The following is a 57,671-nucleotide window of genomic DNA, read 5'->3' as shown; positions in this document are numbered from 1 at the left end:
AATGAGTCGCTGATGGGTACGCTTCCCTTGATTTACGGCGCGGAGAACATTGATCAGCGCCGCCTGGGCGAGCTGGTTGACCTTTTCAGCTCGACCTATTTCGGTTCTACCAAGGAGAAGAGGGCCCGCGATCTTCTCGGCGAGGTGTATGAGTATTTCCTGGATAAGTTCGCTAAGGCTGAGGGCAAGAGGGGCGGAGAGTTCTATACTCCGCAGTCCGTGGTGCGGACTTTGGTGGAAATTTTGGAGCCCACAGAGGGGCGCGTATATGACCCTTGCTGTGGATCGGGCGGCATGTTTGTGCAAGCGGAGAAGTTCCTGGAGGCTACCAAGCGCGACCGCAGCAACATTGCGGTCTACGGCCAGGAATTGAACGAGCGCACCTGGCGTATGGCGAAGATGAACCTTGCGATTCATGCGATTAGCGCCGCAGGGTTGGGTGAACGCTGGGCCGATACATTCGCGCGCGATATTCATGCGGGTACGAAGATGGACTATGTGTTGGCGAACCCGCCGTTCAACATCAAGGATTGGGTCCGCAATGAGGAGGACGCGCGTTGGAAGTACGGTGTTCCTCCGGTGCGGAATGCGAACTTTGCGTGGATGCAGCACATTATTTCCAAATTGCAGCCACATGGTGAGGCCGGCGTGGTGATGGCCAACGGCACGATGACTTCGCAGTCCTCCGGGGAGGGCGAGATCCGCAAGAACATGATCGAGGATGATGTTGTCTCGTGTGTGATTGCGCTTCCGGCGCAGCTGTTCCGTGGCACGGGCATCCCGGTGTGCGTGTGGTTCTTCACCAAGGATAAGGCTGCTGGTAAGAAGGGCCGTGTTGATCGCCGCGGTGAGGTGTTGCTTATCGACGCCCGCCAGCTCGGCCACATGATTGACCGCACGGAGCGGGTGTTTAGCGATGAGGATATTGAGCTGATCGCTAATACGTTCCGCACGTGGCGTGGCCGCGAGTCCGCCAAGGGTGAGTATGAGGATGTGGCTGGTTTCTGTAAGTCCGCCACGATTGAGGAGATTCGCGAGGCGGGCTACGCGCTGACCCCTGGCCGCTATGTGGGTATGCCGGAGGCTGAGGAAGATGATGAGCCTATCGACGAAAAGATTGCCCGCCTGACCAAGGAATTGACGGCGGCATTGGATGAATCTGCACGCCTGGATGCGGTTGTGCGCGAGCAGCTGGGGAGGCTCAAGTGAACTGGGAAGACACAGATTTCGGAAATCTGATTTCGGATATTGCCCTAGGGCCTTTCGGATCTAGTATCACGGCAGATAACTATGTCCCTTCAGGAGTTCCCATTTTAAGAGGACAAAATCTTGAAGGTACTCAAGCTAAACTCGACGATCTTGCTTTCTTAACAAGTGAAAAAGCGGATACGCTTGGAAGGAGCATTACTCATCCTGGCGAGTTAGTCATGGTACACGTGGGAACTGTTGGGCGAGCATCGATGGTTCCCTACAATAACAAGTATTCAAAAATGATTGTTTCGCAGAATTTATTGCGAATTAAGCTAAATGATACTATGGCTGCCCCCTTGTTCTATGCATATTGGTTAAATAGCCCCCAGGGTCAATGGGTAATTGAATCGTGTGCATCACAAACTGGTGTTCCAAGTCTTCCTCGCGCGAGGGAAACAGTAAAGACTTTTAGAGTTCCTTTTCCTCGTTTATCAATACAGAAGGCAATTACTGGGGTTCTCGGGGCGTTGGACGACAAGATCGCAGCAAATCAGAAGCTTCTACAATTAAGTAGCAAATTACTTCGACTTCAGTATCTCCAACTGATGGATGGGCCTCTAATTCCTTTTGACAACATCGCGTACGAGATGCGTGAGAAAGTTGATCCACGATCAGTCGATACTTCTACTCCACAAGTGTCGTTGGAACATTTCGATAAGAAATCAGTCTGGTTGCAGGAGTGGGGTAATGCTGGCGAAGTTGAATCTACGAAATCGCGCTTTAAAGAAGGGAATCTTTTGTTTGGTAAGTTGCGACCCTACTTTCATAAGGTCTCGATAGCTCCTGTTGAAGGAATTTGCTCTACTGACGTCTTAGTTATTCGTTCCTTAGAGTCAAAACATCGGATACTTGTTGGAATAGCGGCTAATTCTGACCAAGTAGTCAATAACGCAGTAATGAATTCGAATGGGACGCGTATGCCTCGTGCAAAATGGGCCGATTTGGCACAGTGTGAGGTTCCGGACCCAAATTCTCCTGATGTTATTGATTTCTGTCAATTTGGTGAGTCCATTTATCAAGCGTCGAAGGCGGCAATAAAAGAAAACCAAGTCCTCGCCCGCACCAGGGACGAGCTGCTGCCGCTGTTGATGAGCGGCAAGATCACCGTCGCCGAGGCCGAAGAAGCTGTCGCCGGTGGGGTGGGCGTCGGCAAGCGCGAGGAAGCGTAAGCAGAAGGAGACAGCGATGTATAGCGAAGACATGCTGGAGCAAATGGCTCTGGAAAAGCTGGGTGAGAACGACTGGCAGCTGCTCCACGGCACCGACGTTGCACCCGGTTCCGGCGAGCGCGAAACCTGGAAAAGCATCATCCTGCGGGGCACCCTCAACGAGGCCGTCCGAAACCTCAACCCGGGCGTGCCGGAGGAATTCCTGCAGCAGGCCATCGGCGAGCTGCTCACCCCGAAGTCGCAGGACCCCACTGCTGAAAACATGCGCATCCACGAGATTTTCGTGCGCGGATACACCGGCATTGAGTACTACGACCTCGACGGCCAGCGGCGAAACCCCACCATCTACTTCATGTCCGCCGACTGGGAAAAGAACGACTTCAAGGCAGTCAACCAAGTCACCGTACGCAGCCTCGAACACGAGCGGCGTTTCGACGTCGTTTGCTACATCAACGGCCTGCCGGTCGCGTTCTTTGAACTGAAAAAGCCCGCCGGAAGGTCCACGGCGGAGGAGGCATTTAACCAGCTCCAAACCTATGTTTCGGAGTTCCCGATGGCTTTCCGCTTCGCTAACGTCGTTGTCGCCAGCGACGGCCTCGACGCCAAGTACGGAACCCCCTTCACCCCGTACAACCACATGGCGCCGTGGAACGTCGACGACGACGGGTGCCCGATCAAGATGGACGAGCCGGACGAAAATAATGACATCCGCCTGGCCCTCGAAAACCTCATCTGGGGCGTATTCAACCCGGTGCGCTTTATCCAACTCCAACGCGACCTTACCGCGTTCGATGACACCGCGCACGGGCTGAACATGCGCATCGCCAAGCCTCACCAGTACTTCGCGGTGACCAAAGCAGTCGGCAAAACCATCAGCGCGGTGCGCGGAGACGGCCGCGCCGGTGTTGTATGGCACACACAAGGCTCCGGAAAGTCCATGGAAATGGAAATGTACACCGCTGCCGTCATGCGCCGGCCGGAGCTGGAGAGCCCCACCATCGTGGTCATCAACGACCGCACCGAACTCGATGGGCAGCTCTACAGCACCTTCCTGTCCAGCACGCTTCTGCCTGAGAAGCCGAAGCAGGTGGGGGGCCGCGACGAACTGCGCACTGCACTGGCGACGCGCACCTCCGGCGGAATTTACTTCACCACCCTGCAGAAATTCGGGCTCACCAAGGACGAGCGTGAGGGTGACGCGTCGCACCCTCTGCTGTCGGAGCGCCGCAACATCATCGTCATCGCTGACGAGGCGCACCGCTCCCACTATGGCTTCGGCGATACCAACGCTGACGGTTACGCAGCGCACCTGCGCACCGCACTGCCAAACGCCACCATGATTGCGTTCACCGGTACACCGATTGCCGAGTGGGACCGTGATACCCGCAAGGTCTTCGGCGACGAAATCGATGTCTACGACCTGCAGCGAGCTGTCGACGATGGTGCCACTGTGCCCGTTTACTTTGAGCCTCGCCTGATTCCGCTGGCCCGAGTTGAGAATGTTACCGACGAGTACATCGACGCCACTGCCGAAGAGGCGATGGAAGGCCTCAGCGAATCCGAGCGCGTCCGCATCCAGCGAACCACCGCGGCACTGGAGGCCATGTACGGCACGGAGGATCGACTAAACACCCTCGTCGAGGACTTGCTAATGCGCTGGCAAGATCGTCGTGAAGTCATGCAAGACTTCATTGGTGGTCCCGGCAAGGCGATGGTGGTGACCTCCACGCGCAGTATCGCCGCACGCATCTACGAGAAGATTATCGAGCGCCACTCCGACTGGCACAGTGACGAGGACGCCAAGGGCAAGATCAAGGTTGTCTACTCCGCGAATCCGTCCGACCCGGCTGAGATTAAGAAGCACATGCGTCGGCCCAGTGGCATCAAAGCAGTCAAAGAGCGGATGAAGGACCCTGACGATGAACTAGAAATCATCATCGTCAAGGACATGATGCTCACCGGCTTCGATGCGCCTCCACTGCACACGCTGTTCATCGACCGCCCGCTGCGTGGCGCGCTGCTCATGCAGACCCTGGCACGTGTGAACCGCACCTTCCGTGGCAAACAAGACGGTCTGCTCATTGCATACGCGCCGCTGACAGATAACCTTCGCGCAGCCCTCGAAGAGTTCACCGTTGATGGCAGCAAAGAGGGAACAAAGGTCATCGGCCAGCACGCCGAAGATACCCTACAGATTGCGACCGGGTTCCTGGCGCAAATCGAAGGAATGGTTCCGGTGAATTGGCGCGCGCTGCTTGCCGGTGAAAATCTTCATAATGCTATTTCTCAGGTAGTTGGATTCCTGCGGTCTCCGCGTTCGCCGGGAAATGTAGATCAGGAAGACCCGATGGCCCGTCCACTGGCCAAGAAGTTCCGGCAGCTAGCAGGTGCGTTGGCGCGTTCGTGGGCCATCGCCGTTACCGCGGATGGTGCCGATGAAATTCGCGACGATGTGCGCTTCTATCTGGAAGTACGCCAGTGGCTGATCAAGATGGAGGCTGCCGATCGCGCTAGTCGCGGCGAGCCCATCTCCGATACTGCGCGGCGAATCCTCGGCCAGCTGGTTATCGATGCTGCCGAGAGCAAGAAGGTTGTCGACATCTACGGGGAAATCGGAAAGAATATTCCGAACCTCCAGGAACTTGCAGCACAGGGCTTCGACGAAAAGGATGTGAAGTCCAATATCGAATTGGCTATCGATGCGTTGCGAACCAAACTGCAGCAGGGAATCCGTGACGCCACAGGCAACAATGAGGTCCGCAGCAAACTGTTCTCGGAGCGCATCCGCGATGTCATGACGCGCTACACCAACCAGCAGCTCACCGCCGCAGAGGTGATTGCCGAGCTCGTTGAACTGTCGAAGGAAGTAGTCGAGGAGTCCAAGCGCGGCGAGAAGTTCACGCCAGCGCTGACTAACGACGAGCTGACGTTCTTCGACGTGGTATCCCAAAACGAGTCCGCCGTTGATGTCCTGGGCGACGATGTCCTGGCAGAAATCGCGCGCCAACTCGTGGCCACCATGCGGCGTGATACCCGCACGGACTGGACCGTCCGTGATGATGTCAAGGCCAAGCTGCGCCGGACCATCAAACTGTTGTTGCGCAAGTATAAGTACCCGCCGGACCGACAGAAGGAAGCCACCATGCGGGTATATGAGCAGATGGAAAAGTTCGCGCCGCGGTATGCAGAAGGGGCTTAAAATGGCAGGAAAGAAATCTAAAACAGCGAGTTATACGCTGTATAAGCTGACTGGAAATTCAAATCTCAAGGAACTCTGTCAAAAGAAATATCTAGACCGTACTGAAGAGTTTTGTGTCGAGGATTTCGAACTTGATGAAAGAAATTGTTTGCTTGTACATGGTGAAATTAGGAACAATCAACCATCGTGGGTTGAAAAAGCCAGTGTGATTTCAGGGAAACCAGTTCGACAAAGCAATGTTACTTCAAGCGGACTGATCCTGATTCCAGACTCTAATGAATCTACCTGGGCACTAGCATTCGGCATGGGCTACTTGCTCATCTCGCCCGAATATATTGACCATGGATTCGGCCAGCGTATCGCGGCACGCACAATTAATCCTGACAAACTCAAGTCAGTGACAAAGACGATCTTAGATAACCGCTCTAAAACTGACCGATCCTCGATTCCTTCTGGAGATACCATTAATCGTTTTGAAGTAGGTGACTTCGGCGAAATTGTGTCTCGTATCAAAGGGGCAGCCGTCATTCCAGAACTCACCGCTGGCGAGAAAGAAATCCAAGTCCGAGGTTCAGATTCTCTCTCGATTCCACTGGGGAAATCACGGGAGTCTTTGTTGAAAGATCTCAACCAAATAGGCGAAATTCTGCATCGAGCCCCCAAGCAGGAACTTGAAATTCTAGACCAACTTACCAAGATTCGCAATAAATCAATTATTTCGTACCTTGACGCATTTCTCTTCGATGAATTTGATAACAACGAAGGTAGGATGGGCCTTTCTTGGCCCGACGAACGAATAGATGATACGGATTCTCCGGGCTCCTGGAAACTATATGGGTTTGGGCGGCGCAAGGTAAAAACAGGCACACCCGATCTGGATGATCTCATAGAAATCATTTCTGAAATTCCCCAAAATGAGCGTGTAAGCAAAGTGCCAAAAATCTCGATTCAGTTATTTCGAGATGATGAAGCGAAGGAGGCAATCAGTAGAAAAATACCAATTAAGAACTGGATTACCTTCGAAGCCGACTTCAAAGGAAAGCGGCACTGCTTTTACAACGGAAGCTGGTTTGAGGTTTCCAGTGCCTATCTGGAAAACCTCGATAAAAAGATAGAGAAAATCTTTAATAAGTCTTTTAATGTACAGTTTCCTGTCTGGAAGCCAGGTTTAAATGAAGCCGCTTACAATAGGCAACTAGCTGATTCTATTGGTGGAATCTGCTTAGATGCAGATTTAATTAGAACCGAGGCTCATCCAAAGGGGGTCGAAGTCGCAGATGTATTTCTTGATAAAAATGTTCTGATTCATGTAAAGCAATTTGACCGCTCCTCCCCTGCGAGTCATCTTATCGCTCAGGCGCAAGTTTCAGCTGAAACTCTCTATTATGATGACGAAGCATGGAATAAATTCAAAGAAAAATGTTTAAAAGCGGGCATGGAATTTGAGGATCGAGTAAGTAGGCCTAAGAAGATCGTCCTCGCCATGGCTGGGAAAGGTAAGGTCCTGAACGCTAAGAATCTATTCTCATTTACAAAAGTTACGCTCAATAGATGCGTAACATTGCTTGAGCGCCAGGGGTTTGAAGTGTTTGTTGTGTCAATCCACCGAGAATAGGACGCATTTACTCTGGTTTGTTATGAAGTCAGCCGACTACCGGTTATCTGTATCATGGCTGACTCCTTTTGGCGTTCATTCACACTTTGTGTGGTTCGGGGTTGGTAAAAGCCCAGGTCGTAAGCGTCGTAAAGCGGAAAACCACCACACAAATTGAGAGTGAGGCCCAAGATGGGCCGAAGAACGGGGTCATTACTGCATCGGGGTGCCTAGGGGCGCCCGGAGCACCGAAACCCCCAAACCCCCGCGTCCACCTACCACCAGTAGGTGGGATACCGAAGGCCGCGCAGTCGATTTGCGAGGATGCCAAGCACCACGATCATGATTGACGAAGCGAAAATGAAGCCTATGAAGCGGAAGTCGTTGGTAAGCCCATGGCCGTGTGGCATCAGCACGGTGACCATAGCGGTAGCGGTGGCAGGGGAGTGAGCCGCGCGAGCAAGAAGCATGAGCGCGAAGGCAACGCCGGCGGCAACCGCTGCAGCAATGATGGTCGAACCCAACATGTGCAGAATTGCGATGCCAGTCGTGCAGCCGATGAGGTGTCCGACCACGACATTTCGTGGTTGAGCCAGGGGCAAGGTCGGTGCGCCGACGATAAGCGCCATGGCAGCGCCAATAGGAGGTAAAAATAGCAGGTCAGAGACAGACGTTGAGATGAGTGCCAGGGTCATCAGCGGCAGGCTCACGGCTACCGAGGCGGCGATAATATGGCGCAGCGGAGGGCGAGGTGGCGCTTCGCTGGCGATAAGGGACCGTTTCGTAGGCCGCGAATAGGACATGGAAAGCATGTTAGGATGCGCTGCCTTGCTCCGCAGCGGTTCAGAGTTTTTATTGAAATAGAGGTTTCATGAGACGCTCTGAACCTCTCCGAACCAGCCAAACTCCGACCATTTTCACCGGATATGACACACTTAAAGGCATGGAGCCTATCGATGTCGCAATCCGGGATGAGTCCATCCGTCTCGGGCAATTCCTGAAGTTGGCAAACCTGGTGGAAACGGGCGGTCTGGCCAAGGAACTCATTGCTGAGGGCCAGGTCAGCGTGAACGGTGAGGTCGACACTCGTCGTGGCAAGGTGCTGCGTCCAGGGGACGTCGTCTCTGTTGCCGGTATGTCGGCACGCGTGGCCACCGCCGATGAAGTCGATGATGACTACTTTGATGAGGCCACCGCCGATGATGACTTTGATCCTGAAAAGTGGAGGAACCTGTAACTCATGCCCGCATTTCCCGCCGAATTTGGCATGCCCCTGCGCGTAGATCTGCTCTCCGCTGCACCGCGTAAGACCGAGCGCTTCTACCGTGGTGTTCTCGGATGGGCTTACCGCAACACTGCGCCAATCCATGAGGATGCCCGCGAGGCATCCGCTGGTCGCCGCGTTGCCATGCTGTCCGGAATGCCGGTGTCGGTGCTGCTTGAGGCCGATAAGGACGCTGAGGATGCCTTCGTCAACCAGTGGCGCGTGAACTTCCATGTCGACTCCGCCGCTGGTGCCGTCGAGAAGGCGCGCGAGCTCGGCGCTGAGGTCTTCCAGGAACCGACTCCGCTTGTCGACGGATCCACGATGGCCGTCGTTTCCGACCCCGCCGGCGGCCTGATTGGGCTGCTGGAACAGCCGGGTGAGCAGGCCTTCATCGCAGCGGGCGAGCCCGGCACCCCGGTGTGGTTCGAGCTAGTCGCAGGCCCGGAGGAGACCTTTGAGCAGGTCGCGGACTTCTATCACAACTTCTTTGGCTGGGAAATCGCAGTGCGCAACAAGAACGAGCACGGCACCTTCGCAGTCGCGATGGAAGACGGGGCACCATTTGCAGGTTTGGTAGCCAGCTCGGTTGCCGCGCAGACCGATGCTGCCGACAAGAGCTTCGTCGGCTGGCTGGCCTACCTCGGCGTGGAGAACATCGACACCGCTGTCGCCAAGGCTGAGGAACTGGGCGGTTCCGTGCTCGTTGCCCCGCAGGCCACCGAGTTTGGTCCGCTGGCAACCGTGCAGGACCCGTGCGGTGCGGCAGTTGTGCTCTGCGAGGTGCCGCTGCCTCCGGAGGAGGACATCCGCGAGTCCGACCCGCTGGAAGGCATTGACCTCAGCCAGTTCCAGTAGGAGCTGAGGGGCCTATAACCCCAGCTCCGCCCGCACCGCAGCCACAAAGTCGCTGGTAGTTGCGGTGCCGCCGAGATCCAGCGTCGGCGCGGTGCGAGTCGCGGCGTAGACGGCCTGGCGCAGCTTGGCGGCCGGTGCGAGCTCTGAGGTCGGATGCCCAAGATGTTCCGCGCACATTGCCGCTGAGAGCAAAAACGCAGCCGGGTTAGCAACGCCGCGACCCGCAATGTCAGGTGCCGAACCGTGCACCGGCTCGAAAACCGCGAAGTTATCGCCCACATTCGCCGACGCCGCCAGCCCCAGCCCGCCAATCAGCCCAGCGCCGATGTCACTGAGAATGTCGCCGATAAGGTTCTCCGCGATGATGACATCAAAGCGCGCCGGGTCGGTCACCAGCTGCATTGCCACGGCATCCGCATTGGCAAAATCGAATGCGACCTGCGGATACTCCTCCGCAACCTGCTCAACCGCCCCGCGAATCACACGCGCAGAGTCCCGCAGGATATTCGGCTTGTCCGCCACCGTCACCGTCGGCGTGGCCTCCGAATCGGGGTTTGCCGCCTGCCGCGCGAGAGCCAACTTAGCCGCCTGTCGCGCAAGGCGGTGCCACGCAAAGGACGTCGTCACGCGCAAAGAAACCGCAACTTCGCCATGCTTATCGACGGCGCGAGCCACCGTCGAGTCCTCCACCACCTCTGCCCACAGGTGGTGGTGCGAGGAGTCGGCCGGGGCGTCGTGAGGCGGAAGGAGATAGTCGTGACTGTAGAGGCCCTCGGTGTTTTCGCGGACGATGGTGAAGTCGGCAGCCGCGCCGGGCAGGGTGACCGGGCGGATGTTGGCGAAGAGATCGAGGCGCTGGCGCAGCTGGAGAACAGGGGAGCGGTAAGTCAGGCCGGTACCGCTCAGATGCGGTGCTAGTTCTTCCTCGGCCTCGCGAGCGGGCTTGGAGGTAATCGCCGCGAGGAGAGCGGCATCGCTGCGCTCTAGTGTTTCCCAGGTCTCCTGTGGGATGGGATTGCCGTGCGCGCACCATTGTGACCAGCCAATATGTGCCTCTTTCAGTTCCCAGTGGGGGAAGACGCCGGTGATGAGTCCTCGGCAGGCATCGGTGATTTCGGGGCCGATGCCGTCGCCGGGCAGGAGTGTGATGCGGCGCGGTGCCGCCTCTTTGGCAGTCGCAGGCTGGTCGGTTTCCATGGCTCTTAGCCTAGGTCTGCGACACCTGCGCGTGTGTGGTTTGGCTACTTTGCGAAAGTAACCGGGATTTCGGTGATGTCCTCGAAACCCTCGCTGTGGTCGCCGAAGAGCTTCAGCACGCACTCCTGCTGAGTACAGTCCACGGCCTCACCGGTGGGGACGACGCTGAGCTCGAAGTGCGCAGTGTTGTCGTCGGCGATGGTGGTGGTGCCACCGGACTTCTTGGTAATCCACTGCTGCGACTGGGTGCCGGCACTGCGGTCACCGGTGCAGTCCGGGACGGGGTTGCCTGGAGCCTTCTCTGCGGCGCAGAGTGCGGCGTAGTAGCCGTAGTCGGGGTCGAGGCCAGCGAGGTCGACGGTGATGACATCGCCCTCGGACAGGTCGTTGACCGGCTCGGCCTCCATGGTTACTTCACGGGCGGGGGCGTCGGTTTCTTGAGCCTCAGCCGAACTGGTGGTTTCCGAGGCGTTGGCAGCATCCTGCGCGGCACCGTCTGGGTCATCTGAGCCACAGGCGGCGAGAAGTGGAAGTGCGGCGACGGCCGGAATAGCCAGGAAAGCCGCGCGACGCTGGAATGTGCGAGTAGTCATAGGAGGTAACGTCCTTCCGAAAAACTGTAGAAATTACTATGTTTATTTAAGGGTAGGCTAACCTAGAACTAAAAGATAGCCTAAGATTCTTTGGGTGAGTAGAGCAAAGTCCTTTCTAAGCTCTTTGTTACTAGTGTTAGTCGTTATTTAGTCATTCTTTTGTCGTCTATCTCCGTGCAGCGTCAGCTCACAGAGGGGGAATATGTTCACCGTGCCTGCCTGTCGCGTTCGCAGCCTTGCCGGGACACTGCTGAGTGTTGTCCTGGTCGCAGGACTAGTCGCCTGTGGTTCCGATGATGCCGCGAGGGAAGAGGGATCGTCGTCAAGCGCTGGCGTGACGACGGTACCGCGCGCCGACAACATTTCCGCTCACGGTGCCGCGCATGCGAACCTGCCTTCGGAAAACCCCGAAGTGCTGCTAAAGGATCCGAAGCCGGCAGAAGGTAAGGACTACCAGCGTATTCTCACCCTTGACCGGGCGGGAGCGCTCAGCCGTGCGGTCTACACGCTTGGCCTCGGGGACCGTCTGGTGGGGCGCGACTCCACCTCCGATTTCCCGGCGGTAAAGGATCTGCCAAACCTCACTATCGGCGGGCATGCGGTCAATGCTGAGTCGGTGATGAAGCTAAAGCCGGAGCTCATCATTACCGATGGCTCGATTGGCCCCAGCCGCGTGTTCGACACGTTTGAAAAGGCGGGAATCACTGTCGTCCATGTGTCGGACGAGCGCACTCCCGAGACCATCAACACGCTTATCGACGAAGTTGCGAGCGCAGTCGGCCTGGCTGACCAAGTTGGCCCAGTGAAGGAGCACCTGGATAAGGAGCTGGCGGCTGCGACCGAGTACGCGCACGCCAAGGCCGATGGCCGCAAGATGATGATCCTCTACGTGCGCGGAACCGGTGTGGCCATGATTGCAGGGCCGGACTCGGGTGGGCGTTCTCTGATTACTCGTCTGGGCGGTGTTGATGCCGGCGAGGGCGTTGGTATTCAGGGCGCGTTCACGCCGATTACTCCGGAGTCCCTGATCGCTGCGGCTCCCGACACCATCTTGGTGATGACCGGTGGCCTGGAGTCCGTCGGCGGGATTGAAGGTCTGAAGGAGATCCCGGGCATCGCGCAGACCCCGGCGGGCCAGAATGAGTCCGTTGTGGATGTGCCGGATTCGCAGCTGCTGTCCTTTGACTCGCAGTCGCCGCGTGCCATCCGCGCCATTGCGGATGCTCTCTACGGTGGCGGTGCTGGTTCTGGTTCTGGTGCAGGCTCTGATGCGAGTGCTGATGCGAGTGCAGACAAGACTGCGGGGAAGTGACTGGCTGAGCAATGCAGACAACCGCGAACAAAACTATTCCGTTCAGACAGGCGACCGTTTTCATCGGGCTCGCCCTAGCGCTGGTGCTGGCAATAGGCTGGTCGGCCTCCGTGGGGCAGTTCGGCGCCACCATCGGCGAATCACTGAGCTCAATGGTGAGGCTAGTGTTCAATGGCGGTCTCGGTGACGCGCCAGAGCCCATCGACACCGTGCTGTGGCAAGTGCGACTACCGCGCATCGCGCTGGCCTGCCTCGTAGGCGCGGGGCTAGCCCTCGCGGGTGTGGCGCTGCAAGCGGTGTTCGGCAACCCGCTCGCTGAACCCGGCCTCATCGGTGTTTCCTCCGGCGCTGCCGTCGGCGCTGCTACCGCCACAGTTTTGGGCACCGCCGCCGGGCTTTCCGGGGTGCTTGGCGGAGTGTTGAGTGTCTTCGCCAGCAGCTGGGCTATTGCGGTCTCAGCTTTTATTGGTGGTGCGGTGGCCACGGCTATTGTGGCCGCCAATGCGCACGGTGGCCGCGACATCGCCCGAATCATTCTGGTCGGTGTGGCTGTGAACTCCATCTGCGGTGGTCTGGTGTCGCTCCTGACATTCGTAGCCTCCACGGCTGCCCGCGACCGCATTGTGTTCTGGCAGATGGGCTCGTTTGCCAGCGCCACCTGGACGCAGGTTGTCATCATTACGCTGGTGACAGTTCCAGCCGTAATTGCCATGTGGGTCAGCTACCGCAAGCTGGACATTCTGAGTCTTGGTGAAGCGCAAGCCCGTCACCTGGGTATTAACGTCGTCACGCTGCGTCGCGCCATCATTTTTGGCACGTCCCTGGTCGTGGCGGCTGGAGTGGCATTTTCCGGCATCATCGTCTTCATCGGTCTGGTCGTGCCGCATGCTGCACGACTGCTGTTGGGACCAGCGCATCGCACGTTGATTCCCGCATGCATCCTCGGCGGCGCGCTGGCCACAACGCTGGCCGACCTCGCGGCTCGCACCATGATCACCGGTGCGGACTTGCCGCTGGGAATGCTCACCTCGATTGTCGGTGGCCCGCTGTTCTTCTGGCTGCTCCTGCGTTCGAAGAGGGCGGTGCACTAATGGAAATCCACTCTGGTCTGGGCATTTCTGCCGAAAATGTCAGCATCACCCTGGATGGTCACCGCATCCTCAACGATATTTCCGTGGTCGCCGAGCCCGGAAAAGTCACCGCGCTGGTCGGCCCGAATGGTGCCGGAAAGTCGACACTGCTCGCAGCGCTTTCCGGCGACCATGAGCTCAGCGGCGGCGACGTCCGGATCGGCGAGCACTCCATTGCCGAGCTCTCCATCGCTGACCTGGCCCGCTACCGCGCTGTCCTGGTGCAGAGCCAAGAGCTGTCCGTGCCATTCACCAGCCGCGAAGTCATCGACTTCGGACGCAACCCCTGGGGCTGCCCGAACGAGGAGCTGCTCGCGGAAGTCATCACTGAATGCGACGTCGCGCACCTCCTTGACCGGGAAGTCCCGACCCTCTCCGGCGGCGAGCGCGCCCGCGTCCACAGCGCGCGCGTCTTCTACCAGGACACTCCCGTCGTGCTTCTCGACGAACCGACCGCGGCCCTGGACCTCCACCATGCCGAAAAAATCATGGGAATGATGCGCGCCCGCGCGGCGGCGGGCAAAGCCGTGGTCGTGGTCCTGCACGATTTGTCCGCCGCAGCGGCGTATGCCGATCACGTTGTGGTGGTGGCGCAGGGGCGCGTCGTAAAGCAAGGCCCGCCTGCGGAAACCCTGGATGCACAGACCATCAGCGAAGTCTACGGCATCGGTGTGGAAGTGCTTCAGGACTCCGCGGGCAACCCCGTACTGGTGCCTCAGCGCGGACAATACCTCTCACCCTAGTCTCCGAAAAGCCCACAGAGAAAGAAGAAAACGATGGTTGAAAACACGATTAAAGAAGGTGACAAGCTGGCTGCTCAGCCCTTGGCAGAGCGGCTCAAAGTGGAGACTTCCGGTGTCCACAGTGAAGCGGAAAACTCCGACTTCATGTCGAGACTGCTCGCGGGTGAACTGGATGCGCAGGCGGCCATCGATTTAACCGGTCAGCTCTACTTTGTGTACGAAGCGTTGGAGCAGGCAGTGCGGTCCACTGCGGAGTCAGAGCAGGTCAGCGCGGTCTACGATGCGCAGCTGGAGCGCCTGGAAGCACTGGCAGCCGACCTTGAGCACTTGGTGGGGCCTGATTGGCGGGAAAAGATCTCGCCTGTGGAGGCGACAAAGAACTACGTGGCCGAGCTTCGTGAAATCGAAAGCAACGGCAACGCCAACGCCGCATTGGCGCACCATTATGTTCGCTACTTGGGTGATCTTTCTGGTGGTCAGGTGATTGCGTCCATGCTGGCCAAGCACTACGGCATCGGTGCGGAGGGAACCCGATTCTATGACTTCTCCGCGATCGGAAAAATTAAGCCCTACCGCGACGGCTACCGACGGAGTCTGTCTGAGCTGGGCATTTCGGATGCCGATAAAGATGCCGTGGTCGACGAGGCGAAGAAGGCATTTCGTCTCAACCGAGCGATCTTCCACGACCTAGCTGGTGGTCTGGACGACGTGGTGGCGTAGGTCGTGGACTGGAATGTTGTGACCTTGGCTGTGGGGGGCTTAGCCGATGTACACCACTGCGTTACGGCCACCCGTGCACTTGATGTTGCCGCCAGCAGGACGGCACCACATGTTGTAGGTCAGGCCAGTCGTTGGGCTGTAGGCCGAGATGGTGCCGGATTCCGCACCGGTGGAATTGCGATAGCGGACGTAGGCGCTGTGGACATTTCGAACGAACGGATCGCTCGTTGAGGACGTGCCCTTCCATGCGCTGGAGAGGTTGCCGCCAGCCAGACCACGTGACGAGTTCGAGGACCCAGCAGAGCCACCGGAGCTCGCGGAGTTCGGAACGACCACGGTCTCAGTCTGCGTGACCGGTGGGTTGGGCTGGCTGGTTCGGGTACACGGGGCCGAAAGAACCGGTGGAAGGATTCGAATTGTAGTTGGGGTCTGAGCTGGGGAACTCGTTATACGACATGCTGGACGTACCAATCGCGAGGAGGAAGTGTTCCCCCTGTGATGGGCCTAACCCGCGTAGCGAATGGTGTTCCATCCCCCTGGGGACACGGTTAACGTCTTTTATTGTATTACTGGGAAAACTGTAAAGCATATTAGGAGACGCATGTCGTCCGCAAAATGCGGCAAGGACGGGTTTAGCTAGACCCGAAATGTGGTGGTGAGCTTCAAATGAGGTTGTGACCATCGAGAAACTGCTTAAGTTTATGGCAGTTTCGGCACTAATTTCTGCTTGTTTTTGTCATAAACCTAGTCAGTAACTCATGAGCCGGCCCAAGACTCCGGGCTGCACATGCGAAACTGGGGTGCGCATGAGACTTCACGGCCTTTTTGACCGTTTCGTTCATGCGCACCCCAGTTTGTTGCGAGGTGTAGCTAGTAGCTGCTCAGTGGCTACATCCCCAGGATTTCCTTGAGCTCGGCCTTGATCTGGTCGAGGCGTTCGGCAGCGGCGGCGTGTGGAATCGCAGCCGGCGCGGCCGGCAGCACGACCTCCAAGTAGCACTTCAGCTTCGGCTCCGTGCCGGAAGGCCGGGCAATGACGCGGTCGTTGGCCTCGGTGAGAATGAGAATGCCGTCGGTAGGCGGGATGTGATAGCTCTCGCCCTTGGCGTCGACCATGTCTAGGCCGTCATTCATGTCCGTGACCTGCGTGACCTCCGATCCGGCCAGCTGTGCAGGCGGGTTGGCGCGTAGAGTGTCCATGCCCTTGGTAATCAGCGAGTGGTCCTCGACTCGGAAGGTCAACGGGGCGGTCTTGTAGAGGCCGTGGGCGCAGGTGACCTCATCCAGCAGGTCCTGAATGCCCAGCCCCTGGCCCTTCAACCGCGCCACCGCGTCGGCGACACGCACCGCCGCAGATACGCCGTCCTTGTCTCGCACGACTGCCGGATCGGTGCAGTAGCCAATGGCCTCCTCGTAGCCGAAGATGAGCCCATCCACACCAGCAATCCACTTAAAGCCGGTCAGAGTAGCGCGATAATTCAGTCCGTGACCTGCGGCAATCTTACCCAGCAGGCGCGAAGACACAATCGAGTTAGCCATCGTGGCCGGAAACTCCGCGCCCTCATCATTGGTCACGGTCGCAGTCCCACGGGCCTCGGCGTCCGCACCGATGACTTCACCCAGAAACGCACCGATGTCATCGCCGGAGAGCTGTCGCCAGCCACCGTCGACGCTGCTATCCGGAATAGCCACCGAGCAACGGTCCGCATCCGGGTCAGCCGCGATGATGACATCCGCGTCTTCGGCACGAGCCAGCTCAAACGCAAGATCCAAAGCACCGGCTTCCTCCGGGTTCGGGAACGATACCGTCGGGAACTCCGGATCCGGCGCGAACTGCTTCTCGACCACGCTGACATTCGAGAAACCTGCCGCGTTCAGTGTGCGCACGATGGTCTCGCCGCCGACGCCATGCATCGGGGTGAGGACAATCTTCGCTGCCTGCTTCTCTTCGTTTGACGACGTCGTTGCGAGCGCAGCCGCCCGTTTCACATAGGCGTCCAGCAGTTCAGGACCAACCTGCTCGACGGCATCGAAGTCACGCGGGACTTCATCAGCTGGTGGAGCAGCGGCGATGGCTTCCGCAATTTGCTTGTCATGGGGCGCGATAATCTGGACGCCTCGGCGGGAATCCGACTCCACCACGCGGCCACCGAGATAAACCTTGTAGCCATTGTCCTTCGGCGGATTGTGGCTGGCCGTGACCATAATACCGGCATCGGCATTGAGGTGGCGCACGGCAAAGGCGGTCACCGGTGTGGGCAGCTGCTGTGGCAGGGCCAGGGCCTTGCCACCGGCCGCGGCGACAACCGCGGCGGCATCGCGGTGAAAATCAGCGGAGCCGTGGCGGGCATCGCAACCAATGACCACGGTAAAGTCATCGCCCACAATGTTCTTCAGGTGTGCGACCAAGCCGGCGGTGGCACGGATGACCGTGGCGCGGTTCATACGGGACTGACCAGCTGCAACGACACCGCGAAGACCTGCAGTGCCGAATTCGAGTGGCCCGGCGAAACGGCTTTCCAGCTCGGCAATCGCATCGGGGTCGGCGGCCTTGGCGTCGTCGTAAAGAGAGGAGAGCTCGGTAGCGGTGGCCTCGTCCGGATCGTGGGCGATCCAATCGGTGATGGTGGCTTGTAGCTGTTCGGAGAGCATCGGTGTTCGCCTACTTCAGACCATCGAGGACAGCGGCGGAGGAGGAAAGGCCCAGGCGGGAGGCGCCCGCAGCAATCATTTCCTCGGCGGCAGCGGCATCGCGGATACCGCCAGAAGCCTTGACACCCAGGCGGTCGCCGACGGTTTCGCGCATGAGCTTCACAGCGTGAGCGGAAGCGCCGCCGGCCGGGTGGAAGCCTGTGGAGGTCTTGACGAAGTCTGCGCCTGCGGACTCGGAGGCCTTGCAGGCTGCGATGATTTCCTCATCGGTCAGGGCGGCCGACTCGATGATGACCTTCAAGATCTTGCCCGGAATGGCATCGCGAACAGTCTTGATTTCGGCCTCGAGGTCGTCGAAGCGGTGCTCCTTGGCGAAGGCGATGTTGATGACCATGTCGACTTCTTCAGCACCATCGGCCACAGCGCGAGCAGCTTCAGCAGCCTTGACCTCGGCCTTTACCGCGCCGGAGGGGAAACCGACGACAGTGGCGATATGCAGGCCCTCTGGCACCTCGACTGGGAGCTGCGAAGGGGAGATGCAGATGGAGTAGGTGCCGAGCTTGGCGGCCTCGTCGATAAGAGCCTTGACCTGGTCAGAGGTGGCTTCTGGCTTGAGGAGGGTGTGGTCAATCATCTTGGCAACATCAGCGCGGGAAGTCATGGGAGAAATCAAGTCCTTTCGGAAATTTGGGAGAGAGCTTAAAAGTAGGTGCTTAAAAGTAGGGAGGTGGCGGGCTCGGGGCGGGGAAGTGGCGCCGGCGCGAGCCCGTCAGAGATTTTCTAGGACACGCGATCGAGGATAATCTCGCGCTCGGCTGTCGGCGCGGTGTCGCCGATTTCAATGCCCGGCTCGATGGACTCGAGGGCGCGCTCGAACTTATCCGGAGTTTCAGTGTGCAGCGTGAGCAGCTTCTGGCCCTTGACCACCTTGTCTCCCGGCTTGGCAAAAATCTCAATACCGGCAGTGGCCTGCACCGGATCATCCTTACGAGCACGTCCCGCGCCCAAGCGCCAGGAACCAACGCCGAGAGCCAGTGCATCCAGCTTGGTCAGGTAACCGTCAGCCTGCGCAACCACATCGTGCGTGTGAGGTGCCACCGGCAAAGCGGCATCCGGATCGCCACCCTGAGCGCGGATCATCTTCTTCCACGAGTCCATAGCGCGGCCGTCCTTCAGTGCCTTCTCCACGTCGGCATCGTGTACGCCGGCCAGCTCCAGCATGTTTCGGGCCAGCTCACAGGTCAGCTCCACGACATCTGCGGGGCCACCACCTGCGAGAACTTCCACCGATTCGCGGACCTCGAGGGCATTGCCGATGGTCAGACCCAGCGGAGTGGACATGTCCGTCAGCAGTGCGCGGGTGTTCACACCCGCGTCGTTGCCCAGGTCAACCATGGTGCGAGCCAGCTCACGAGCCTGATCCAGGTCCTTCATGAAGGCGCCCGAACCGACCTTGACATCCAGCACCAAGTTGGAAGTGCCCTCCGCAACCTTCTTGGACATGATTGACGAGGCAATCAGCGGAATGCAGTCCACCGTCGAGGTGATGTCACGCAGCGCGTAAATCTTCTTGTCCGCAGGTGCCAGGCCCGCACCGGCTGCTGCGACGACCGCACCGGAATTCTCCAGAATCTGCATCAAGCGATCATTCGGAACATCCGCCTGCCAGCCTGGAATGGATTCCAGCTTGTCCAAGGTGCCGCCGGTGTGTCCGAGGCCGCGACCGGACAGCTGTGGGACGGCCACGCCGTAGGAGGACACCAGTGGGCCCAGCGGCAGCGTGATCTTGTCACCGACACCACCTGTGGAGTGCTTGTCCGTGGTGGGCTTGCTCAGCGATGCGAAGCTCATGGTCTCGCCCGAGTCAATCATCGCCTGAGTCCAATCCACAATCTCGCGGCGGTTCATGCCGCGGATGAAGATGGCCATGTTCAGCGCCGCCATCTGCTCATCGCCCACGACGCCGCGGGTGTAGGCGTCAATGACCCAGGAAATCTCCTCCGGATTGAGCTCACCGCCATCACGCTTTACCTTGATGACGTCAACTACATCGAACTTTTCAGCCATTGTTCGCTCCTTTTATAGGCGATTGTGCTTAGCGATATTGGTCTTGTGAACTCTGCTGATTCCGATTATCATCAGCACTAGAACAAATGTCAATAGGTAACTTTCCATTTGTACCCACATAAGTATGTTTGCATAAATACCTCGAACAGGTTCGGAGAGGGAGAGCACAATGTCCCACATCTCAGACGAAGAACTGCTGGCTAAGGCCTACGCAGCCACGGAAAACTCGTACGTCCCCTATTCAGGTTTTCCGGTCGGTGCCGCACTTCTGCTTGACGACGGCACGGTGGTCACAGGCTGCAACGTAGAAAATGCATCCTATGGGTTGACCAACTGCGCAGAGCGCACAGCCGTATTTCGCATGGTCGCGGAGCACGGCGGCAACCATAAGATTGCGGCCTGCGCCATCGTCGGGTGAAAGGCGGCACCGTGCCACCCCTGTGGCGCCTGTCGGCAAGTCCTGCACGAATTTGGGTGCAAGCGCGTCATAGTGGAGTCCGAGCGCCCGGAAAATGGTGGTTTGGGCGCTCCGTCCAGCATTGACTTCGAAAAAATTCTCCCTTACTCCTTTGGTCCCGAGGACCTGTAGGCATCATCACCACAGCCTCTTTTATCAAGAAAGAAGACCTTAGTCATGGATAGACTGCAAGGCTTACTGGGCATCATCCTCGTCATCGGATTTGCCATTGCTATCTCAAAGAACAGGAAAGCCATTAACTGGCGCACACTCGGCGTTGGCCTGCTGCTGCAAGCGGTATTCGCGCTGGTAGTGCTGAAGTGGGAACCTGGCTTCCAGGCGCTGAAGAGTGTGGCCGGTGCCATTGAGAAGATGATCGATTTTACAAATGAGGGCACCTCTTTTGTGTTCGGTAATCTTTTCGACGACACGGGTAAGAACTTCGTCTTCGTGCTTAACGTGTTGCCAGTGATCATCTTCCTGGGCGCAGTCCTCGGTGCCCTCTACTACCTGCGGGTAGTGCAGTACTTCGTCGAATATGTGGGCTCCGCACTGAAGTTCATTATGGGTACCTCGAAGGTGGAGTCCGTCTTCGCTTCCACGGTGATTTTCCTCGGGCAGTCGGAGGCTCCACTCGTCGTTAAGCCGTATATTCCGAAACTGACCAAGTCGGAGCTGTTCGCATGTATGTCGGGCGGTTTTGCGTCGGTGGCCGGATCGACCTTGATCGGGTACTCCCTGCTCGGTGCGCCGTTGGAATACCTGCTGGCGGCATCGGTAATGAACGCGCCGGGCTCGCTGCTGATTGCGAAAACTTTCTGGCCGGAGACAGAGGAATCTGATCTGGATGCGTCGGTGAAGGATGTCCGCGATACCGAGTCGAAGAACGTCATTGATGCGCTTGGATCGGGTGCGCTGGCCGGCGGTCGTATTGCTGTGGTTGTGGCATGTCTGTTGATTGCGTTCATCGCTGTGATTGCGATGCTGTCGGCGATGATCGGCGGCATTGGCGGCTGGTTCGGTCAGGATAACTGGTCTCTGGAAGGACTGTTCGGGCTAATCTTTGCGCCAATTGCATGGCTGATTGGTGTGCCGTGGGAGAACGCAGGGCTGGTCGGTAGCTTCATTGGTGAGAAGACGATTCTGAACGAGTTCGTCGGCTACACCTCGTTCTCTGAGCACGTCGACTCGCTGGATCCGAAGTCCATCATGCTGGCGACCTTCGCCCTGGCCGGCTTCGCTAACCTGTCGTCCATTGCGATTCAGATTGGTTCCTTCGGCGCGCTGTCGCCGGAGCGCCGCGGTGAGATTGCCAAGAACGGTCCACTGGCGCTAATCGCGGGTCTGTGCACCAACCTGCTCAACGCAGCAATCGTGGGTGTGATTGCGCTATAGCTCTTCCTCAGTTCGGAATTCGGCCGCCTGCTTTTCTAGATTCTGATGGATTTTCTGCTCGCCCTCGGCGGCAGCGGTAGCCCGAGGCGGAAGCTGGATGTATCGCTCTGAGGGCAGGCCAGCGCGCAGTTGGCGCATCCTCTCAACCTCGGCATCCAGCTTAAAGCCGAAGACCACGACCACATTAATGCTCCAGAGTGCGGTCATCAGCGCGATAACCGCACCCATGGCGCCATAGGGATTCGAAGCCGCAAAGTTGAATAAGTACAGCTGGAGCGCCTTGCCGATGATCAGCGAGCTAATAATTGCCAGTGCCGAACCTGTGCTGAGCCAGCGGAATTTGCGCATGCGCACGTTCGGCGTGAAGTAGTACAGCGAGCCAATCAGAATCATCGACATGACGATAATCACCGGCCAGCGCAGCCAACTCCAGACGGAGATGCAGAAGTCAATGACCTGTCGCGTGGTCGATTCAATACCCAATGGGCGGGCAACCGGTTCGACAATGGTGATAACTAGCTGGTCATTGACAATAATCGCAATAAGTAGCACCACAGTGCCGATTAACAGCTGCAGCGTAATGGCGACCATGAGCAGGTGGTAGCGAATCAGCGTGCGACCTTCGGAAACGCCGTAGATGGAGTTTGCCGTACGCGAAAAAGCGCGCGTGTAGGCCGAGGACGAAATCAGTGCAAAGACAATACCGATAGTCAGTGCGACAAGACCGCCCGTGGCGGAGCCGATAATCGTTGAAATGACATTGCGGATCGGTTCGGCATACTCAGCCGGAATGTAGCTGCGGATGAAATCCTCGGTCAGACGGTTGAGGTCTTCTGTATAGCCGGCCAGCATCAGCGTGGCAATTGAATAAATCGCAAGCAGTGCAGGCGCGAAGGTCAACACCGTGTAATAGGTCAACTTCGCGGCAGCGTCGAAACCGAGCTCCAAGAAAAACTCAATACCCGCACGCTTGAGAGCGTAGAGCGCTCCTTTCCACCCCACGGGTGGCAACTTCTTTGCGGACTGAGCAAAAGATGCGTCTGCCGACTCGTAGGCCTGGAGTGTGTGCCTGATTTGCTGTGCTGGTGACACCTAAACAATCGTCCTCTCCGACCGGACAGCGGCTGCAACATATATGCGGACATGTGCGCTCGCTTAAGTCTATCGGTCGAAGAGGACAAAGACGCTTCTCGGGCCCGGGTGTCAGTTCTTTGTACTGATGCGTCTCGGGACGGTTATTCCGTGGCAGGGGAAGGGGTGGAGCTATCAGGGGAGTCTGGCGAGCCCGGTGAAGCCGGTGCAGCCGGTGCAGCCGGTGAGTCCAGCGCAAGCAGGCGTTCAGCGGTGGCATCGTCGATGACCAGGTGAGTAGCCAAATTTGTTCGAAGGGCCACGTCGATGGCCGCGGCCTTGTGTGCGCCACCGGCCACAAGTACCCGAGTGGGGATCCGGCGCAGGTCAGAAAGACTGATGCCTACCGTGCGGGCATCGACCTCTGGCAGCGCAATGCCACCGTCAGCGCGGTAGAAGCGTGAGCAGGCATCGCCCACTGCGCGCTCCACGAGCAAGTCCTTTTCGGTTGCCGACAGCTGTCCCAAGTTCAAGGCCAGCGAATCATGGTCGACGGCGCCGACGGTGAAAACTGCAATGTCCACCGTCCGGCCAAGAGCCAAAACGCTGGCAATGAACCGATCCTGTTCCACGATGCGCTTGGTCTCGACCGAATCGAAAATCACCGGCAGCGGCAGTGTGCGGGCATAGGCGTGGAAAGCGTGGCAGAAAGCGCCAATAGTGCGGATGTCGTTCGTGGACTTATCGGAGTGGCTCATTCCTCCCTTGAGCTGCACAATTTCCACGCCCGAGACATCCTTGGACTTCAGTTGCGTGGATACGGAGTACATGGTCTTACCCCACGAAACCCCGAGAAGGGTACCGTCGACCACCAGCTCGTCGAGAAGCTCGGCGCCCACGCGCCCCAACTCGCGGAGCAAGACTGCGTTGCCAGCGCGAGCCGGTTGCGCCAGCCGCACATCGTTCAACTTGTAGCGATCCCGCATCTGCGTAGCGGTCTCTGAGGCTTCCTCGCGCGGATCATGGATCTCAATGCGCACGTAACCGCGCTCACGGCCAAGGTTGAGCAGTTTAGAAACCGTTGGGCGGGAAACCCCGAGTTCGGTTGCAACCTGAGACTGTGTGAGCCCCTCGCCGTAATAGAGTTTGACGGCGGTGAGTGCCTGGATGTCGCGACTGTCCACAGCGGCCTCCTCCAACAAGAGCACTTAGCAAGCGCACTTGTAACAGGAACCTCGCTTGATTGTGGCCCTGCCCGACTTGATCATCGGGAAAGCGTGCGCCTCACCTGTGATTTTAGTTCCACGTTTGCAAAAACAAAAAGTCAGCTTTTGCATTTGTAGTAAACGGTGAGGCGTTGGCTTTCCCCGGAGGGTGTCGGAGGGCATCGGAGGGCCCTCCCGAAGGCGTTGGAGGGGAACGCAGCGCAGGTTGGGTTCCCGCAGCGCTACCAGATATTCACGCGCTCGCTCGGCTCACGCCACATGCCGTCGCCAGCTGAAGTGCCGAAGGCCTCATGGAATTCATCGATGTTGCTGGCAATGACGTTGCAGCGGAACTCCGCTGGTGAGTGCGGGTCAATCGCAAGCAGCTGGCGTGCAAACTCCGGGCGAATCTTAGAACGCCAGACCAGTGCCCACTGCTTGAACAGGTCACGGTAGGTCTCTGGGGTGTCCTCCAGTCCAAGTTCTTCACCGCGGGCAGCGAGGAAACGGCGGAAAGCGACGACGGCAATGCCGAGCCCGCCCAAGTCGCCGATGTTCTCGCCCAGGGTGAAGCGACCGTTGACACCGGGCAGGTCAGCGCCCTCCTCGGCCTGCTCGCGCAGTGCCTGCGGCACCAGTCCCTCGTACTGATCCACCAGTGCGGCGGTCAGGTTCTCAAAAGCTGCGCGATCCTCATCGGTCCACCACTGGTGGAGGTTGCCGTGCCCGTCATACTGTGAGCCCTGGTCATCAAAACCATGCCCAATCTCGTGACCAATAACGGCACCGATACCACCGAAGTTCTCCGCTGGCGATGCGTCCGGAGAGAAGAACGGCGACTGCAAAATCGCAGCCGGGAACGTGATGTCATTGACCACCGGATTGTAGAAGGCGTTGACCGTCTGCGGAGTGCCATGCCACTCATCGCGATCGGCCGGAGTACCTAGCTTTGTTACCTCATAATCATGCGCAAAAGCACTGGCGGCGCGGACATTGGCCATCAGTGAATCCCCGAGCTCCATCGCCGAGTAATCACGCCAACGCTCCGGGTAACCAATCTTGGCCTTAAACAGCGACAGCTTCTCCAATGCTCGCTCTTGCGTCGCCTTCGTCATCCACGGCAGCTCCGAAATGCGCTCCCGGTACGCCGCCAGCAGGTAGTCCACCAGTTCCAGGACCTGCTCCTTGTACTCCGGCGGGAAGTGCTTTTCCACATACAGCTTGCCGACGTCATGTCCAACCGCCCCGTCGGCAAAGGCAACACCACGCTTCCAGCGTGCACGCTGCTCGGTCGAACCCTGCAAGGTGCGGCCGTAGAAGTTAAAGCTCTCCGCAGAGAAGTCATTCGACAGGTAGGCAGCACGCTGGTGGAGAACGCGCCACAGCGCCCACAGGCGCAGATCTGCCAGGTCAGTGTCCTGCCACAGCTTGCTCAAGTGCTCGAAGTACGACGGCATCATCACCACGATGGTGTCGATGGCAGTCTGGTTCGTCTCATTGACACCGGTGGCCGCGAGCCACTCCGCGACCGGGAAGCCGGTGGGGAGGTCAGCAATAGCGGTCTTGTTATAGGTCTTCAGTGCGTCGCGGGTATCGACCACATTCCAGTGACCAGCTGCAATGCGCTTTTCAAAAGCCACGATGCGCGCCGCCGCAGCGGCCGGATCCACCAACTCGAATGCAGCAAGTGCAGTGGAGAGGTCCCCCGCGCCGTCGTCATGCGAAGAGAGGAGCTTCAACATAGCGGCAACATGCTGCTCATAGGCGGCGAGAGTGTCGGCGTGGCCAGGCTCGCGGTAGTAAGCCTCATCCGGGAGGCCGAGGCCCGACTGCAGCAGGTAGAGAGCATCCAGGTCCGAGCCGGAATCCTTCTCTACCCAGTACCCGAGCGCACCACCGACACCGAGGCGGTCGAGGCGGCCGAGTGCCAATGCCAGCTCATGCGCGTTCTCGGCGGAGGCAATCATTTCTAAATCCTGCGCGAGCGGAGCAGCGCCGGCGTTATTAATAGCGGCTTCGTCCATGAAAGAGTTGTACAAGCGAGCGACGCGGGAATTCGGATCCGCATCGGCGGCAGTGGTGATGAGCTCGCGGACGTTTTCCTCCGCCTCATCCCTCAGCTTGTAAAAGGCGCCATCGATGGGGCGGTCAGCCGGGATGACGTGATTGCTAACCCACTCACCGTTGGTGGCCAAGTAGAGGTCATCCTGTGGGCGAGGAGCCGTTGAGAATTGGGACGTTGCGGACTGGGTCTCAGTATTAGTGCTATTTGTCATGCCGCCAGTCTAGGGGCAAGGGCGGATTGAAGCTGTGACTGGAGGGGTGGGATAAGTTTAGGCTTACGAATGGGGCGGAAGTGGTTTAGGGGGTAAGGTGCAAACCATGAAATTTCTTCCACTTTCCGCGACCGCGGTGCTGAAGCGACGCCCGGGCCGCGCCACTTTGGCGGGTATCGTGGCCGTTGCGCCGCTGACCTTGGGCGTTATTGCACCGGCTGACGCGCAACCCCAGGATGCATTTGCACACTCCAACCCGTCCGCTGCTGATTCCAAGGGGTCGCTCGACTTTTTGACTGAATCACCGAGCATCACCGATGCGCCGCTTGCGTCGGATGTTCAGGAGTCGCAGGGCTCTGATGCCAACGGTTCGTCAACCGGTTCAGCCACCAGCGCATCGTCGAACTCGGCGCGCACCGGCTTCTACATGGGGCCGACTGGTGTGGACGTCTCCAAGTGGCAGCGCCCAGGTGGTGTCGCGCTGAAGTGGGACGAGGTCGCAGCCAGCGGCCAGAAGTTCGCTTTCATCAAGGCCACTGATGGTGTCGAAGGCGACCAGAAGTACTTCCTCGAGGACTCCATCGCCGCAGCTAAGGCCGGTCTGTACGTGGGCAGCTACCACAAGGCGCATCCGGATCGCTCCGCAACCGAGCAGGCCGATCAATATGTGGAAGCACTGCAGCAGCGCGATGAGCAAATCTCCACGGACAAGACATTGCCACCTGTGCTGGACATCGAGCTGGACAACGGCCTCAACCCGACCCAGCTGCAAAAGTGGACCAAGGACTTCCTCGAGCGCGTCGAGGAAAAGACCGGCGAAACCCCGATGATTTACACCTACCGTTGGTTCTGGCAGAACCCAATGGGTAACTCGACCGACTTCACCGACTACCCGTTGTGGCTCGCCGCCTACCAAGACAGCGCTCCGACCTCGCTGCCGGGCGGTTGGGAGAGCATGACCTTCTGGCAGCGTTCCTCCACCGGCCGCATCGATGGCATCCCGACCATCGTCGATGAGGATGTCTTCAACGGCACCGAAGCCGAGCTGCAGCAGCTGGCTGCTGCTCACTAGTGGTGTGTTGTGGGGGGGGCTGGGAACAGGCTAAAACTTCGTCCGCCCCGCACGCCACGCAATCAACGCCGGCAGGAGCTTGTCGACGTCGTCGACGACGATAAGCGCATCGAGAAGCTCCGGCCGCACAAAGCCCGCATCCACAACATTGCGCAGTAGCACCAGCAGGGGCTCCCAGAAGCCCGAAGGTCCCAGCAACGCCACCGGCTTGGCATGAATCCCCAGGTGCTGCTGGGTCCACACCTCGAAGAACTCTTCCAGCGTGCCCGCACCGCCGGGGAGCGCAACAAAAGCATCGCCGAGTTCATACATGCGCGACTTTCGATCGGCCATAGTCGCAACAGTTTCCAGGTGAGTCAGCCGCGGATGGGCGATTTCCTTCTTGACCAGGACCTCGGGGATGACACCGGTGACACTGCCGCCGTCGTCAAGCGACGCGTTAGCAACCGTGCCCATAAGACCAATCGCCGCGCCACCGTAGACGAGCTCCACCCGATTTTCCGCGAGTGCCTGGCCGAGGCGTTCGGCGGTGACGCGCCAGGCGGGGTCGTTGCCGAAGCCAGAGCCGCAGAAAACAGTCAGCGACGATAGTGCGCGCTGTGGCTGCTCACGGCCAGCGGCAAGCTGGGGCAGCTCTTCGCGGAGCTTCGGCAGCGTGGTTTCGACCAGCATGGGCGCGATTCTCCCGGTCGGTAGCCAGGGATCGAGCCAGCGTACCTCTTCGATTTCGGCGTGAGGCTGAACGTTCACCAGCTCATCGGTGAACTCACCGACATAGCGCACATGGTGGCCGACGACCTCGAAGCCCGCCTCGTTGGCAGCGGCTGCACGGGCAATATTCCACGGACGCAACTGCGATAGCTCGATGTCCACGCCGAGCTCCTCGGAGACCTCGCGAGCGGCGGTGACCTCCGGGTGATCGACGGATTCACCCGGCTCGAACTTGCCGCCGGGCAGCATGAACGTATCCGTGCCCCGCTTACGAACGCACAAAACCCGCCCCACCGGGTCAGTCACAACCATTGCGGCGACAACGATGGAACGGGTTTGTGCAGTCACTCGGGCTCCTTAGGTGAAGGACGCACCGAGGCTCCTTCGCCTAGGGATCCTTCACAATCATCTTCCCGGGCGAGTATAGACCCGAGCGAGTGATATCTTCATACTCAATTTCGGCGACATCCGGCTTGACCTTGTCCTTATTCGGACGCGGCGAGAGCTTCTCGACGGAACCCCAGTCGCGGCGCCAGTCGTTCTTGAGGTAAGTCGGTACGGACGTAGCCTCATTCACAGCGTCGGAGAATCCGAGCGGGCCACCGCCATCGACCGACTGCCAAACATCTGCGCCGACGACCTTCAGACCACGGTCCGGAGTGATGCGGTACTCCGGAAGCTCTGCGACACCGGCGTAGTGGTCGAACGGACGCTGGCACGGGAACTGGAAGGCAACCGGCCAGTCCGGGATAGTCGCAGTTTCCGGCGAAATGACATCGGTCATTGGCTGCAGCTCGGCCAGGCGAGGAGGGGTCAGTGCCAGCCACTGATCCTCGGAGACATCGTTGTCCTCCGCGACCAGGCGCACAGCGGTGGCTCCCTCTGGGATCTCCTCGGTCAGGAAGCGCAGGTTACGCCAGGTCGGAGCAGGGCCGATATCAATCGGCTCCGCCTCGGAGAGAACCTCGAAGCCATCCTCGTCGCCGCCCTCGCGACCGTACTGTGCCACCAGCTTGCGACCCTGCTGAGCCACACCGTTGATGTCGTGGTGGAAGATACGGCCGGCCGCCGATACGGCGAGTAGCGGGTGGTCCTCATCAATCTCAGGCAGCTGGAACCAGGAAGTTTCCAGGTTTGCGGGACGCTGAATGTCCTCGGAGTAAGAGCCGAGCACCGGCACCTTATCCGGATCCAAGCCAAATGGCAGCTCGACCTGCGAGCCGTTGACACCCTTGTCGGCGCGCTTGCCGCCGTCGGTGCCTGACGCGGAACCGCCCTCAACTGTGGCTTCCGGATCAGTAGACTGATCATCAGTGTCGGCAGTACTTGCCTGGCTCTGGCTGGTGTCCACAGCTTCGGCCTTCATGTTTGACGGAACGCCGTTCGGGTCGAAGCCACGGTTCTTACCGCCACCGCGCAGCGATTCCGCCAGCGGCTTGCCATCGACGGTATTCAGGAAGCCATCGTTCGGATCGGTTTCCATCAGCACATCGCTCGCCAGATTACATGTCTGACCAGCCAAGGAGCGGATATTGCCCGCGGCGACCGAGTATGCCGGGTACTGCGACACTGCGCCCTTGCCCAGTGAAGCCACCATGAACATCGTCACCAGCAGCGTCGTCACCGCAATCGGGGACGATGCAACTGCATTGATGCGGCGTGCGCGTGCCGACTTTTCCTGCGACTTCGGCTTGGTGCGGAACTCCTGGACGAAGTTCATTACGGCACCAGCCAGCAGCAGTAGCAAGGCCAGAGCCAATACTGCTGAACCCAGCTGGTGGCCGCGCAACTGAATGGTCTTGTCGAACCACGGCACACCGTAGGACGACACATACCACCAGCCGTTAATACCCATCAGCGAGAAAGCGAGGATGAAGGTGATACCACCGGCAAAGAACAGCTGATTGCGTGGGTTACCTGCTACCCAATGGCTAATGGCCATGGCGGCAAGTGCTGCCAGGGAAGCCGCGATGCCCGCGTACACGCCGAAGTGGTGCGTCCACTTTGTCGGCGTGAAGGTCAGGAAGAACATGGTGCCGATGAACATGAACACCAGACGTGCCGACGGGCCGGCCAGAGCCCCCGGAACGGTGCGGTGACGAAGCAGCGCGGCAATCGTGATGGTCAAGCATGCCAGTGCAATCAGAACCGGGAAACGACGCGGGAAGGCGCCGTCGACGGACTGCAGCACCAGCCAGTAGTAGCGGACGTACTCGTTGTACCAAGGCTCCGACGGGCCGATGATGCTGCGGACGCGAATGGACTCGCGGACCGTGGCCAAAGTCTGGTCGCCGAAGACACCGACCAAGATCGCGGTGCCCGCAGCCAGGAACGGTGCAATCTGCATTAGTGGGGCCTGCCAACCACCACCGAGAGCCTTATGGCGCTCAACGACAATGCGCACCAGCATCGGGATGCCTGCGAGCAGGGCGGCAACTGCCATTAGACCCGTTGGGCCCGAGCCCAGTGCCAGCGTGGCGATAACCACTGCGACTGCAGCTGGCAGCAGGCGTCGAGTTAGAATTGCGCGCTCGATGAATACCCAGGTCAGCAGGGATCCCAGAGCAATGACCGGCTCCGGGCGCAGCCCGTTGTTGTACGGCAGCCAGAAGGCCAACAGCACACCAGCAGCAGACCAGTAGGCCACCCGGCGCTGGGCAATCTTCTCGCCGAGGCGCGGGATAACCATTCGGGAAATAATGAACCACACCAGCAGTGCGGACAGCAGCGCAGGAAGTCGCATCCACAGAGACGAGGTGGACACCTTCACCATCAGCGACAGCAGGTCGTAGTAAGGGCTGCCGAACGGGGACTCAGGCGCGCCGAACCAACGGTAGTAGTTCGCCATGTAGCCCGACTCGTCGGAGACGCGCGCCATGGTGAAGATGTAACCGTCATCGGAGGTGTTGCCACCGATGAAGTGCCAAACAACCAAAATCGTGCCAACCAGGATGTCCAGCGGAGTTGGCTTCAACGCACCGTGCTTGAACAGCGGAGTGAAGGGGGAACCGTCGATACGGTCAATGCGAGCCAACGCGACCAGGGAAGCCAGCGTCAGAAGCAGGCCCAAGTACATGACGATGTACTTCACCACTGTCGGGTGTGAGGTGTAGCGGGAGTCGATGTTCATGTGGACATCGAGCCCATCGGCTACGGCCTTGGCCACGTCGCCGTCAGCGGGCAGGTCAGTGTAGATACCGGTGACCTGCGGACGGTAATCGCCGTGTGTCGTGGCGGTGAGCTTCTCACCATCTGAGTTCTTGGCGCCGTCGATATTGACGGTGGTCTCATGCTCGTTTGAGCGGATCTCCAGGATCTTGCCCTTGTTGCTGGCAAGCTCCTTCTTATCCAGGCTCATCACCACGCTATCGCGCAGAATGACGTCGAGGCCGTCCTTGCCCGAACGCACCATCAAGCCCCGTTTGGTCGGCTTATCCGCGGTCGGCGGGATAGTCGACAACAGGGTTGTCCGCTTGTCGGAAAGTTCATCCGTCAGCGACAGAGGAAGATCGACACTCAGATCCAACGGTGCCTGCGCCATAAGCGGTGCATCCACTGAGTTCAGTGTGTCGCGCTGAGGCCAAGACACGGAGGACTGAGTATTCACGACCGGGAGGAACGGTGTGATGACAAAGCAAATGAAACCGACGATTCCAGCGATAATCGCTGTCCAACGAGTCAGTGTCGTAGGAGAGGGGCCGTCCATAGGCGGTCTCTCCACGCGGTCGATGGTCACTTCGGGTGAACCGTCGACACTTTCTTTGATTTCTTTAGTTTCGGCAGTCACAAGGAAAGATACTACGGTAATTGGCCTTTTTCTTTGAGTTTGCAACGCGAAAGTTACATCACAGTTTCCACATTAGTAACAGGAATCACGTTTGCGACAGGGAATAGCCGCCTAATACCTACTTGCCAATACCTACTTGCGAACCGCCACTACAAACGGGCCGACCTGGTTTAGCTCCCAGTGCTTCTCAAACGCAGAGCGGGCAAAATTCAGGCTCCGGAAGACCACATTCGGATTGTTCGGATAGATATCATCCGCGATATCCAACGTCAGCGGAGCGGCATCCTCGCCATCAGGCGTCTCAACCTCGCCTCGCAGCACAATGGCATCTGGTCCGCGCCACGGCGTTTCGTCCATTGCCTGCACGAGCTCATCGGGGTCGCGAATCTCCGACCATTCCTCCAATGCCTGATTACGGCGGTCAAACTCACCCAGAGGGTTAGCGTAGTGACTGGTCAGTGCCTGGAATCCGTACCAGGGATAGAGTGCCTGGAAATTCTTCTCATCCGTCAGCACCACTGTCTGGGCCGGATCGAGCCCAGCCTCCTTCAGCGTTTGGTCCACCGCTGAGTACCACGCCCCGGCATTCGGTGGGAAGCGGTCCGCGCGCTCGCCGTTACCGTCGGTGTCGGTATGCGCCAAGTCGATGGCGCCATGCAACTTATTCGGAATCGACTGCGCGTAGCCAATGCCCGCCAGCAGCAAGACTGCCGCCATTACCGCGGAAACACGCTTGGCAATGTGAGCTGGTGCCGCCTGCGGCCAGTACTTCTCGATGCCGTTGAGACGGGCGTCGGCAAGCGCAACCACACCAGCCGCAATCAACATGAACGTAATCGGTGCGGTGAGGCGAAACCCCAGCAGCGTGCGTCCGAGCAGTGTCGCCACCATCGAGGCCACTACCCAGCCGTAGAGCACCAGCGTGCCCAGGCCGAGCGCGCGCGCATCCGGCTCTGTAGCGCTGACCAGCATGCGCACGACACCGATGAAACACAGCACACCGATCACGCTGGCGGCGAGCATCGGCAAAGGCAGCTGCGCGCCCTCCGGCGGCAGGTAATGCGTCGCTGTCGCGCCCGAGCGCGGTGCCCCCGTTGCAACCGCCAGCATGTACGGACCCCACGCCGTCGCCGCAATCAGCATCGATCCCACGCCCATAATGATCAGGCGCACTACAGGCATCCACGAGCTTGACGACGTCCACGCGACCACGGCCAACACGACCACAATAAGCGCGCCTACGGCAGTGTAAAGAGTGTAGAAAGTCGCAGAAATACCCAGGAAGACGAGCACGCCAAACATAGCGGACCAAGCGCCGGTGAGACCGCGCCAGGCCATCACGGTCATCGCCGGAAGACCCATAGCAACGACTGCGGCGTAGGGCTCATCGGCGACAGTGGCCAGGGCGACGGCCGTGGTTGTCAGCGCAATGCCAGTGGCTACTGGCAGGGAGCCACTCAGGCGTTGCCACACCGGAATCAAAACACAGCCAGCAGCGGCGAGTGTCATCAACGCCCAGAGCTGGAAGACCTCCCAGCCGGCAATGCCCAGGATATTGGCCAGGCGTCCGCCCAGGAAGAACCAACCAGCGGGGTAGAAAGACGGGATGTCGATGTACGACATGTCATGCAGGCCAGGCTCCGCGGCCATCCTGGTGAGGTATTCAGTGCGGAACTCCTGGTCGACAGAAAGGCCGTCCAGCCACAGCTTGGTCGAGCTCAGCGGCAGGCCGACGGCAGAGACCACCAGAATGGCCGGTGACATGTAAGCCATCAGGTACGTCAACCACGTTAGCCACCTGGGGCGATTGTCTTTGCCCTTGGTGGCGAAGAAATACAGCAGGACGGTGGTGAGCGTCAGCGTGATGACAATCAGCGCTGTTGCGACCGCTCTGGTCAGCTGCGAGCCGCCAAAGGCCGGCAGTGACAGGCGGTGGAACACAAACCAGGACGCTAGAGCGATAACCGAACCGCCCACAAGCGCTGCGACCAGGTAGAGGAGGGCAGCCTTGAGGGAGAGCTGGTCATCATTGAAGATCTCGTAGCGATCTTCGTCAACCAGCTCACTATAGGATCGTTCGCCCGTTGTGTTGGCGCTAGTGTTGTCGGCACCCGTGGTGTCAGCGCTCGAGGTTTCGGCCTGCTTGTCTACCATGCCCTCAAGTTTTGCACAGGAACCGGACTCCGACGAACGGCGGAGCTAAAGGTGGGTACGTCAGCCCGTCAAGCCCCGCCGAGTTCTATCAAGTCCCTCGAACCCCACTTTTAAATCGGCAGCTTCTTGAAGATCGGGCGCGGAATGTGCTTCAGCACCATCATCACCAGCTGGAATGCTGGCGGAGCCCAGACCAGGGTCTTGCCGGCCTCGACGGACTTCACCGCGAGCTTGGCGACATCTTCCTTATTCACAGTCAGTGGCGCCTCGTCCACATCAGCGGACATACGGGTACGGACCTGACCCGGGCGGATAACCAGGGTCTTGACGCCGTACTCCTCCAGGGCCTCACCCAGGTTCAGGTAGAAACCATCCAGGCCGGCCTTGGTGGAACCGTAGACAAAGTTGGAGCGACGCACGCGCTCACCAGCGACGGAGGACATGGCAATGAACTGGCCGTGGCCCTGCGCCTTGAACTTCTGACCAACCAGAACACCCATCGACACCGCGCCGGTGTAGTTGATGTTCGCAGCCAGGACGGCCTTGCGCTGGTTCTGCCAGAGCTCCTCGGCGTCGCCAAGCATGCCGAACGCGACGATGCAGATATCCACGTCGCCGTCGGCAAATGCCTTCTCGACGACCTCCGGGTGGGAGTCGAAGTCCGTTGCGTCGAAGTCGAGGGTGACCACCTCGGAAGCGCCGGCGGCCTTCATCTTCTCAGCGGAGGCCTCACGCAGCGGATCGTTGGGCAGGGAAGCCAGGATGACCTTGGCCGGGCCCTTCTTCAGGAACTCGGCGGTGATCGCCAGACCGATTTCACTGGTGCCGCCGAGCAGCAGGATGGACTGGGCAGCGCCTACAGCATTAATCATTGGGGCTCAAATCCTCTCGGTTGTCTTAGTGCAGTTCCAGGCGACGAGACATGTCAGAGGCGAAGACACCGTGCGGGTCGATCTCATTGCGGGTGTCCAGCCAGCTCTGCATCTCGGGGTACATCTGGTGGAAGTTAGCGGCGGAAGTGCGCGACTCCTTGGCCAGGTAGAGGCGGCCACCGAACTCCATGACGCGACGGTCGAGGTCGTCCAGGAACTGGCCGAGACCCGGCTTGATTGGGAAGTCCACGCAGACGTTCCAACCCGGCATCGGGTAAGACAGCGGAGCGCGGTTACCCTCGCCGAACAGCTTGAACACATTCAGTGCCGAGTAGTGGCCGGAGCGCTGGATATCGCGGACAATCTCCTTGAACGGCTCGACGGCCTCGCGCGGAACAACGAACTGGTACTGCAGGAAGCCCTTGGAGCCATAGCCGCGGTTCCACTCACCGATGAGATCCAGTGGCTGGTAGAACTGCGTGAGGTTCTGCACCTGGTTCCGGTAGGTACCGGACTTCAGCCACCACAGCTCACCAATGCTGATCATGGTCAGCTTGTTCATGGTGAAGGACGGGAAGATATCCGGCACGGTCACCAGCTGCGGAGCGTTGAACTTCAGCGGGTCCTTGGCCAGCTTCGGGGCGTATTCCTCCAGCTGAGCCAGGGTTGCCAGCGAACCGCGGGAGATTGCGGCGCGTCCCAGCTTCGGCTCCGGCGAGATGGCATCGAACCACGCGGAGGAGTAAGTGAAGTTCTCCTCGGAGCCATCGGAGTGGAACTCGATGGTCTCGTCCAGAGTGTGGGTCATGTCGCCATCGGCGATGAAGTAGGCCGTCTCGGTCTTGGTCATCTTGATCCGAGCGCGGACAATAATGCCGGTCAGGCCCATGCCGCCGACAGTTGCCCAGAACAGCTTGCCGTCCGGATCATCTGCGGAGCCCTCCGGCTCGAGGTGCAGGATGCGGCCGTCAGCGACCAGCAGCTCCATCGACAGCACATGGTTGCCGAAAGAACCTGCGGAGTGGTGGTTCTTACCGTGAATATCCGGACCAATGGCACCACCGATGGTCACCTGGCGAGTACCCGGCAGTACCGGTACCCACAGGCCGTAGGGCAGTGCAGCCTTCATCAGCTGATCCAGCGTGACACCGCCGTCGACATCAACAATCGCCGACTCCTGATCAATGGAGTGAATCTTGTTGAGCTTCTGCATGTCGATGACAAGACCGCCCGAGTTCTGGGCGGGGTCGCCGTAGGAGCGGCCCATACCGCGGGCAATCACACCGCGGCGCAGGTGGGCAGGCTTGTCGGAGTTCTGGTCTGCGACAGCCTTGACGGCGTTAACGATTTCATCCAAGTCCGGCGTCGACAGCACCTGGGACTTAGCGGGGGCAGTACGACCCCAACCGGTTAGGGTCCTGGCTTCTGTGTGTACGGCTCCGTAGGCACCGTTCGAAGCATCGGTGCTGGACTTGCCGTTAGTGTTAGTGGACATCAAGGCTAGGCTACCCCCTTGCACCGGCTCCGTCGCCCGTGACGCTCCGAGGTGTTGGTCACGCTTGAGGCCGCGCACGGGCCGTCGGAAAGCGAGCGAAATGTACGGAGGGGCTATAGATCCATAATTTTTCGGATCTCTTCCGGCAGCATTTCCTGCGAGGTGATCTGCGGGCCGTCGTAGGCCTCGAGTGCGCGGTAGACCTGTGCGCGCTCTGTGCTGTCGAGGATGGGCAGTTCCTCGGCGAACAGCATGACCATCTGGTTCGACAGCGGGGTATTGGTGTACTCGGCGGCCATGTTGATGGTTTCGCGCGGCTTCTTCTTAAAAAAGTCGAACATGCGATACAGGCTACCCCGCTTCGAATCCGTCACTCGCGATACCATCAACCTCATGACGTCCACGCCCGCTGCTACTCCGCAGACCCTTGCCGTATGTAGTTCCACATCGCCCGTTGTCATTTGGCATGTGGAGCTCTCGCCGTCCTTTGCAGGCGAGAGGTTGTCGGGTGCATGGCTGGTGGATCCGCTTGACGACGGAGCCCTGGAGACCGCCACCAATCTGCTCACCGGTTGCTTTGTTGCAACTGTGACCGCGGGCGATGGTGACGGTGACGCTTCAGCTGAGAGTGCTGAGGGGGCTGAGGGGGCGGACCTGCTATCGCAGGCGATTGAGCAGGCGGGGGCCACGGTGGTGGACCTGCCAGCATCGGTGGCCGGTATTCGTGACCACATCGGACAGCTGCGCGCCGCCGCGAAGGAAGAGAAGGCCAAGCCCGGCAAGGGAAATCTGACGGAGCCGCGGTTTCCCAAGGTCAACGACGTGGAGGTCATTGATTTTCCGCATGTTGGCGAAAAAGTCGCAGGACCGGTGCTGGGGCTTGCCCGCGGGGTAGAAGAGCTGGTGGCGCAGTGGATGGCTGTGGAGTCGCAGCGCCTGCGTCGCAAGTACTTGGCAGAGCCGTGGGGCGCGGAGCCGCGCCAGATTCCGCTGGTAAAAACGCGCGCATTGTAGCGAGTTTTTGCTATCCAGGCCACCTTGTTTTTCCTGCGTACGCTGTGAAGTATGGCAGCACAGACCGATAACGTAGTCGCCTTCCCAGGCGTTCGCGTGGCCACGGAACCGGCCACGCTCATTATCGGTGCCTCTTTAGAGGAAGAACCGTGCAGTGCCCACCGCGTCTTCGGGGTCAATGACCAGATGGATCTGCGAAGCCTGTCCCGCGTGTTAGCGGTCATCTTTGGGTGGGGCGACGAAAGCGTGCCGACGAAGTTCCATTTGCCCGGCTCTGCGGTGGAGTCTGTGGCGCAGCTGGTGACTGGCGGCAGACCCGCAGCGGGCGAAGTCGTCGATGTTCCCTTATCCACCACAGTTGCCGAGGTGCTGCAAAGTCCCGGCGATACCCTTATCTGGCAGTGGGGCCTGTGGGAACATACCTTGCAGGTCAGAGAAGCTTTTGCCCGCGATGAGGCCACACCGGATGCCCTGTGCATCGGTGGCTCGGGTGCTATCCGCGCACTGGGGGATGTGGACGCGGAGGAGCCGGTAGATATTGCCGCAATCAATAGGGAATTGACCGGACGGGACTCTATTCAAAATACGTTGGCCACCGCTCGTGCCGATGTCGTGGACATCATCGAGAGGTCGGGGGTGTTTGAATTCGTGCCCCTGTTACAGGCTCTGGACCTGCAGAGGTCGGAATCAACCGCGCTGGAATTGACCGGGGAGGCGGGGGAGAGCGTCGTCAAGCGATTGCGTGCATTGCCTATAGAGGACGCCGAGAAAGACCCAGCCGGGCACGATGCGGCGTTGGTGGAGCTGCTGTGTTTGGCGGCGCTGACCTCGGATGAGCTGCGGCATGATGTGGCGGCGCATGTCATGGAGCGCCTCGGTTGGGAGAGCGACGAGGGCATCCCGCTATCCGGCGAGGATGTGGAGGAATTGGCGGCGGCTAGCTGGGCGGAGATGAGTGCGTTGGGCCTAGCTGGGGAGGATGCGCTCTCGCCAGTGGAGCGGCTGGATCTGCTGCGTGAGGCGCTGCGGCGTTAGTTCGTTTCTCCTCTTTATTGCCTCTTCATGTTCGCGCTGGCTGTTTGTTAGCTGGCCGGTGGCCTAGAATTTCTAGGCGTGTCAGCGAATGAAACAGCAAATGAAAACACGAACCGTGAAAACGGCAAGCTCGGAAACGGCTCCCACGAAAATGGCTTTGTCGTAGAGGACTCGGCCGCAGTGCCGATGGCGACGGAGACCAAGGACGAGCACGGACTGAAAGTGCAGATGATGCGCTTTATCATCTCCGGCGTCATCGCGGCGGTGGTGGACTTCGGCCTGACGTTCATCATGCTCAACGTCTTCGGGGCGACCAACTTCTGGGGCAAGACGGTCGGCTGGGTTTTCGGCACGATTACGGCGTACATCATTAACAGCCGCTGGACCTTCAAGGCGAAGTCCTCGGCGAAGAAGGTGCTGGCAGTTGCGGTGCTGTACCTGATCACTTACGCCACGCAGGTCGGTATTTTCAACGTGTTGCAGCCCTGGCTCGTCGAATCCTGGGGCTGGAACGCGCAGTGGGCACAGTTCGGCGCATTCGTTGTCGCGCAGGGCGTTGCGACGGTAATTAACTTCATCATTCAGCGTGTATTCATCTTCCGTGTGAAATAGCGCGATACGCTGGGGGACGTGACTTCGACTGCTTCTAATAAGGAATCCACTCAGCTGACCGCCGAAACCGATGTTGACATGCTGACTATTCAGCGCGTGCTGTTTGCTCCGCCCGCAGACTGGGTGGAGCCGGATTTGTACTACCGAGTCGAAGGCGTTGGCGCCTACGACAGCTCGGTGCAGGCCACCCGTAACTCGATCACGCTCGGTCGCCACACCGTAGTGCGCACTGACACCTACTTCGGTCGCTTCAGAGCCTCTTACTGGCAGCGCTGGACCTCAATTAAGCAGGTCGAAATCCGCGCGCGCGTGGTCGGTTCCGCGCGTGTGCTGGCCTACACCGAGGATATTGGGGGCCACCTCCGCTTGGAGGACTCCTGGGCAGCGGGCGGCTCGGATGCCGACGGCAACTGGACCGGTGAACACTCGCCGATGTCGGGTTCTGCCAATGAAGAGGTGCGCCTGACCGTCCCGCTGGACCGCTTCGCCGATGGCGGTGCCATTCACCTGCGCTTCGACACCGAGGACGCAGGCGCAAAGATTTCCGATGTCCGCTATGTTGTGCCCAAGTCGGCTATCAAGCGTGATATTCCGACTGACCTGGTCATTTGTTCTTACAACCGACCGGTTGACTGTGCTCGAACCGTCGCCACGCTGGCTGAGGACCTGCCAGCCCTTGAGCGCGTTCGCACCATCCGTGTCGTTGACCAGGGCGAACAGCACCCAGCCGACGAAGCTGACTTCATCTGGGCCAAGGAGATCCTCGGCGAGCGCCTGAACGTCGTCCACCAGCCGAACCTCGGCGGCGCCGGCGGTTTCTCCCGCGGCATGCGCGATGCCACCGCTGCGGGCGACTGCATGGTGCTGCTTACCGACGACGACATCCGGCCCGAACCCGAAACCACCCTGCGCCTATCCGCTCTGGCCGTGTGCGCGGAAAAGCCGATGCTGCTCGGCGCGCAGATGCTCTTCCTGTTCAACCCGACCAGTCTCTTCCGCACCGGCGAGACCTACAACTGGAAGGCGCTGACCGTCGAGGAGAACGACCCCAAGTTCGGTTACGCCGACGTGGACGTGCGCAAGTACCACCAGCTGCGTCGCCTGGGTGTTGACTACAACGCCTGGTGGACCTGCCTGGTGCCGTCCGAGGTCATTAAAAAGATTGGCCTGGCGCTGCCGCTGTTCTTCCAGTACGACGACATCGACTACGGTTTCCGTGCTGCCAAGGCCGGTTACCCGACCGACACCATTCCGGGCGCAGCCGTCTGGCACGCCGATTTCTACTGGAAGGACATCGAAAACGCCGCCCAGTACTTCGGCCTGCGCAACTCCCTCATCGCCGCCACCATGCACGGCGACGTCACCGCGAAGGACATGGTCAACGTCGCTTCACGACGAATCCTCTCGAACCTGGTCTCTATGCGCTACGGCCTGGCCTGGACGCAGATGGAAGCTGTTCGTGACCTGCTGCGTGGCCCGGAGGTGCTGAAGAACGCATCGCAGGGCGACTTCGCACGCATTTCTGCTGGTCGAAAGAACTTCCCGGAGACCGAGCTGCTGCCGATGCACGAGATGCCGGGTGGTCTGACTCCGGTTCGCCCACCGGCACACGAAATCTCCAGCGAAAACAAGACGATGGCAAAGCGGCTTGCGTACACCCAGATGGGCAAGAAGCGCCCGGGTCCGGTGGCTGTGGCCTTCGAGGACGCCTTCTGGTGGCACATTTCCACCTTCGACGATGTCTGGGTCACCGATGCTTCCCAGAACGGTGTGCGTCACCTGGTCCGCGACCTGGATAAGGAAAAGTCCATGCGTGCCGAGACCATCAGCCTCATGCGCGAACTGTCCTCCAAGTGGGACGACCTGGCGAAGCAGTGGCGTGCTGCCGTGCCATCTTTGACCAGCGAAGACAACTGGGAAAAGTTCTTCCAAGGCGAGTAGCTTTACGGTCATGACTATGCCTTCGCCCACGTCTAACCCAGGTGACAAGACGCGCAAACAGCTCATCGCCATATTGGTGTTGTTGGTCCTAATTGTCCTGGGGTTGGCGCTGTTCCTTTCCCTCCAGGTCTCCAGGGATCGAAATAGTGGTGCGGGGGTTGCCGAGGGCAGTGTGTCGTCGTCAAGCGAAAGCAATGCCGTGGCTGCTGATGACAACGGTGCTGGCGGCAGTGTTGGGGACGATGGTGGCCCGAATCCGACGTCGGGGCAGCAGGCCTCGGGGTCTGGGTCTGATTCGGGGTCTCATTCGCGAGCGTCCGGGACTTCGGACTCGGATTCTTCGGCGACAACGTCTGGAGCCAATTCGCTCACGGGAACCGTGAAAGTGTTTCAGACCAGAGCGGAGGTTCTTGCCTATGAGCAGCGACAGGACCCAAATCCTGGTGCGCAGGATAAAGGCCCCTATGCCATCTTGGTTTTGGATCAACCGACCGAGGTAACGGCGAAGCTATCTGGGCAAGGCGGGCCGGATACGCGCGAGATTAAGACAGCCGTGATTAATCCCGCTCTGCACAACGATGGTGAGCGCACAACAATTACCTTCGCCGATGACGAATACTACTGGCCATCTGACCCGGGAGTTCCTTCTGGAATCGTCCTCGAGAATGCGCCGCGGAATTAGCCTGAATTAGCTTCTACGCAGTTATCCACAGTCGCCAAATTGTCCACAGATAAGGGCAATTCGGCGGCTTTTCTGCTGCCAATTTTCACGGAGTCGGCCATAAATGAAGGCACTAATTCCAATGTGTGAATGCCTGTAGCCGACCTCGGGGAGTGTGTCCAAACCAATGCCTACCTGGACTTACGATTCCGATGGCCTTATTCAGGCCGCTGCGCAGAAGCAAATCAAGCATCCTTGTGAATATGTCAGTGCCAAGTCAGAGCTGGATAATCTGCACGGGCACGTCGAAAGCACAAATATTCGAGATAAATCCCTGCTCAGGCTGGCGTATGGCACCTACATTGATTGCTCTCGCTGGAATGCTTTGTCAGCATTCGAACGTTTTCAACTGCAGATAAAGGCACTGGTCAAACCGGGCTCCGGGACAGTTATCACAGGCGAAGCAGCCGCTGCGCTGCATGGCATCCCGTTGCTTGTTCGAAATGCCACAATCGCGCTTGCCAATTCCGGCCTGCGCCGACCCGGCGGCGGATTGCGCCATGTCGGTGGCAAGATTCTCGAACAAGACATCGTTCGCATTGGTGGGCGCTACGTTACCGATGTGCCGAAAACCGTCATCGATATCTGCCGCTCCGCCGAGTCCGAAAACGGGCCAATCATCGTTGACACCGCACTACGGCAGTGGTGTGAGCTCGAAGAATTGCATACGGTCCTCACAAATTACCCACGCTCGCCGGGAACCCGTCGTGCCCGTGAGCTACTCGGAACTGCCAGTGAACACAGCGAAACCATCGGTGAGTCAATCACAAAGAAATGCATAATCGACTCAGGAATTGCCACGCTTTACGACGAAAAATGCGTGCTCATGCAGCAAGTCGAGTTCTATGACAGTGAAGGATTCATTGGGCGCGTCGATTTCTATGTGCCTCATCTGAATTTGATCATTGAGTTCGATGGGCTGACTAAGTATTCCGGTGGTGGGGTAGCGGCTACGGAGACTGTACTTCTGGAGGAGCAAGCTCGTGAGAAGCGTCTGAGGAACCTCCACTTAGATGTACTCCGCTTCCAATGCTCACAGGTCATTAATGGGGACTGCGTGGAGGTCTTGCGACAGTTCGCTATTCGGCAGAGGCAGCGCATTCAGGCAGGTGGGTTGGTATTTTCGTCCGAAGTTGGGCGTTTTCGTCAAGCCACTGTCCCGTATAAAGATCGGCAGCTCCGTGAGTCCAGAATCCAGCAGCGTAAGCAGCGTTTGCAGCTTCTGGAAAATGCACCGACCTCTCGCGACTCCAGCTAGGTTCAGTTGCTGACCTGTCGCAATTGTGCTGACCGGACTTGGAACGATTTCGAGCGGGCTGGCTCGGATTTCCAGCGACTTATAGCCAGTTTCACTTCACTCATCGACGGTTTTCAAGACTCATCGACGCTTTTTGGCCGTCGTGCTCACTTATGGCCAACTTCCCGCCACTTGTCGATGACATTTCAGGACTTATGGCCACGCTGTTGTCCTGGCCCGCGCACTTATCGTAGGACTATTCACTTATGCGCAGGCTGTAGCGCATCGATGAGTGAATACCTCATCGATATGTCAGTGGAGTAGAAGGGAACCAGGGGTTAGGTAACGCTTTTGCGAGCTGAGCACTCGAAATGCGGACTAGATGACCCGGGCGAGGTCAAATATGCAGGCCAGCGCAACCTCGGCCCCACCAGCCCCAGCGCCGCAACGCCAGCCAGCCCCCCAGCAAGCAGCCCCAGCGCCCTCCCCAGCGCCCCAGCCCGAACTACTTCGACTTCGGATCGAAGCGCTCGAAGTTCTCTGCGCGCCCCTGCTTCAAAAGCTTGAACCAGCGGTAGAAGCCGCGGACATCGCGACGCTGGACCAGGAAGAACCAGCCGAAGCGCAGGAACTCCTGTGGCATGAGCTTGCGCATGCCGGGCTGGCTCATCAGGTAGCCGCGGTTGCGGTAGGTGAAGTAGCGCTTGAAGTCATTGGTCGGGTACTGCGTGTGCATCTTGCCGCCGAGAATGGGCACAAATTCACCCGAGCCGGAGGGGTGCAGGTAGGCCGTCGTCAAGCATGTGCCGAACCGGAGGCCGGAGCGGACCAGGCGGCGGTGGAATTCGACCTCGTCGCCGCGGATGAATAGGCGGTAGTCGGGAACGCCGAGCTGTTCCAGCGAGCGGGCGCTAAACAGCGCGCCGTTGAACAGGGATGCGATGCCGGGCAGGAGGTCGTGGTTGCCGTCGATGGTCTCGAGGTCGCTAGGCAGTTCGAGCCCGGTCGCAGCCTTCTGATCTGCGAAGTTGGTGAACCACTTCGTGCCCTCGGAGTCGCGTACTTCCGGGAGTTTGGGGTTGATGCCGCTTTCGAAAAGCTCTTCGCGATGACGGCGCCACACCAGCCCGCGGCGCAGGGGGAATGCCAGCTTGTTCGGGGCCTTAATGTCGCAGACCACCGGCGAGACAGCGTCGAGCTGGTGACGTCGCGCGCAGCTGTGCAGCGCCTTCAGCACGTAGGAGTCCTCCGGGCGCCCGTCATCATCGGCGCACCAAATCCACTCCGCGCCCAGCGACAGCGCAGTCAGCATGCCCAGTGCGAAACCACCAGCGCCGCCCAGGTTCGTCTTGGAGCCGAGGTAGTGAATTTCCGGCGCCGATCCGCTTTCCGACGACTGCTGCGCCGCCACCTGCTCAGCGAGCTCCTTGACCTTCGGGTCGTTGCCGTTGTCGACGATGATGAGCCATTTCGGCATGTGGGTCTGGCTGGCAACGATGGGAAGCGATTGACGCAGGTCCTCGATGCGGTTGTGAGTCACCACGATTGCGGCCGTTGCTGCCTCATCGTGCTTTGGGTGGTCAGCCGAGTTTTCGCTCACTTCGTTCTCCATCGGGGACGTACCGTTTATTACTGTTTTTATTGCTGTCTATCTTGCCATGTTGCTCCGGGTGAGCAATTCGCCAACCACCCGCTCCGCCCGCAATCTGCTCGCGAGCCGCCCGCTTGGCCACTATGGACCCGCGCCCAGCTCCCCGCGAAGCTGCTACCTGCGCTGCGCGAGCACGTTGCGCACCTGGTCGGCGGCCTCTTTACCTTCGTAGGCTTCGACCACTTCGTCGACAAGCCCTGCCTGTCGAACCGTACCGTGATCAATCCACAGTGCCGTGTCACACAGCTGCGCCAGGAATTCATTCGAGTGCGACGCAAACACCAGCAGACCGGAGCGGTCGACCAATTCGGTCAACTTCGTTCGGGCCTTCGCCATGAATGCGGCGTCGACGGCTCCGATGCCTTCGTCGAGAAGCAGAATCTCCGGCTCAATGGACGTGACCACACCGAGCGCCAGACGCACGCGCATACCGGTGGAGTAAGTGCGCAAGGGCATGTGCAGGTAATCGCCGAGTTCGGTGAATTCTGCGATTTCGTCGAGCTTGGATTTCATCTGCTTGCGCGTCTGCCCCAGGAACAGGCCACGGATGATGATGTTTTCCAGGCCGGAGATCTCCGGGTCCATGCCGACACCGAGGTCGAACACCGGAGCCACACGCCCGCGCACATCGGCGGCACCGCGCGTGGGCTCATAGATTCCCGACAGTAGTCGCAGCAGCGTGGACTTACCCGCTCCGTTGTGGCCTACCAAGCCGACGCGGTCGCCCTCACGCAGATGGATGTTGATGTCCTTCAGCGCCTCAATGACCACGACATTGGAGTCATTGCGGCCAATCGCACCACCCGCGGCGCCGAGGAACGCCTTCTTCATCGACCGCGATTTGGCGTCGAAAATGGGGAAGTCAACGCACGCGTTGTAAGTATCAATGCTGACCATGCTTATCCCTTGCTAGTTCTATTCGCTTTACGACGGCCTTTGCGGCCTAAACCCAGTAGCTCACGCGGGAGCGCCACAGGCGCATGGCCCCGAGTGCCAGCAGCAGGCCAACTGCGGTGCAGGCAAGGACGACCCACCAGTGGTAGGTATCCACCGGCTGGCCGGTCAGTGGGGCGCGGATGATTTCCAGGTAGTGGAACAGGGGATTGATCTCTGCGATGCGTGCGCGTTCGGCGACGGCACCGCCCTGTTCCTCCAGTGTCTTGGTGGTCCACACAATCGGAGTCATGTAAAACACCAGCTGAATTAGGGAATCCAGCAGTGGTGCCACGTCGCGGTAGCGCGTAGCGATGATGCCGAAGAACATCGTCACCCACACACCGTTGACCACCAGCAGCGCCATCGCGGGGATGACCAGGAAGAAGTTCCAGCCCAAATCCGGACGGAAGACCAGCACGAGAATCAGCCAGATCACCATGTTGTGGGCCAGGAAAAGCAACTGACGCCACACCAGCCTGTAGACGTGAACACTCAGCGCACTGGGCAACTGTTTGATGAGGCCTTCATTTTCAATGAAGACGGTTGCGCCCTCGCGCACGCAGCCGGAGATGAAGCCCCAGATAATCAGACCAACGGTCACGTGCGGCAGGAAGAACGCCAGGTCCTGCTGGAACAGCAGCGAGTACAGCAGGCCGAGAGCCAGGGCCATTGCGCCGGTGGCAATGGTGATCCACAGCGGGCCAAGCGTGGAGCGACGGTACCGCTGCTTGATGTCCTGCCAGCCCAGTTGCAGCCACAGTTCGCGCTGGCCAAAGCCGGTAGCCAGATCCCGCCAGGCAGCGCCCATGGTACGGGAACGCGACTTGAAAGCCGGTGCCTCACCCGTTGCGTCAACCATTCGCGCAATGTCGCGGCGGAGGGTTTCCTCCGTGCGGAGAGCGGAGCCATTGCGCACAGTATCGGCAGACTGGTCGGCTGCGTCTGCGGATTGGCAATCATTTTCTGCGTTAGTCACGTCTCCAAACTACTAGCAAGGGCGGATTAGATTGAATACCGACAGCGCCGGGCGAGCCATTATTCCACGTCATGACGGCGAACGACGGTCGCGTGGGATGGTTGTCATTGGTGGTTACGTGGTGCTTCTGAGGCTGGTTTCACAACTGGTTATGTGATTGGTTATGTGACTCTGGAAAACTTACATACAATCGCCGCTGTAACTGCTTTATGGTCTGCGGCTGGTGCATATGATTCACGCATCGGGAGTGCTTGCGCATGGCTACAGGCAGGAAAAGTTCAGCCAATTTTAAGCAACTACTAAAAAGGGATAAAGATTATCCTATAGGGGGTTGCTTCGATAGAATTGGCTCCAACTAAGATGTGCAAGCGATACACGGTTCGAGGCATGGACACTCGATTCGTGGGTGATTGCACGGTTAATTCTGAAATAGATATCGCAGCTTGAATTCAAAACCGGGAAAGGGTTTTCATGGCCTTCGATGTGCCTACAACCAGGGGTGCTTACTCGTCGCTTTCCGACGGGTGGACATACCTCAATGCGGGTCAACGCACCCAGGTGCCCGAACGTGTTCAGGCTGCGATGATTTCTGCATTTCGCAATGCGCAGAAGTCCCTTCCAGGTGAGACTGGGGCGGGGGCTCATGGCCAGTCGCGCAGCTCGGGGGTGCCCGCTGCAGCGGAACTAACCGCCAGTGCGCGCCGGGCTTTTGCAGACCTCACTGGCGGTCCGGTCGCCGGTGTGGTGTTGGGTTCTTCGCGTGAGGTGCTCATGGAGCAGTTCACCTCCGCAATGAGTCGACGCTTGACGCTCGGCTCTAACCTGGTGATTTCTCGCATCGGTTCGCAGGTCGTACACGCACCACTACGCCGGGCAGCCAATCTCTACGGGGCTCAAGTCCGCATTGCTGAGGCTGACTTGTCCTCGGGTACGTTGCCCTCCTGGCAGTTCGACGAACTTGTAGACGAGGGCACTCGCCTTGTTGTCGTCCCGGCCGCGGATCCATTCGTTGGCACCATTGCGCCGGTAGCTGACATTTCTCGGCGGGTGCCTGAGCACTCCAACGCCTGGGTGTTGGTCGATGTCTCGGATATTGTTGCCTACCGCGACGTGTCGATGAGCAAGCTGGGCGCCGACATCATGCTGGTTGACGCCTCCGTGCTGGGCGGGCCTGAGGTCGCAGCTTTGGTGTTCAAGGATCCCGAGATGTTCGAGCGCATGACGTCGTTAAGCTATGTGCCGAATGCGCGCGGCGTCGAGCGGATTGAGGTTTCCCCGGTGTCGCCGGCACTGCTCGGTGGGGTGTCGGAATCGGTGCTGCACCTGGCATCGCTGGATAGCACGGCGAGGGGGTCGCGTAGGCACCGCATTGAAACGGCGATGCCGCAGGTTTCTCGCTACTTGACGACGTTGTCGGAGCGCCTGATTGCGGCGCTGATGACCCTGCCGCGGGTGTACATCATCGGCATGGATACCGAAGATGATTCTTTCGCGAGTGTGTCGCGAGCACAGCACATTCCGCGCGTTAGCTTCCTCGTCGATGGGGTGTCGGCGAAGGTGGTCGTGGATAGGCTGCTGGATAATGGCCTGGTGACCAGCATTGTTGATGCATACGAATCGCCACTGCTGGAGGCCATGGGCATCGCTGAGGCTGGAGGTGCCGTGAGAGTCGGCCTCCAGCCGTTCAATACACCGCACGACATTGACCAGCTTGTGCGCGCAGTTGCCTCGCTCGGTTAACTAGGCGGTCAGCTAACTAGACGGTCAGCACAATCTTGCCGCTGACCGCGCCACTGTCGAGCAGTTCGTGGGCCTTGGCCGCGTCGCGCATATCCATGACCTCATGAATTTGAGGGGTGACGGTGCCGTCGGCAAGCATTGGCCAGATGGTGTCCTCTGTGGCGTTGACGATGCGAGCCTTGTCAGCTAGATCGCGGTAGCGCAGGCCGGTGGCGGTAATGGAGCCGCGCTTGCTCAGCAGGCGGCCGATGTTGAGCTCGCCCTTTACGCCGCCCTGCATGCCGATGATGACCAGGTGGCCGTCCTTCGCCAGGGCCTTGACGTTTCGGTCGAGGTACTTTGCGCCCATGATGTCCAGAATGACATTGGCACCGCCCTCAGCTGTGACGATTTCCTCGAAGTCCTCTTCTTTGTAATTGATGAGGATGTCGGCGCCGAGCTCTTTGCACTTAGCCAGCTTCTCCGCCGACCCGGCGGTGACTGCGACGCGAGCGCCCAGCTGCTTGGCCATCTGAATAGCGAAAGTGCCGATGCCACCCGCGCCACCGTGAACCAGTAGTAGATCGCCTTCCTTTAGGCCGGCAATCATCACGACATTCGAGAACACCGTGCAGGCAACCTCGACGATAGATGCGGCCTCGGTGAAGGAGTAGCCATGTGGCAGTGGGAGAATCTGGCCGGCCGGGACTGCGACCTTTTCGGCGTAAGCGCCACCGGAGAGAAGGCAGCAGACCTCGTCGCCGACTTTCCAGCCCTGAGAGTCGCCCTTGACCTCTTCAATGACACCCGCGCACTCCAGGCCGAGGGTGTCGGTCACGCCTTTCGGTGGCGGGTAGTGGCCAGCGGCCTGCAGCAGGTCAGCGCGGTTTACTCCAGCGGCCTTGACCTTGACCAGCACCTGCCCATCCTCGAGAGTCGGTTCCGGAGCATCGGCCCATTCCAGGGCGCGGGGGTTGGAAAGATCAGTCTGAATGATTGCCTTCATAGTCTTCAAAGGTAATGCAAAAACTGGTTATGCACGCGGTATTTCAAGCTCTTTTGCAATTAGCAAAAATAGTTATGTCTGTAGAGGTGGATGCTTGGGGTGTGGTTTGGGATGAGAAGACTAGCGAAAGGTGCTGGCAAGGGGTGTTATGAGGGCGTTTGCTGCCTCACGGCGGTATGCGGTTATGATGTTGTCGTTGGAAGTATGGCAGAGCGGCCGAATGCACTGGTCTTGAAAACCAGCGAGGGTCACACCTCCGGGGGTTCAAATCCCCCTGCTTCCGCAGATGGAAACCCTCGGTAGTTGTTCTACTGGGGGGTTTCTTCATTTGTCTTCAAAATTGGCGTATGTGGTGGGGTCAGCGACGGATAGTCGTACCGTACGTAACCGCGGTATTGCGCGCATTGCTGCATTCTCTCCGGCCGCAGGTATGACATGCGCGGACATGTGCGGGATTCGGCAGTATCGCACATGCTCAGGAACTGGTGGTCAATGACACCATCGCCAAGGGGGCGCCGACGCGATTGCCGACGGTTCGTTGAATACAGGAACTGAAATCCACTTCAACCCGGGGCACTCGGTGGAAAAGCTGCATGACATGGACCCGAAACCGTTGTGGCCTGAAACAATACGGGCAATTTGCCAAAACCGGTAAGCTCGGTCTTGCTGTAATACAAACCCAGCGTCAAACTGGCGGACGGTATTGAGGGAAAAGGTCGAACAATGGCAACGAATCGGAGCAACCACTCGGACGACTCGTTCGGTGAGTGGAGCATAAATCCGGACGCGTCAGATGATCAGCCCTCTGCAGATACGCCGGCAAATGCGTGGAGCGCTGTGGATGGGGCACAGTGGGAGCAGGCTGAGGGGCAAACGCAGTATCTGCAGCAGTATCAACAGTCCCAGCAGCCTGAACCGTACCGCCCCGCCCCCTATGTCCCTGGCCCGCAAGCTGGGCCGGCTGCTGCACCGAGCAATGACAATAAGGGGCTGACCATCGCGGTTATTGTCCTGGCGCTCGTTGCGGTTTCCCTCCTCGCCGGCGCAATGGCCTTCTTCTACTTCTCCGATTCGAAGGGAGTGAATTCAGCCGGCAGCAACTCATCCCAGTCGGTTCAGTCCGCTAGAACTGAGGATTCCTCCACGTCGTCGACCGCTGAGAAGAAGCGTCGCGCTGAGGGATTCCAGCCGCCATCGAGTTGGCGCCACTGCTCCGGCTCGGGTGATTCGGGTGATTTGAACTTGGTATATGCAGAAAATGTCGGAGGTAACACGACAACCTGCCCGTTTGCCACCAACGTGCGCAATTCCTTCGTTGAGCAGTACCAACTTACGAAGAAGCTCAACGGTACTGTCACCGCTAGCAGCCCAACAACTGGCAAGACTTACACCATGACCTGCCGCGATAACGGTGAGGTTGTCACCTGCACCGGCGGTACGAATGCGACGGTGCACATTGTCTAAACGTCTCCGAGTAGCTCTGGCCGCAACCGCCGTCGTCACGCTCGGTCTTAGCGCCTGCACCATCGGCACCAACTCCGACTCGTCGATGCCCTCGCCGACGCTGTCCAATTCGCTTGACGACGGCCCCGGAGGCGCATCCTCCGGCGGGAAAGTTGTGCCCGGTGAGATGCCTCGCGAAGTTGTCGAGGCCGTGAAGTCCGCGCAAAAGGAATTCGGTGGTTTGGCCGGCGCCGCTCTGGCAACGCCGGATAAAGATTCCGAAGTGGTTTCCACGGGGGATTTCAAAACTGGTCCGGCCTGGTCTACCTCCAAGGTGCCAATCGCAGTGGCTTATGTGCGCCAATTGGGCGTGGACGCGCAGGTGGAATCTGCAATCACGGTTTCCGACAACGACGCGGCTGAGTCCATGTGGTACTCCCTGGGAGATGACGCGACCGCAGGCGAGACCACCAATAAAATCCTTCGAGAGGGCCACGACACCCGCACCGTCATGGGCACTGACCGCATCCGCGCGCAATACACCGTCTTCGGACAGACGCAGTGGGATTTGCGCGACCAAGCCGTTTTCGGCGCCAATTTGCAGTGCATCGAGGAGGGCCCAAAGGTTGCTGACCTCATGGGGCAGATTGCCGACGAGCAGTCCTACGGCCTCGGACGCATCCGCGGTGCCCACTTCAAGGGCGGTTGGGGCCCCGATGATGAAGGCGTCTACCTTGTGCGGCAGTTCGGCTATCTGCCGGGCAAGAAGCCGGGCACCTTCGTTGGTGTCGCTATCGCAGCCCAGCCTGACGACGGCACCTATGAGACCGGCCAGCAGATGCTCGACCGCATCGCAAAGGCGATTGAGCGCAGTGGTGGCGCAACCACTGGCCGCGCCGGCACCTGCTAGCTGAGCGATAGCTGCTAGTGCTCAATTCCTAGCGCAGCCAGCAGCTGCGAGGTCTCTTCCTCGGTAGTGATGGTGATGCGAGCACCTTCGCCGGCAAAGCAGCGGATGAGAATGTTGCGCTGCGCCAAGAAGTCACCGAGATCCGTGGTGGTGGCCACCGAGACGTCGTCAAGCAAAGAGAGATCGGCAATCCGATCCTCACCAATCCAAATGAAGTTGGCCTGCGAGTTCGGCAGCACCGTCTCGCGGCCGGTGGCGGCGTTGATGGCCTCGGTGACAGCGACGCGCTGTGCGCGGACCTCGGCGATGCGGGCGGTGAGCTCTTCCTGTGCGTCCAGCGAGGTGAGCGCGGCGATCTGCGCAAGAGTGTTTACGGAGAAGGGGATAGCGACCTTATTCACGGCCTCCACAAGCTTCTCCGGACCGAACATGTAGCCCACGCGGAGCCCGGCCAGGCCGTAGACCTTGGAGAATGTGCGCAAGCCAACCAGGTTGGGGTAGGTATCCAGCAGCTCATGAGCCAACGGGGTAGCGGCGTGAGTGGCCTCGTCCACCAGCTCGATGTAGGCCTCGTCGAGAGCAACCACAACATCGCCCGGAACCTGCGCCATAAACTCCGCAAATGCCTCGCGAGTGACGGTCGTGCCCGTTGGGTTGTTGGGGTTACAGACGAAAACCAGACGTGTGCGGTCGGTGATAGCGGCAGCCATAGCTGAGAGGTCATTGCGACCCTGCGCATCCAGCGGCACCGGCACCGGAGTAGCCCCGGCGACGCGAGCGAGAATGGGGTAGGCCTCGAAACTGCGCCACGGGAACACGACCTCATCCCCATCCGCACAGGTGGCCTGCACAAGCTGCAGGCACAGAGCGGAGGAGCCGCAGCCGACCGCGACCTGCTCCATGGGCAGGCGCAGGTGTTCGCCGAGCTTAATGCGCAGGTCAACCGCGCCCATGTCCGGGTAGCGGTTCGGACTGGTAGTTGGGTCAGAGATGGTCTGCGAGATGGCCTCCACCACCGAGGGTAGCGGCGGTTGGGTCATTTCATTGGACGCAATCTTCAGCGCGCCGGGCACAGTCTTGCCCGGAACATAGGCCGGAACCTGTTCGAGGTCGGCACGGGTTTTGGGCTGAACTGAAGATGCATCGTTGGTCATAGGCCTAACTGTAGAACATGGTCCGGATTGGGCAGTACAAAATCCCCGCAAAATCCCAAGGTGTGGTCGCTATTTGTGGTGCCGTATTCGGTGGCTTCGCGGGTGTTTTGCTTTTCAATTCTTGTGTTCTGTAGGATTGGCTGCGGTTATTTGGTCTTGCCAACGCAATGGCGAACAGCTTTGCTGAAGCGGGATCGATGCCAGTGGTTTTGGAGGCGTGCCAGAGCGGCCGAATGGGGCTCCCTGCTAAGGAGTTGCCTGTCTTGCGACGGGCCGGAGGTTCGAATCCTCTCGCCTCCGCCACACGCGCCCGTAGCTCAACGGATAGAGCATCTGACTACGGATCAGAAGGTTAGGGGTTCGAATCCCTTCGGGCGCACCATGTAGACCTGCACCTTGTAGGTGCGGGTCTTTTTGTTTTTATTACCTGGCAGTGCAGCGCGAGCCGAGGCATTGCGGGGCGGGGCAGCGCGATCCTTCACTTGTGGCCAGGGTTCGGTCACTTATCGATGGTTTCTCGTGACCTGTCGATGGTTTTGCGCCACTTATGCGCGCGCTGTGGGTGCTACGTGTGCACTTGTCGATGCGCTGTTCACTTGTGGCCAGGCTATAGCGAATCGATGGGTGAACTATGCATCGATAAGACAACGAACCAGCTCCCTTGCCTCAGCAACGCGCAGCAACAGGTAGCAACGCGCAACAACAGGCACCAACCCGGACCTGCCGCCCGACTCACCACCTCCCTGAGCCGCCACGGCCGTACCTCCAACACCCCCGCGCAGCCTTTGCCTGGCCGAATCCGATTAGCCTGGCCTTGTACTTGGTCAATCGGGGCTTCCGCCCCGCGCCGCCTCGCACACCGGGGGACATTTTCCTATCCTGAACAGTTGCAATAGACTTAGACCCCGGTTGCCCTCCCCGTATTTCGATAGGAGCCTTGATGGACGCCCGTCTAGCCGTTCGCCGTAAGCCCGAGTTCCGCAATGAGGAAGCTACGCTGCTGTCCTCGATCGGCCAGGACGGTGAGGTGGCAATCTACTATCTCTACGATGCTTTCGATGCGACGGAGGAGGACCTCGTCGCGCTGCGTGAGTCGGTAGTTGCTGATTCGCGTGTCGACGAGCTGGCCGAGCTCCCGACCCCCGCCGAGCTGGGGAACTACCTTGCTGTCGAGCCTCTTCCTGGCCAGTACGACCAGCGTGCCGATGCCGCCGAGCAGGCCCTGCGTCTACTCCGCCCGGAAACCCGCGCGCAGATTACCTCGGCAACGCTGTATGTTTTCGACGCTCCGGTGAATGACGCCGTACGCTCCTTCCTCATTAACCCGGTCGAGTCGGGGGAGAAGAACCTGAACGTCCTGCGCCGTCCGAGCATGGGCGAGATTGAGCCGCTGAAGGAGTACCCGGGCTTCACCGAGCTGGATGACGAAGGCCTGGCCGAGTTGCTCGCAGCCGAGGGCATGGCAATGTCGCTGGCCGATCTGAAAACCATCCAGGATTACTTCCGCTCCGAGGGCCGCACTCCGACCGAGGTGGAGCTGTCCGCACTGGATACCTACTGGTCGGACCACTGCCGCCACACCACCTTCAACACCGAGCTGACCTCCATCGAGAACAACGAGCCGCGCTTTGCCGCGCAGTTGGATCGCGCGCTGCGTCGCTACGACGAGCTGCGTGAACTCAACGGCCGCACTCACAAGCCACGCACCCTGATGGACATGGGCACCATCATGGGCCGCGAACTGCGTCGCACGGGCGTGATGGATGACCAGGAAGTTTCCGAGGAAATCAACGCCTGCTCCGTCTATGTCGACGTCGAGGGCGATGACCGCAAGTGGCTGCTCATGTTCAAGAACGAGACCCACAACCACCCGACCGAAATCGAGCCGTTCGGTGGCGCCTCCACCTGTCTCGGCGGCGCAATCCGTGACCCGCTGTCAGGCCGTTCCTGGGTCTATCAGGCCATGCGTCTGTCCGGCGCAGGTGACATCAACACCCCGCGCGAGCAGACCCTCGAGGGCAAGCTGCCACAGCGCGATATTTCCTCTCGTGCCGCAGCCGGCTACTCCTCTTACGGCAACCAGATCGGTCTGGCCACCACTGGTGTGCGCGAGCTGGTCCACCCGGGATACGTCGCTAAGCGAATGGAACTCGGTGCCGTCGTCGCCGCTGCCCCGGCAGACAACGTCAAGCGCCTTGAGCCTGCGCCGGGCGATGTGGTGATCATGCTCGGTGGCCGCACCGGCCGTGACGGTGTCGGCGGTGCGACCGGCTCGTCGAAGGCCCACGATGAGGACTCGCTGGGCCGCTCCGGCGCCGAGGTGCAGAAGGGTAACCCGGTCAACGAGCGCAAGATTCAGCGCCTGTTCCGCCGCGAGGATGTCGCTACCAAGATTGTCCGCTGTAATGACTTCGGCGCTGGTGGCGTGTCCGTTGCGGTCGGTGAGCTGGCTGACTCCATTGACATTCACCTCGAGCGCGTGCCACTGAAGTACGCCGGTCTGAATGCTCGCGAGATTGCAATTTCCGAGTCCCAGGAGCGCATGGCGCTGGTCGTGCGCCCGGAGGACGCCGACTTCATCATCGCCGCCGCTGCCGAAGAGAACATCGAGGCAGTCGCGCTGGCAGATATCACTGACACCGGCCGTCTGCGCATGTTCATGGGCGACGAGGTTGTCTTCGACCTCTCCCGTGAGTTTATCGACACCAACGGCGCTGACCGCGCCCAGAACGTCGAGATGGTTGCTGCGGAGGGCGGCGTCGTAAAGCAGGCACCGGCGAGCGTGCTGGAGTCGCTGCGTGCGGCGACGGCGGGCTCCCAGGAGGGCATGATCGAGCAGTTCGACTCGACCGTCGGCCGCTCCACCGTGCTCATGCCATACGGTGGTGCGACGCAGAAAACCGACGAGCAGGCGTCGATCCAGACGCTGCCGGTCGATGGCGGCACGAGCACCGCGTCCGTCATGACTTGGGGTTACTCGCCATCGCTTGCCGACGAGTCCCCGTACCTCATGGGCTCCTACTCCGTCGTGGAGGCACTGGCTAAGCTCGCAGCGGCCGGTGGCGATCCGCGCGGTGCCTGGCTGAGTGTGCAGGAGTACTTCCAGCGCCTGGATCAGGATCCGCAGCGCTGGGGCGAGGTTGCGCAGGCTCTGCTCGGCCTACTGGAGGCTCAGGACGGCTTCCAGGTTGCGGCCATTGGCGGTAAGGACTCCATGTCCGGCACCTACGGCGAGGACCTGCACGTGCCGGCGACACTGGTGACCTTCGCAGTTGCCGCGATGGACGAGACCGACGCCATATCCGCTGCAATCCCGGCCGGTAACTTCGACCTCTACCTGTTTGCGCACAAGCCGCTCGAGTCCGGGGAACCGAACTACGAGCAGCTCAACGAACTATTTGCCGCTGTGCGTGAGCTGCGTCCGGCTGCGGCCTCGGCTGTTACCAACGCGGATCTGGCCGCGACTCTGGTCAACATGGCTGTGGGCAATGGCGTGGGCCTTGAGGTATCGCTGACGGAGGCTCCGCTGGGTTCCATCGTTGTGGCTGTTCCGGCTGGTCAGGCTGTTGAGGGTGCTGGTGCGGGGGCTGGTGCGGGGGGCGTTGCGGGGGCCGTGAAGATTGGTGCCACCGACGAGTCGGGCACGCTGCGCTTCGGTGCGGAGTCCTTCACGGTCGCTGAGGCTCTGGAAGCGATGGAGTCCGGTTACCGTGAGGTCTTCCCGCTCAATGAGTACGAGAGTGAGGCCCTGCCGGAGTTCGCCAACCAGGTCAACGAAACCGAGACCGACCTGCAGAGCCCGGGCAAGAAGGATGTCCACGTGCTGCTGCCGGTCTTCCCGGGTACCAACTCCGAATACGACATGGCCGAAGCATTCGTCGCGGCTGGCGCTACCTACGAGTTCCACGTGATCCGCAACCTGACCCCGGCAATGCTGGCGGAGGACACGAAGGCGTTCATCGAGAAGCTCAAGGACGCTGACATCCTGGCGTTCTCCGGTGGCTTCTCCCTGGGTGATGAGCCGGACGGATCGGCTAAGTTCATCGCCGCGTTCCTGCGTTCCGACGATGTCGCAGCCGCCGTCAAGGAGTTCGTGGCCGGAAACGGTCTCGTGCTCGGTATTTGTAACGGTTTCCAGGCGCTGGTCAAGTCCGGTTTCCTGCCGTATGGTGACCCGGCGCAGCTCCGCGAGGACTCGCCGACCCTGGCCCACAATCGCCAGCTGCGCCACGTTTCCCGCATCGCCACCACCCGCGTGGCAACCGTGAATTCCCCGTGGCTGCGCGGTTTCGAGCCGGGCCAGACCCACCTCATGCCGGTTTCTCACGGTGAGGGCCGTTTCGTGGTTTCCGAGGACGAGGCTCGCCGACTGTTTGAGGCCGGTCAGGTCGCTTTCCAGTACGTCGATACTGGTGGCGATGCCGACGGTGGTGCCGAGGGCGTGCCGACGATGGCAGCGCCAGCCAACCCGAACGGTTCCTCCTACGCCATTGAGGGCATTGTCAGTGCCGACGGCAGGATCCTGGGCAAGATGGGCCACCCGGAGCGTTTCCGCGAGGGCCTGATGCGCAACATTCCGGGCATTGGTGAGCAGGACATCTTCGGCAACGCTGTCCGCTGGGTCCGCGGCGAGTAGTTCCTCGGTTTCTCCGGTCCGCGCCGGTGCTGGCCTCGGGGTCGGTTAGACCGGGGTAACCGCAACGAAACCTGTTGTTAATGTGCAACGAATATGTACTTGAATAAGCGCCCAAAAAGGTTGCTTGAACAGGCGATTTTGTAAAACTTCGCAGGATGAGTAAAGTATCTATTCGTTGCAGGGGCCGAGGGAATTACCCCAGAGCCGCTGAATAACAACAAAATGCGCCCGTAGCTCAACGGATAGAGCATCTGACTACGGATCAGAAGGTTAGGGGTTCGAATCCCTTCGGGCGCACAAAGCAGACCCGCACCGATAAGGTGCGGGTCTTTTTGTCTGCCCGACTTGTCGATGGTTTTCGGGCACTTATGCGCGCGGTATTGGCTCTGCCTGCGCTCATGTCGGGTTAAGTAAAGAAAAGTGTGTCTTTTCCGGG

The 57,671-nt window shown here is 59.5% G+C and carries 43 protein-coding genes, 4 tRNA genes and 1 pseudogene (1 of these 48 running past the window's edge); 27 read left to right on the top strand and 21 right to left on the bottom strand.

Annotated elements, in window-relative coordinates; translation table 11 throughout:
* The 4 genes in view from HMPREF2651_RS08565 to HMPREF2651_RS08550 are tightly spaced (at most 16 nt apart) and all read left to right on the top strand, a layout consistent with a single transcriptional unit that may run on beyond the window.
* Nucleotides 1-1,209, top strand: partial view of a class I SAM-dependent DNA methyltransferase gene (locus tag HMPREF2651_RS08565; protein ID WP_049181246.1) — the 3' portion only. Its footprint begins 402 nt before the window's first position; only the last 1,209 of its 1,611 coding nucleotides appear in the window; its start codon lies off the left edge, out of view; its stop codon occupies nucleotides 1,207-1,209.
* Nucleotides 1,206-2,420: a restriction endonuclease subunit S gene (locus HMPREF2651_RS10935; protein WP_141746493.1), complete on the top strand. Its 1,215-nt coding sequence runs from the start codon at nucleotides 1,206-1,208 to the stop codon at nucleotides 2,418-2,420. The genes HMPREF2651_RS08565 and HMPREF2651_RS10935 overlap by 4 nt, the downstream gene beginning before the upstream one ends.
* Nucleotides 2,421-2,436: 16 nt before the next feature.
* A complete protein-coding gene (locus tag HMPREF2651_RS08555; RefSeq protein WP_049181249.1) occupies nucleotides 2,437-5,619 on the top strand; it encodes a type I restriction endonuclease subunit R in 3,183 nt (1,060 codons plus the stop codon).
* Between the two features lies 1 nt (nucleotide 5,620).
* Entirely contained in the window at nucleotides 5,621-7,234 is a 1,614-nt protein-coding gene (locus tag HMPREF2651_RS08550) for a DUF6119 family protein (protein WP_161798947.1), read from the top strand.
* A 254-nt stretch (nucleotides 7,235-7,488) separates the two neighbouring features.
* Here the strand turns inward: HMPREF2651_RS08550 and HMPREF2651_RS08545 are convergent, their stop codons facing one another.
* The gene (locus HMPREF2651_RS08545; RefSeq protein WP_239663062.1) at nucleotides 7,489-8,016 is read right to left on the bottom strand and encodes an HPP family protein; all 528 of its coding nucleotides are present in this window, start codon (nucleotides 8,014-8,016) and stop codon (nucleotides 7,489-7,491) included.
* Nucleotides 8,017-8,156: 140 nt separating this feature from the next.
* Here HMPREF2651_RS08545 and HMPREF2651_RS08540 point away from each other — a divergent pair, with 140 nt between their 5' ends.
* Nucleotides 8,157-8,450, top strand: coding sequence for an RNA-binding S4 domain-containing protein (locus HMPREF2651_RS08540; RefSeq protein WP_005510922.1), 294 nt, complete (start codon nucleotides 8,157-8,159; stop codon nucleotides 8,448-8,450).
* Nucleotides 8,451-8,453: 3 nt separating this feature from the next.
* Nucleotides 8,454-9,335 (top strand): VOC family protein, encoded by an 882-nt coding sequence (locus tag HMPREF2651_RS08535; protein ID WP_005510913.1) that lies wholly within the window; start codon nucleotides 8,454-8,456, stop codon nucleotides 9,333-9,335.
* Nucleotides 9,336-9,347: 12 nt separating this feature from the next.
* Here the strand turns inward: HMPREF2651_RS08535 and HMPREF2651_RS08530 are convergent, their stop codons facing one another.
* Both HMPREF2651_RS08530 and HMPREF2651_RS08525 read right to left on the bottom strand, forming a co-directional pair.
* The gene (locus HMPREF2651_RS08530; RefSeq protein ID WP_049181253.1) at nucleotides 9,348-10,532 is read right to left on the bottom strand and encodes an isocitrate/isopropylmalate family dehydrogenase; all 1,185 of its coding nucleotides are present in this window, start codon (nucleotides 10,530-10,532) and stop codon (nucleotides 9,348-9,350) included.
* 44 nt (nucleotides 10,533-10,576) lie between these two features.
* Nucleotides 10,577-11,125 (bottom strand): neocarzinostatin apoprotein domain-containing protein, encoded by a 549-nt coding sequence (locus HMPREF2651_RS08525; RefSeq protein ID WP_038627230.1) that lies wholly within the window; start codon nucleotides 11,123-11,125, stop codon nucleotides 10,577-10,579.
* 202 nt (nucleotides 11,126-11,327) lie between these two features.
* On the opposite strand from HMPREF2651_RS08525, the gene HMPREF2651_RS08520 reads away from it, so the two are divergent.
* From HMPREF2651_RS08520 to HMPREF2651_RS08505, 4 genes are read left to right on the top strand one after another with little or no spacing between them, the layout of a single operon-like run.
* The gene (locus tag HMPREF2651_RS08520; RefSeq protein WP_049181256.1) at nucleotides 11,328-12,437 is read left to right on the top strand and encodes a heme/hemin ABC transporter substrate-binding protein; all 1,110 of its coding nucleotides are present in this window, start codon (nucleotides 11,328-11,330) and stop codon (nucleotides 12,435-12,437) included.
* Between the two features lie 11 nt (nucleotides 12,438-12,448).
* A complete protein-coding gene (locus tag HMPREF2651_RS08515) occupies nucleotides 12,449-13,528 on the top strand; it encodes a FecCD family ABC transporter permease (RefSeq protein WP_049181259.1) in 1,080 nt (359 codons plus the stop codon).
* Entirely contained in the window at nucleotides 13,528-14,310 is a 783-nt protein-coding gene (locus tag HMPREF2651_RS08510; RefSeq protein WP_049181260.1) for a heme ABC transporter ATP-binding protein, read from the top strand. Before HMPREF2651_RS08515 ends, HMPREF2651_RS08510 begins: the two co-directional genes overlap by 1 nt.
* Nucleotides 14,311-14,343: 33 nt before the next feature.
* A complete protein-coding gene (locus HMPREF2651_RS08505) occupies nucleotides 14,344-15,030 on the top strand; it encodes a biliverdin-producing heme oxygenase (protein WP_049181261.1) in 687 nt (228 codons plus the stop codon).
* Nucleotides 15,031-15,069: 39 nt separating this feature from the next.
* Here the strand turns inward: HMPREF2651_RS08505 and HMPREF2651_RS11130 are convergent, their stop codons facing one another.
* The 4 genes from HMPREF2651_RS11130 to HMPREF2651_RS08485 form a co-directional block, all read right to left on the bottom strand.
* The gene (locus HMPREF2651_RS11130) at nucleotides 15,070-15,366 is read right to left on the bottom strand and encodes a hypothetical protein (protein ID WP_235191221.1); all 297 of its coding nucleotides are present in this window, start codon (nucleotides 15,364-15,366) and stop codon (nucleotides 15,070-15,072) included.
* A gap of 552 nt (nucleotides 15,367-15,918) precedes the next feature.
* Complete coding sequence (locus HMPREF2651_RS08495; protein ID WP_070586028.1) at nucleotides 15,919-17,682, bottom strand: phospho-sugar mutase; 1,764 nt, start codon at nucleotides 17,680-17,682, stop codon at nucleotides 15,919-15,921.
* Between the two features lie 10 nt (nucleotides 17,683-17,692).
* On the bottom strand, nucleotides 17,693-18,343 hold the full coding sequence (deoC, locus tag HMPREF2651_RS08490; protein WP_038627243.1) for a deoxyribose-phosphate aldolase: 651 nt from the start codon (nucleotides 18,341-18,343) through the stop codon (nucleotides 17,693-17,695).
* 119 nt (nucleotides 18,344-18,462) lie between these two features.
* A complete protein-coding gene (locus HMPREF2651_RS08485) occupies nucleotides 18,463-19,749 on the bottom strand; it encodes a thymidine phosphorylase (RefSeq protein WP_070586027.1) in 1,287 nt (428 codons plus the stop codon).
* 169 nt (nucleotides 19,750-19,918) lie between these two features.
* On the opposite strand from HMPREF2651_RS08485, the pseudogene HMPREF2651_RS08480 reads away from it, so the two are divergent.
* Nucleotides 19,919-20,338: pseudogene (locus tag HMPREF2651_RS08480) on the top strand (cytidine deaminase).
* Between the two features lie 45 nt (nucleotides 20,339-20,383).
* Entirely contained in the window at nucleotides 20,384-21,601 is a 1,218-nt protein-coding gene (locus HMPREF2651_RS08475) for a NupC/NupG family nucleoside CNT transporter (protein WP_038627249.1), read from the top strand.
* On the opposite strand, the gene HMPREF2651_RS08470 is transcribed toward HMPREF2651_RS08475, so the two are convergent.
* From HMPREF2651_RS08470 to HMPREF2651_RS08460, 3 genes are all read right to left on the bottom strand, one after another.
* Nucleotides 21,596-22,603, bottom strand: coding sequence for a YihY/virulence factor BrkB family protein (locus HMPREF2651_RS08470; protein WP_224786663.1), 1,008 nt, complete (start codon nucleotides 22,601-22,603; stop codon nucleotides 21,596-21,598). The two genes, HMPREF2651_RS08475 and HMPREF2651_RS08470, sit on opposite strands and share 6 nt — an antisense overlap.
* 233 nt (nucleotides 22,604-22,836) lie before the next feature.
* Nucleotides 22,837-23,856: a sugar-binding transcriptional regulator gene (locus HMPREF2651_RS08465; RefSeq protein WP_038629271.1), complete on the bottom strand. Its 1,020-nt coding sequence runs from the start codon at nucleotides 23,854-23,856 to the stop codon at nucleotides 22,837-22,839.
* A gap of 263 nt (nucleotides 23,857-24,119) precedes the next feature.
* Nucleotides 24,120-26,153, bottom strand: coding sequence for a M13 family metallopeptidase (locus HMPREF2651_RS08460; RefSeq protein WP_038627253.1), 2,034 nt, complete (start codon nucleotides 26,151-26,153; stop codon nucleotides 24,120-24,122).
* A 106-nt stretch (nucleotides 26,154-26,259) separates the two neighbouring features.
* Between HMPREF2651_RS08460 and HMPREF2651_RS08455 the strand changes: the two genes are divergently transcribed.
* The gene (locus HMPREF2651_RS08455) at nucleotides 26,260-27,225 is read left to right on the top strand and encodes a glycoside hydrolase family 25 protein (protein ID WP_038627255.1); all 966 of its coding nucleotides are present in this window, start codon (nucleotides 26,260-26,262) and stop codon (nucleotides 27,223-27,225) included.
* Between the two features lie 30 nt (nucleotides 27,226-27,255).
* Here the strand turns inward: HMPREF2651_RS08455 and HMPREF2651_RS08450 are convergent, their stop codons facing one another.
* From HMPREF2651_RS08450 to HMPREF2651_RS08425, 6 genes are all read right to left on the bottom strand, one after another.
* The gene (locus HMPREF2651_RS08450; protein ID WP_038627257.1) at nucleotides 27,256-28,284 is read right to left on the bottom strand and encodes a TIGR00730 family Rossman fold protein; all 1,029 of its coding nucleotides are present in this window, start codon (nucleotides 28,282-28,284) and stop codon (nucleotides 27,256-27,258) included.
* A gap of 40 nt (nucleotides 28,285-28,324) precedes the next feature.
* Nucleotides 28,325-31,723: an arabinosyltransferase domain-containing protein gene (locus HMPREF2651_RS08445; protein ID WP_070431872.1), complete on the bottom strand. Its 3,399-nt coding sequence runs from the start codon at nucleotides 31,721-31,723 to the stop codon at nucleotides 28,325-28,327.
* Nucleotides 31,724-31,855: 132 nt separating this feature from the next.
* Nucleotides 31,856-33,877 carry a galactan 5-O-arabinofuranosyltransferase gene (locus HMPREF2651_RS08440; RefSeq protein ID WP_038627261.1) on the bottom strand — a complete coding sequence of 674 codons (2,022 nt, stop codon included), beginning with the start codon at nucleotides 33,875-33,877 and terminating at the stop codon, nucleotides 31,856-31,858.
* A gap of 110 nt (nucleotides 33,878-33,987) precedes the next feature.
* Complete coding sequence (locus HMPREF2651_RS08435) at nucleotides 33,988-34,749, bottom strand: decaprenylphospho-beta-D-erythro-pentofuranosid-2-ulose 2-reductase (protein WP_038627263.1); 762 nt, start codon at nucleotides 34,747-34,749, stop codon at nucleotides 33,988-33,990.
* 25 nt (nucleotides 34,750-34,774) lie between these two features.
* Nucleotides 34,775-36,244, bottom strand: coding sequence for a decaprenylphosphoryl-beta-D-ribose oxidase (locus HMPREF2651_RS08430; RefSeq protein ID WP_005510894.1), 1,470 nt, complete (start codon nucleotides 36,242-36,244; stop codon nucleotides 34,775-34,777).
* 113 nt (nucleotides 36,245-36,357) lie between these two features.
* Complete coding sequence (locus HMPREF2651_RS08425; RefSeq protein WP_038627265.1) at nucleotides 36,358-36,585, bottom strand: hypothetical protein; 228 nt, start codon at nucleotides 36,583-36,585, stop codon at nucleotides 36,358-36,360.
* 52 nt (nucleotides 36,586-36,637) lie between these two features.
* On the opposite strand from HMPREF2651_RS08425, the gene HMPREF2651_RS08420 reads away from it, so the two are divergent.
* The 6 genes from HMPREF2651_RS08420 (at nucleotide 36,638) to HMPREF2651_RS08395 (ending at nucleotide 42,825) form a co-directional block, all read left to right on the top strand.
* Entirely contained in the window at nucleotides 36,638-37,258 is a 621-nt protein-coding gene (locus tag HMPREF2651_RS08420) for a hypothetical protein (protein WP_235191222.1), read from the top strand.
* A 51-nt stretch (nucleotides 37,259-37,309) separates the two neighbouring features.
* Nucleotides 37,310-38,293: a plasmid pRiA4b ORF-3 family protein gene (locus HMPREF2651_RS08415; protein ID WP_038627270.1), complete on the top strand. Its 984-nt coding sequence runs from the start codon at nucleotides 37,310-37,312 to the stop codon at nucleotides 38,291-38,293.
* Nucleotides 38,294-38,371: 78 nt separating this feature from the next.
* The gene (locus HMPREF2651_RS08410; protein WP_038627272.1) at nucleotides 38,372-38,905 is read left to right on the top strand and encodes a GtrA family protein; all 534 of its coding nucleotides are present in this window, start codon (nucleotides 38,372-38,374) and stop codon (nucleotides 38,903-38,905) included.
* Between the two features lie 18 nt (nucleotides 38,906-38,923).
* A complete protein-coding gene (locus tag HMPREF2651_RS08405) occupies nucleotides 38,924-40,846 on the top strand; it encodes a glycosyltransferase (protein ID WP_049181267.1) in 1,923 nt (640 codons plus the stop codon).
* Between the two features lie 16 nt (nucleotides 40,847-40,862).
* Nucleotides 40,863-41,528 carry a hypothetical protein gene (locus HMPREF2651_RS08400; protein WP_141737462.1) on the top strand — a complete coding sequence of 222 codons (666 nt, stop codon included), beginning with the start codon at nucleotides 40,863-40,865 and terminating at the stop codon, nucleotides 41,526-41,528.
* Nucleotides 41,529-41,694: 166 nt separating this feature from the next.
* Nucleotides 41,695-42,825 carry a PDDEXK family nuclease gene (locus HMPREF2651_RS08395; RefSeq protein ID WP_070586026.1) on the top strand — a complete coding sequence of 377 codons (1,131 nt, stop codon included), beginning with the start codon at nucleotides 41,695-41,697 and terminating at the stop codon, nucleotides 42,823-42,825.
* 484 nt (nucleotides 42,826-43,309) lie between these two features.
* On the opposite strand, the gene HMPREF2651_RS08390 is transcribed toward HMPREF2651_RS08395, so the two are convergent.
* The 3 genes from HMPREF2651_RS08390 to HMPREF2651_RS08380 form a co-directional block, all read right to left on the bottom strand.
* Nucleotides 43,310-44,416, bottom strand: a complete 1,107-nt coding sequence (locus HMPREF2651_RS08390) for a glycosyltransferase (protein ID WP_049181268.1) — start codon at nucleotides 44,414-44,416, stop codon at nucleotides 43,310-43,312.
* A gap of 153 nt (nucleotides 44,417-44,569) precedes the next feature.
* A complete protein-coding gene (locus tag HMPREF2651_RS08385) occupies nucleotides 44,570-45,352 on the bottom strand; it encodes a galactan export ABC transporter ATP-binding subunit Wzt/RfbE (protein ID WP_038627279.1) in 783 nt (260 codons plus the stop codon).
* A gap of 46 nt (nucleotides 45,353-45,398) precedes the next feature.
* On the bottom strand, nucleotides 45,399-46,367 hold the full coding sequence (locus HMPREF2651_RS08380; RefSeq protein WP_038627281.1) for a galactan export ABC transporter permease subunit Wzm/RfbD: 969 nt from the start codon (nucleotides 46,365-46,367) through the stop codon (nucleotides 45,399-45,401).
* 471 nt (nucleotides 46,368-46,838) lie between these two features.
* Here HMPREF2651_RS08380 and HMPREF2651_RS08375 point away from each other — a divergent pair, with 471 nt between their 5' ends.
* Nucleotides 46,839-48,107 (top strand): aminotransferase class V-fold PLP-dependent enzyme, encoded by a 1,269-nt coding sequence (locus HMPREF2651_RS08375; protein ID WP_070586025.1) that lies wholly within the window; start codon nucleotides 46,839-46,841, stop codon nucleotides 48,105-48,107.
* Between the two features lie 16 nt (nucleotides 48,108-48,123).
* Here the strand turns inward: HMPREF2651_RS08375 and HMPREF2651_RS08370 are convergent, their stop codons facing one another.
* Entirely contained in the window at nucleotides 48,124-49,092 is a 969-nt protein-coding gene (locus tag HMPREF2651_RS08370; protein ID WP_038627285.1) for an NAD(P)H-quinone oxidoreductase, read from the bottom strand.
* Nucleotides 49,093-49,290: 198 nt separating this feature from the next.
* Between HMPREF2651_RS08370 and HMPREF2651_RS08365 the strand changes: the two genes are divergently transcribed.
* The 3 genes from HMPREF2651_RS08365 to HMPREF2651_RS08355 all read left to right on the top strand — a co-directional run bounded on the left by HMPREF2651_RS08365 (nucleotide 49,291) and on the right by HMPREF2651_RS08355 (nucleotide 51,445).
* Nucleotides 49,291-49,375, top strand: a tRNA-Ser gene (locus HMPREF2651_RS08365).
* A 440-nt stretch (nucleotides 49,376-49,815) separates the two neighbouring features.
* Nucleotides 49,816-50,556, top strand: a complete 741-nt coding sequence (locus HMPREF2651_RS08360; protein WP_038627286.1) for a hypothetical protein — start codon at nucleotides 49,816-49,818, stop codon at nucleotides 50,554-50,556.
* Nucleotides 50,549-51,445: a hypothetical protein gene (locus HMPREF2651_RS08355; RefSeq protein WP_038627288.1), complete on the top strand. Its 897-nt coding sequence runs from the start codon at nucleotides 50,549-50,551 to the stop codon at nucleotides 51,443-51,445. Before HMPREF2651_RS08360 ends, HMPREF2651_RS08355 begins: the two co-directional genes overlap by 8 nt.
* A 14-nt stretch (nucleotides 51,446-51,459) precedes the next feature.
* Here HMPREF2651_RS08355 and HMPREF2651_RS08350 read toward each other — a convergent pair whose 3' ends face one another.
* Nucleotides 51,460-52,599 (bottom strand): histidinol-phosphate transaminase, encoded by a 1,140-nt coding sequence (locus HMPREF2651_RS08350; RefSeq protein WP_038627297.1) that lies wholly within the window; start codon nucleotides 52,597-52,599, stop codon nucleotides 51,460-51,462.
* Between the two features lie 211 nt (nucleotides 52,600-52,810).
* Here HMPREF2651_RS08350 and HMPREF2651_RS08345 point away from each other — a divergent pair.
* The 4 genes from HMPREF2651_RS08345 (at nucleotide 52,811) to HMPREF2651_RS08330 (ending at nucleotide 57,532) form a co-directional block, all read left to right on the top strand.
* Nucleotides 52,811-52,902: transfer RNA gene (locus HMPREF2651_RS08345), tRNA-Ser, on the top strand.
* 3 nt (nucleotides 52,903-52,905) lie between these two features.
* A tRNA-Arg gene (locus tag HMPREF2651_RS08340) sits at nucleotides 52,906-52,981 on the top strand.
* A gap of 558 nt (nucleotides 52,982-53,539) precedes the next feature.
* Complete coding sequence (locus tag HMPREF2651_RS08335; protein WP_049180802.1) at nucleotides 53,540-57,235, top strand: phosphoribosylformylglycinamidine synthase; 3,696 nt, start codon at nucleotides 53,540-53,542, stop codon at nucleotides 57,233-57,235.
* 224 nt (nucleotides 57,236-57,459) lie between these two features.
* A tRNA-Arg gene (locus HMPREF2651_RS08330) sits at nucleotides 57,460-57,532 on the top strand.
* The last annotated feature ends 139 nt before the right edge of the window (nucleotides 57,533-57,671 follow it).

Source organism: Corynebacterium sp. HMSC063A05 (assembly GCF_001809695.1).
GTDB classification, from domain to species: domain Bacteria; phylum Actinomycetota; class Actinomycetes; order Mycobacteriales; family Mycobacteriaceae; genus Corynebacterium; species Corynebacterium amycolatum.
Note: the sequence above shows the minus strand (reverse complement) of the source record. Positions and strands in the feature narration are given on the sequence as shown.

What these genes read in the sequence shown, in the direction of transcription:
- HMPREF2651_RS08515 (WP_049181259.1), top strand. Translation starts at nt 12,449, where the DNA reads ATGCAGACAACCGCGAACAAAACTATTCCGTTCAGACAGGCGACCGTT.
- HMPREF2651_RS08425 (WP_038627265.1), bottom strand. Translation starts at nt 36,585, where the DNA reads ATGTTCGACTTTTTTAAGAAGAAGCCGCGCGAAACCATCAACATGGCC.
- HMPREF2651_RS08510 (WP_049181260.1), top strand. Translation starts at nt 13,528, where the DNA reads ATGGAAATCCACTCTGGTCTGGGCATTTCTGCCGAAAATGTCAGCATC.
- HMPREF2651_RS08375 (WP_070586025.1), top strand. Translation starts at nt 46,839, where the DNA reads ATGGCCTTCGATGTGCCTACAACCAGGGGTGCTTACTCGTCGCTTTCC.
- HMPREF2651_RS08550 (WP_161798947.1), top strand. Translation starts at nt 5,621, where the DNA reads ATGGCAGGAAAGAAATCTAAAACAGCGAGTTATACGCTGTATAAGCTG.
- HMPREF2651_RS08370 (WP_038627285.1), bottom strand. Translation starts at nt 49,092, where the DNA reads ATGAAGGCAATCATTCAGACTGATCTTTCCAACCCCCGCGCCCTGGAA.
- HMPREF2651_RS08415 (WP_038627270.1), top strand. Translation starts at nt 37,310, where the DNA reads ATGGCAGCACAGACCGATAACGTAGTCGCCTTCCCAGGCGTTCGCGTG.
- HMPREF2651_RS08420 (WP_235191222.1), top strand. Translation starts at nt 36,638, where the DNA reads ATGACGTCCACGCCCGCTGCTACTCCGCAGACCCTTGCCGTATGTAGT.
- HMPREF2651_RS08395 (WP_070586026.1), top strand. Translation starts at nt 41,695, where the DNA reads ATGCCTACCTGGACTTACGATTCCGATGGCCTTATTCAGGCCGCTGCG.
- HMPREF2651_RS08350 (WP_038627297.1), bottom strand. Translation starts at nt 52,599, where the DNA reads ATGACCAACGATGCATCTTCAGTTCAGCCCAAAACCCGTGCCGACCTC.
- HMPREF2651_RS08505 (WP_049181261.1), top strand. Translation starts at nt 14,344, where the DNA reads ATGGTTGAAAACACGATTAAAGAAGGTGACAAGCTGGCTGCTCAGCCC.
- HMPREF2651_RS08555 (WP_049181249.1), top strand. Translation starts at nt 2,437, where the DNA reads ATGTATAGCGAAGACATGCTGGAGCAAATGGCTCTGGAAAAGCTGGGT.
- HMPREF2651_RS08530 (WP_049181253.1), bottom strand. Translation starts at nt 10,532, where the DNA reads ATGGAAACCGACCAGCCTGCGACTGCCAAAGAGGCGGCACCGCGCCGC.
- HMPREF2651_RS08390 (WP_049181268.1), bottom strand. Translation starts at nt 44,416, where the DNA reads ATGGAGAACGAAGTGAGCGAAAACTCGGCTGACCACCCAAAGCACGAT.
- HMPREF2651_RS08545 (WP_239663062.1), bottom strand. Translation starts at nt 8,016, where the DNA reads ATGTCCTATTCGCGGCCTACGAAACGGTCCCTTATCGCCAGCGAAGCG.
- HMPREF2651_RS08475 (WP_038627249.1), top strand. Translation starts at nt 20,384, where the DNA reads ATGGATAGACTGCAAGGCTTACTGGGCATCATCCTCGTCATCGGATTT.
- HMPREF2651_RS08400 (WP_141737462.1), top strand. Translation starts at nt 40,863, where the DNA reads ATGCCTTCGCCCACGTCTAACCCAGGTGACAAGACGCGCAAACAGCTC.
- HMPREF2651_RS08430 (WP_005510894.1), bottom strand. Translation starts at nt 36,244, where the DNA reads ATGTCCACTAACACTAACGGCAAGTCCAGCACCGATGCTTCGAACGGT.
- HMPREF2651_RS08455 (WP_038627255.1), top strand. Translation starts at nt 26,260, where the DNA reads ATGAAATTTCTTCCACTTTCCGCGACCGCGGTGCTGAAGCGACGCCCG.
- HMPREF2651_RS08495 (WP_070586028.1), bottom strand. Translation starts at nt 17,682, where the DNA reads ATGCTCTCCGAACAGCTACAAGCCACCATCACCGATTGGATCGCCCAC.
- HMPREF2651_RS08460 (WP_038627253.1), bottom strand. Translation starts at nt 26,153, where the DNA reads ATGACAAATAGCACTAATACTGAGACCCAGTCCGCAACGTCCCAATTC.
- HMPREF2651_RS08440 (WP_038627261.1), bottom strand. Translation starts at nt 33,877, where the DNA reads ATGGTAGACAAGCAGGCCGAAACCTCGAGCGCTGACACCACGGGTGCC.
- HMPREF2651_RS08520 (WP_049181256.1), top strand. Translation starts at nt 11,328, where the DNA reads ATGTTCACCGTGCCTGCCTGTCGCGTTCGCAGCCTTGCCGGGACACTG.
- HMPREF2651_RS08360 (WP_038627286.1), top strand. Translation starts at nt 49,816, where the DNA reads ATGGCAACGAATCGGAGCAACCACTCGGACGACTCGTTCGGTGAGTGG.
- HMPREF2651_RS08525 (WP_038627230.1), bottom strand. Translation starts at nt 11,125, where the DNA reads ATGACTACTCGCACATTCCAGCGTCGCGCGGCTTTCCTGGCTATTCCG.
- HMPREF2651_RS08385 (WP_038627279.1), bottom strand. Translation starts at nt 45,352, where the DNA reads ATGGTCAGCATTGATACTTACAACGCGTGCGTTGACTTCCCCATTTTC.
- HMPREF2651_RS08535 (WP_005510913.1), top strand. Translation starts at nt 8,454, where the DNA reads ATGCCCGCATTTCCCGCCGAATTTGGCATGCCCCTGCGCGTAGATCTG.
- HMPREF2651_RS08485 (WP_070586027.1), bottom strand. Translation starts at nt 19,749, where the DNA reads ATGGCTGAAAAGTTCGATGTAGTTGACGTCATCAAGGTAAAGCGTGAT.
- HMPREF2651_RS08335 (WP_049180802.1), top strand. Translation starts at nt 53,540, where the DNA reads ATGGACGCCCGTCTAGCCGTTCGCCGTAAGCCCGAGTTCCGCAATGAG.
- deoC (WP_038627243.1), bottom strand. Translation starts at nt 18,343, where the DNA reads ATGACTTCCCGCGCTGATGTTGCCAAGATGATTGACCACACCCTCCTC.
- HMPREF2651_RS08435 (WP_038627263.1), bottom strand. Translation starts at nt 34,749, where the DNA reads ATGATTAATGCTGTAGGCGCTGCCCAGTCCATCCTGCTGCTCGGCGGC.
- HMPREF2651_RS08540 (WP_005510922.1), top strand. Translation starts at nt 8,157, where the DNA reads ATGGAGCCTATCGATGTCGCAATCCGGGATGAGTCCATCCGTCTCGGG.